This window comes from Curtobacterium sp. PhB137 (genome assembly GCF_003814955.1).
Taxonomy (GTDB): domain Bacteria; phylum Actinomycetota; class Actinomycetes; order Actinomycetales; family Microbacteriaceae; genus Curtobacterium.
The window spans coordinates 1-55,727 of the sequence record NZ_RKQO01000010.1; the positions used below are offsets into that span (position 1 = coordinate 1).

General features: G+C 72.0%; 54 protein-coding genes and 1 riboswitch (1 of these 55 running past the window's edge). Of the genes, 22 read left to right on the forward strand and 32 right to left on the reverse strand.

Annotated features, from left to right (window positions below; all coding sequences use genetic code 11):
* Positions 1-199: 199 nt before the first annotated feature.
* Positions 200-601, reverse strand: coding sequence for a DUF3040 domain-containing protein (locus EDF28_RS17325; protein ID WP_123292458.1), 402 nt, complete (start codon positions 599-601; stop codon positions 200-202).
* A 110-nt stretch (positions 602-711) separates the two neighbouring features.
* Between EDF28_RS17325 and EDF28_RS17330 the strand changes: the two genes are divergently transcribed.
* Positions 712-1,830 (forward strand): polyprenyl synthetase family protein, encoded by a 1,119-nt coding sequence (locus tag EDF28_RS17330; protein WP_111085795.1) that lies wholly within the window; start codon positions 712-714, stop codon positions 1,828-1,830.
* Positions 1,831-1,900: 70 nt separating this feature from the next.
* Here EDF28_RS17330 and EDF28_RS17335 read toward each other — a convergent pair whose 3' ends face one another.
* The gene (locus EDF28_RS17335) at positions 1,901-2,257 is read right to left on the reverse strand and encodes an Rv2175c family DNA-binding protein (protein WP_111085815.1); all 357 of its coding nucleotides are present in this window, start codon (positions 2,255-2,257) and stop codon (positions 1,901-1,903) included.
* 171 nt (positions 2,258-2,428) lie between these two features.
* Between EDF28_RS17335 and EDF28_RS17340 the strand changes: the two genes are divergently transcribed.
* Together EDF28_RS17340 and pknB are read left to right on the forward strand one after the other, a co-directional pair.
* Positions 2,429-3,733, forward strand: coding sequence for a LysM peptidoglycan-binding domain-containing protein (locus tag EDF28_RS17340; protein ID WP_123939173.1), 1,305 nt, complete (start codon positions 2,429-2,431; stop codon positions 3,731-3,733).
* An 82-nt stretch (positions 3,734-3,815) separates the two neighbouring features.
* Positions 3,816-5,882 (forward strand): Stk1 family PASTA domain-containing Ser/Thr kinase, encoded by a 2,067-nt coding sequence (gene pknB, locus EDF28_RS17345; RefSeq protein ID WP_123939174.1) that lies wholly within the window; start codon positions 3,816-3,818, stop codon positions 5,880-5,882.
* Positions 5,883-6,193: 311 nt separating this feature from the next.
* On the opposite strand, the gene EDF28_RS17350 is transcribed toward pknB, so the two are convergent.
* The 3 genes from EDF28_RS17350 to EDF28_RS17360 all read right to left on the reverse strand — a co-directional run bounded on the left by EDF28_RS17350 (position 6,194) and on the right by EDF28_RS17360 (position 9,413).
* Complete coding sequence (locus tag EDF28_RS17350) at positions 6,194-7,579, reverse strand: class II 3-deoxy-7-phosphoheptulonate synthase (RefSeq protein ID WP_123340362.1); 1,386 nt, start codon at positions 7,577-7,579, stop codon at positions 6,194-6,196.
* A 93-nt stretch (positions 7,580-7,672) separates the two neighbouring features.
* Positions 7,673-8,398, reverse strand: coding sequence for a 1-acyl-sn-glycerol-3-phosphate acyltransferase (locus EDF28_RS17355; RefSeq protein WP_123292455.1), 726 nt, complete (start codon positions 8,396-8,398; stop codon positions 7,673-7,675).
* 61 nt (positions 8,399-8,459) lie between these two features.
* Complete coding sequence (locus tag EDF28_RS17360) at positions 8,460-9,413, reverse strand: ROK family glucokinase (protein ID WP_111085799.1); 954 nt, start codon at positions 9,411-9,413, stop codon at positions 8,460-8,462.
* A 122-nt stretch (positions 9,414-9,535) separates the two neighbouring features.
* On the opposite strand from EDF28_RS17360, the gene EDF28_RS17365 reads away from it, so the two are divergent.
* Positions 9,536-11,431 (forward strand): long-chain fatty acid--CoA ligase, encoded by a 1,896-nt coding sequence (locus tag EDF28_RS17365; RefSeq protein WP_395875414.1) that lies wholly within the window; start codon positions 9,536-9,538, stop codon positions 11,429-11,431.
* Between the two features lie 132 nt (positions 11,432-11,563).
* Here the strand turns inward: EDF28_RS17365 and EDF28_RS19630 are convergent, their stop codons facing one another.
* The 3 genes from EDF28_RS19630 to EDF28_RS17375 all read right to left on the reverse strand — a co-directional run bounded on the left by EDF28_RS19630 (position 11,564) and on the right by EDF28_RS17375 (position 15,736).
* Positions 11,564-11,695, reverse strand: coding sequence for a hypothetical protein (locus EDF28_RS19630; RefSeq protein WP_260155074.1), 132 nt, complete (start codon positions 11,693-11,695; stop codon positions 11,564-11,566).
* A gap of 125 nt (positions 11,696-11,820) precedes the next feature.
* Complete coding sequence (locus tag EDF28_RS17370) at positions 11,821-12,324, reverse strand: peptide deformylase (RefSeq protein WP_123292453.1); 504 nt, start codon at positions 12,322-12,324, stop codon at positions 11,821-11,823.
* 1 nt (position 12,325) lies between these two features.
* The gene (locus EDF28_RS17375; RefSeq protein WP_123939175.1) at positions 12,326-15,736 is read right to left on the reverse strand and encodes a pyruvate carboxylase; all 3,411 of its coding nucleotides are present in this window, start codon (positions 15,734-15,736) and stop codon (positions 12,326-12,328) included.
* A 60-nt stretch (positions 15,737-15,796) separates the two neighbouring features.
* Here EDF28_RS17375 and EDF28_RS17380 point away from each other — a divergent pair, with 60 nt between their 5' ends.
* Entirely contained in the window at positions 15,797-16,618 is an 822-nt protein-coding gene (locus tag EDF28_RS17380) for a ParA family protein (RefSeq protein ID WP_123939176.1), read from the forward strand.
* 329 nt (positions 16,619-16,947) lie between these two features.
* Here the strand turns inward: EDF28_RS17380 and EDF28_RS17385 are convergent, their stop codons facing one another.
* The 5 genes from EDF28_RS17385 to EDF28_RS17405 form a co-directional block, all read right to left on the reverse strand.
* Positions 16,948-17,508, reverse strand: coding sequence for a MerR family transcriptional regulator (locus EDF28_RS17385; protein WP_111085817.1), 561 nt, complete (start codon positions 17,506-17,508; stop codon positions 16,948-16,950).
* Between the two features lie 184 nt (positions 17,509-17,692).
* Positions 17,693-18,397, reverse strand: coding sequence for a MerR family transcriptional regulator (locus EDF28_RS17390; protein WP_123939177.1), 705 nt, complete (start codon positions 18,395-18,397; stop codon positions 17,693-17,695).
* Positions 18,397-18,876, reverse strand: coding sequence for an FHA domain-containing protein (locus EDF28_RS17395; protein ID WP_123292449.1), 480 nt, complete (start codon positions 18,874-18,876; stop codon positions 18,397-18,399). Before EDF28_RS17395 ends, EDF28_RS17390 begins: the two co-directional genes overlap by 1 nt.
* A gap of 113 nt (positions 18,877-18,989) precedes the next feature.
* Entirely contained in the window at positions 18,990-20,009 is a 1,020-nt protein-coding gene (locus tag EDF28_RS17400) for an iron ABC transporter permease (RefSeq protein ID WP_260155075.1), read from the reverse strand.
* Positions 20,006-21,040 (reverse strand): iron ABC transporter permease, encoded by a 1,035-nt coding sequence (locus EDF28_RS17405; protein ID WP_123939178.1) that lies wholly within the window; start codon positions 21,038-21,040, stop codon positions 20,006-20,008. Before EDF28_RS17405 ends, EDF28_RS17400 begins: the two co-directional genes overlap by 4 nt.
* 160 nt (positions 21,041-21,200) lie before the next feature.
* On the opposite strand from EDF28_RS17405, the gene EDF28_RS17410 reads away from it, so the two are divergent.
* Positions 21,201-22,739 carry a S1C family serine protease gene (locus EDF28_RS17410; protein ID WP_260155076.1) on the forward strand — a complete coding sequence of 513 codons (1,539 nt, stop codon included), beginning with the start codon at positions 21,201-21,203 and terminating at the stop codon, positions 22,737-22,739.
* Between the two features lie 38 nt (positions 22,740-22,777).
* On the opposite strand, the gene EDF28_RS17415 is transcribed toward EDF28_RS17410, so the two are convergent.
* Together EDF28_RS17415 and EDF28_RS17420 are read right to left on the reverse strand one after the other, a co-directional pair.
* Positions 22,778-23,941 (reverse strand): hypothetical protein, encoded by a 1,164-nt coding sequence (locus EDF28_RS17415; protein ID WP_123939179.1) that lies wholly within the window; start codon positions 23,939-23,941, stop codon positions 22,778-22,780.
* Between the two features lie 161 nt (positions 23,942-24,102).
* Positions 24,103-24,360, reverse strand: a complete 258-nt coding sequence (locus tag EDF28_RS17420) for a hypothetical protein (protein WP_260155077.1) — start codon at positions 24,358-24,360, stop codon at positions 24,103-24,105.
* A 33-nt stretch (positions 24,361-24,393) separates the two neighbouring features.
* Between EDF28_RS17420 and EDF28_RS17425 the strand changes: the two genes are divergently transcribed.
* Entirely contained in the window at positions 24,394-24,756 is a 363-nt protein-coding gene (locus tag EDF28_RS17425) for an RNA-binding S4 domain-containing protein (RefSeq protein WP_123292446.1), read from the forward strand.
* A 9-nt stretch (positions 24,757-24,765) separates the two neighbouring features.
* Here EDF28_RS17425 and EDF28_RS17430 read toward each other — a convergent pair whose 3' ends face one another.
* The 3 genes from EDF28_RS17430 to EDF28_RS17440 all read right to left on the reverse strand — a co-directional run bounded on the left by EDF28_RS17430 (position 24,766) and on the right by EDF28_RS17440 (position 27,662).
* Positions 24,766-25,731, reverse strand: coding sequence for a DnaJ domain-containing protein (locus tag EDF28_RS17430; RefSeq protein ID WP_123939180.1), 966 nt, complete (start codon positions 25,729-25,731; stop codon positions 24,766-24,768).
* Between the two features lie 96 nt (positions 25,732-25,827).
* On the reverse strand, positions 25,828-26,919 hold the full coding sequence (locus EDF28_RS17435) for a winged helix DNA-binding domain-containing protein (protein WP_123939181.1): 1,092 nt from the start codon (positions 26,917-26,919) through the stop codon (positions 25,828-25,830).
* The gene (locus tag EDF28_RS17440) at positions 26,916-27,662 is read right to left on the reverse strand and encodes a phosphotransferase enzyme family protein (protein ID WP_123292443.1); all 747 of its coding nucleotides are present in this window, start codon (positions 27,660-27,662) and stop codon (positions 26,916-26,918) included. Before EDF28_RS17440 ends, EDF28_RS17435 begins: the two co-directional genes overlap by 4 nt.
* 139 nt (positions 27,663-27,801) lie before the next feature.
* Between EDF28_RS17440 and EDF28_RS17445 the strand changes: the two genes are divergently transcribed.
* Together EDF28_RS17445 and EDF28_RS17450 are read left to right on the forward strand one after the other, a co-directional pair.
* A complete protein-coding gene (locus EDF28_RS17445) occupies positions 27,802-28,443 on the forward strand; it encodes a GntR family transcriptional regulator (RefSeq protein ID WP_123939182.1) in 642 nt (213 codons plus the stop codon).
* Positions 28,440-29,684 carry an MFS transporter gene (locus EDF28_RS17450; protein ID WP_221182585.1) on the forward strand — a complete coding sequence of 415 codons (1,245 nt, stop codon included), beginning with the start codon at positions 28,440-28,442 and terminating at the stop codon, positions 29,682-29,684. Before EDF28_RS17445 ends, EDF28_RS17450 begins: the two co-directional genes overlap by 4 nt.
* 240 nt (positions 29,685-29,924) lie before the next feature.
* Here EDF28_RS17450 and EDF28_RS17455 read toward each other — a convergent pair whose 3' ends face one another.
* Positions 29,925-30,851 (reverse strand): NUDIX hydrolase, encoded by a 927-nt coding sequence (locus EDF28_RS17455; protein ID WP_123939183.1) that lies wholly within the window; start codon positions 30,849-30,851, stop codon positions 29,925-29,927.
* Between the two features lie 112 nt (positions 30,852-30,963).
* Positions 30,964-31,059: riboswitch (TPP riboswitch) on the forward strand.
* On the opposite strand from EDF28_RS17455, the gene thiM reads away from it, so the two are divergent.
* From thiM to EDF28_RS17470, 3 genes are all read left to right on the forward strand, one after another.
* Positions 31,048-31,920 carry a hydroxyethylthiazole kinase gene (gene thiM, locus EDF28_RS17460; RefSeq protein ID WP_185094284.1) on the forward strand — a complete coding sequence of 291 codons (873 nt, stop codon included), beginning with the start codon at positions 31,048-31,050 and terminating at the stop codon, positions 31,918-31,920. Its footprint overlaps the riboswitch before it by 12 nt.
* Positions 31,917-32,648, forward strand: a complete 732-nt coding sequence (gene thiE / locus EDF28_RS17465; protein ID WP_123939184.1) for a thiamine phosphate synthase — start codon at positions 31,917-31,919, stop codon at positions 32,646-32,648. Before thiM ends, thiE begins: the two co-directional genes overlap by 4 nt.
* Complete coding sequence (locus EDF28_RS17470; protein WP_123939185.1) at positions 32,645-34,168, forward strand: bifunctional hydroxymethylpyrimidine kinase/phosphomethylpyrimidine kinase; 1,524 nt, start codon at positions 32,645-32,647, stop codon at positions 34,166-34,168. The genes thiE and EDF28_RS17470 overlap by 4 nt, the downstream gene beginning before the upstream one ends.
* Positions 34,169-34,234: 66 nt before the next feature.
* On the opposite strand, the gene EDF28_RS17475 is transcribed toward EDF28_RS17470, so the two are convergent.
* The 4 genes from EDF28_RS17475 to EDF28_RS17490 all read right to left on the reverse strand — a co-directional run bounded on the left by EDF28_RS17475 (position 34,235) and on the right by EDF28_RS17490 (position 36,074).
* Positions 34,235-34,744 (reverse strand): metallophosphoesterase, encoded by a 510-nt coding sequence (locus EDF28_RS17475; protein ID WP_123939186.1) that lies wholly within the window; start codon positions 34,742-34,744, stop codon positions 34,235-34,237.
* Complete coding sequence (locus EDF28_RS17480) at positions 34,741-35,211, reverse strand: MarR family winged helix-turn-helix transcriptional regulator (protein ID WP_123939187.1); 471 nt, start codon at positions 35,209-35,211, stop codon at positions 34,741-34,743. The genes EDF28_RS17475 and EDF28_RS17480 overlap by 4 nt, the downstream gene beginning before the upstream one ends.
* A gap of 82 nt (positions 35,212-35,293) precedes the next feature.
* Entirely contained in the window at positions 35,294-35,755 is a 462-nt protein-coding gene (locus EDF28_RS17485) for a VOC family protein (RefSeq protein ID WP_123939188.1), read from the reverse strand.
* A 22-nt stretch (positions 35,756-35,777) separates the two neighbouring features.
* Complete coding sequence (locus EDF28_RS17490; RefSeq protein ID WP_123939189.1) at positions 35,778-36,074, reverse strand: GNAT family N-acetyltransferase; 297 nt, start codon at positions 36,072-36,074, stop codon at positions 35,778-35,780.
* Positions 36,075-36,150: 76 nt separating this feature from the next.
* Between EDF28_RS17490 and EDF28_RS17495 the strand changes: the two genes are divergently transcribed.
* Positions 36,151-36,786: an NADPH-dependent F420 reductase gene (locus EDF28_RS17495; protein ID WP_123939190.1), complete on the forward strand. Its 636-nt coding sequence runs from the start codon at positions 36,151-36,153 to the stop codon at positions 36,784-36,786.
* Positions 36,787-36,872: 86 nt separating this feature from the next.
* On the opposite strand, the gene EDF28_RS17500 is transcribed toward EDF28_RS17495, so the two are convergent.
* Positions 36,873-37,841: an aldo/keto reductase gene (locus tag EDF28_RS17500; protein ID WP_123939191.1), complete on the reverse strand. Its 969-nt coding sequence runs from the start codon at positions 37,839-37,841 to the stop codon at positions 36,873-36,875.
* 155 nt (positions 37,842-37,996) lie between these two features.
* Here EDF28_RS17500 and EDF28_RS17505 point away from each other — a divergent pair, with 155 nt between their 5' ends.
* Positions 37,997-39,115 (forward strand): hypothetical protein, encoded by a 1,119-nt coding sequence (locus EDF28_RS17505; protein ID WP_148086817.1) that lies wholly within the window; start codon positions 37,997-37,999, stop codon positions 39,113-39,115.
* A 36-nt stretch (positions 39,116-39,151) separates the two neighbouring features.
* Here the strand turns inward: EDF28_RS17505 and EDF28_RS17510 are convergent, their stop codons facing one another.
* Positions 39,152-40,009 carry a LysR substrate-binding domain-containing protein gene (locus tag EDF28_RS17510; RefSeq protein WP_123292823.1) on the reverse strand — a complete coding sequence of 286 codons (858 nt, stop codon included), beginning with the start codon at positions 40,007-40,009 and terminating at the stop codon, positions 39,152-39,154.
* 170 nt (positions 40,010-40,179) lie between these two features.
* Between EDF28_RS17510 and EDF28_RS17515 the strand changes: the two genes are divergently transcribed.
* On the forward strand, positions 40,180-41,502 hold the full coding sequence (locus EDF28_RS17515) for an MFS transporter (RefSeq protein WP_123292432.1): 1,323 nt from the start codon (positions 40,180-40,182) through the stop codon (positions 41,500-41,502).
* Positions 41,503-41,714: 212 nt separating this feature from the next.
* Here EDF28_RS17515 and EDF28_RS17520 read toward each other — a convergent pair whose 3' ends face one another.
* Positions 41,715-42,362, reverse strand: a complete 648-nt coding sequence (locus tag EDF28_RS17520; protein ID WP_123939193.1) for an NAD(P)-dependent oxidoreductase — start codon at positions 42,360-42,362, stop codon at positions 41,715-41,717.
* Between the two features lie 112 nt (positions 42,363-42,474).
* Between EDF28_RS17520 and EDF28_RS17525 the strand changes: the two genes are divergently transcribed.
* Entirely contained in the window at positions 42,475-42,837 is a 363-nt protein-coding gene (locus tag EDF28_RS17525) for a helix-turn-helix domain-containing protein (RefSeq protein ID WP_111086871.1), read from the forward strand.
* Positions 42,838-42,999: 162 nt separating this feature from the next.
* Positions 43,000-44,031 (forward strand): NADPH:quinone reductase, encoded by a 1,032-nt coding sequence (locus EDF28_RS17530; RefSeq protein WP_123939194.1) that lies wholly within the window; start codon positions 43,000-43,002, stop codon positions 44,029-44,031.
* 70 nt (positions 44,032-44,101) lie between these two features.
* Here EDF28_RS17530 and EDF28_RS17535 read toward each other — a convergent pair whose 3' ends face one another.
* The gene (locus EDF28_RS17535) at positions 44,102-44,287 is read right to left on the reverse strand and encodes a hypothetical protein (protein WP_123312988.1); all 186 of its coding nucleotides are present in this window, start codon (positions 44,285-44,287) and stop codon (positions 44,102-44,104) included.
* Between the two features lie 41 nt (positions 44,288-44,328).
* Entirely contained in the window at positions 44,329-45,138 is an 810-nt protein-coding gene (locus tag EDF28_RS17540) for a GAF domain-containing protein (protein WP_123939195.1), read from the reverse strand.
* A 113-nt stretch (positions 45,139-45,251) separates the two neighbouring features.
* Here EDF28_RS17540 and EDF28_RS17545 point away from each other — a divergent pair, with 113 nt between their 5' ends.
* Positions 45,252-46,148 carry a patatin-like phospholipase family protein gene (locus tag EDF28_RS17545; protein ID WP_123939196.1) on the forward strand — a complete coding sequence of 299 codons (897 nt, stop codon included), beginning with the start codon at positions 45,252-45,254 and terminating at the stop codon, positions 46,146-46,148.
* Positions 46,145-48,229: an alpha/beta fold hydrolase gene (locus tag EDF28_RS17550; protein ID WP_123939197.1), complete on the forward strand. Its 2,085-nt coding sequence runs from the start codon at positions 46,145-46,147 to the stop codon at positions 48,227-48,229. Before EDF28_RS17545 ends, EDF28_RS17550 begins: the two co-directional genes overlap by 4 nt.
* Positions 48,230-48,339: 110 nt before the next feature.
* On the opposite strand, the gene EDF28_RS17555 is transcribed toward EDF28_RS17550, so the two are convergent.
* Positions 48,340-49,533: an acyl-CoA dehydrogenase family protein gene (locus tag EDF28_RS17555; RefSeq protein ID WP_123292425.1), complete on the reverse strand. Its 1,194-nt coding sequence runs from the start codon at positions 49,531-49,533 to the stop codon at positions 48,340-48,342.
* 47 nt (positions 49,534-49,580) lie between these two features.
* Between EDF28_RS17555 and EDF28_RS17560 the strand changes: the two genes are divergently transcribed.
* Positions 49,581-50,189 carry a QsdR family transcriptional regulator gene (locus EDF28_RS17560; protein ID WP_123939198.1) on the forward strand — a complete coding sequence of 203 codons (609 nt, stop codon included), beginning with the start codon at positions 49,581-49,583 and terminating at the stop codon, positions 50,187-50,189.
* On the forward strand, positions 50,186-50,629 hold the full coding sequence (locus tag EDF28_RS17565) for a thioesterase family protein (protein WP_123939199.1): 444 nt from the start codon (positions 50,186-50,188) through the stop codon (positions 50,627-50,629). The genes EDF28_RS17560 and EDF28_RS17565 overlap by 4 nt, the downstream gene beginning before the upstream one ends.
* Positions 50,630-50,648: 19 nt before the next feature.
* Here EDF28_RS17565 and EDF28_RS19325 read toward each other — a convergent pair whose 3' ends face one another.
* The 3 genes from EDF28_RS19325 to EDF28_RS17575 all read right to left on the reverse strand — a co-directional run bounded on the left by EDF28_RS19325 (position 50,649) and on the right by EDF28_RS17575 (position 54,934).
* The gene (locus EDF28_RS19325; RefSeq protein ID WP_185094285.1) at positions 50,649-50,798 is read right to left on the reverse strand and encodes a hypothetical protein; all 150 of its coding nucleotides are present in this window, start codon (positions 50,796-50,798) and stop codon (positions 50,649-50,651) included.
* A 67-nt stretch (positions 50,799-50,865) separates the two neighbouring features.
* Entirely contained in the window at positions 50,866-51,306 is a 441-nt protein-coding gene (locus EDF28_RS17570; protein WP_123292422.1) for a VOC family protein, read from the reverse strand.
* 157 nt (positions 51,307-51,463) lie between these two features.
* A complete protein-coding gene (locus EDF28_RS17575) occupies positions 51,464-54,934 on the reverse strand; it encodes a bifunctional proline dehydrogenase/L-glutamate gamma-semialdehyde dehydrogenase (RefSeq protein ID WP_123939200.1) in 3,471 nt (1,156 codons plus the stop codon).
* A gap of 105 nt (positions 54,935-55,039) precedes the next feature.
* On the opposite strand from EDF28_RS17575, the gene EDF28_RS17580 reads away from it, so the two are divergent.
* Positions 55,040-55,727 carry the 5' portion of a LysR substrate-binding domain-containing protein gene (locus EDF28_RS17580; protein ID WP_123939201.1) on the forward strand. It continues 215 nt past the right edge of the window, so 688 of the gene's 903 nt are visible here — the first part of the coding sequence; it begins with the start codon at positions 55,040-55,042; its stop codon lies beyond the right edge, outside the window.

Here is a 55,727-nt window from a genome sequence, read left to right on the forward strand (position 1 = left end):
CCCCGCCCCCCGCCCCCCCCCCCCCCCCCGCCCCCCGCGCCCCCCCCCCCCGGCCCCCGGCGCCCCCCCCCCCCCCCCCGCCCCCCCCGGGCCCCCCCCCCCCCCCCCCCCCCCCCCCCGCCCCCCCCCCCCCCCGGGAACGCGAAACGGGGCCGGCCCGAAGGCCGGCCCCGTCACGAGGGAGGAGTGTGGAGGGCTGCTACTGCCCCTGGTCGTTCCGCTTGTCCCAGCGGTCGTTCATGCGGTCCATGAAGGACCCGCCGCCACCGCCGCCGTTGGCCGGGCGAGCCGAACCACCGGACGCCGGAGCACCCGGCCGAGCGGGCTTCGCCTTCGGGGCACGCATGCCCGGGCGCAACGCGAAGAGCACACCGGCGAGCATCACGACGAAGCCGAGGATGCCCAGCAGCGGGGCCTTGATCACGAGACCGACGATCACGATCGCGACGCCGGCGAGTGCACCGAGCACTCCGAGCGTGATGGCTGTGTACGTCGGACGACCCTGTCGACGTGTGACACGCGCCACGAAATCGGAATCGTTCTGGTAGAGGCTGCGCTCCATCTCTTCGAGAAGGCGCTGCTCCTGTTCCGAGAGCGGCATCTTGGTTCCCTCTGTTCCTGGGATCGACGCGGGGTTGAACAACCGGGCTGGAAAACACTCGGTTGAGTGGACCGATTCTATGTCCCAACCGCTCCACTAGGGTAGGGACTGTGGCTGAGAGTACGCGATTAGTGGACCTCGTATCGGCGCGTATCGACCGGGCACTCGACGAGCAGCGTGAACGGCTCCTCGCGATCAGCCCCGATCTCGCCCCGTTCGACCTGTACGCCCGAGATCTGCTGTCCGGCGGCAAGCGCTTCCGGGCGCTGTTCTGCTACTGGGGATGGCAGTCGGTGGCGGGCCGTTCGGGCTCGTTCGACCCGCTCGCCGAGGGCTCCCGCCAGACCACGGCCGAGGCGATCGTCACGGTCGCCGCGGCGCTCGAGGTCTTCCACGCAGCGGCGCTCGTGCACGACGACATCATGGACCGCTCGGACACCCGCCGTGGGCGTCCCGCAGCACACCGCCGGTTCGAGTCCCTCCACCAGGAGTCCGGCTTCGTCGGCGACCGCGGGCAGTACGGCACGAACTCGGCACTGCTGCTCGGTGACCTGCTGCTGTCCCTCAGCGACTCGGTGTTCGACGAGGGCCTCGCGCTCCTCGACCCGGTACGAGCCCGCATCGTGCGCCAGGAGTTCCACGCGATGCGCCTCGACGTCACCGCGGGCCAGTACCTCGACGTGCACGAAGAGACCGCCTGGCCCGTCATCGACGAGTCCGAGCACCTGCTCCGCGCCCAGCGCGTCATCGTCTTCAAGTCCGCGAAGTACTCGATCGAGGCCCCGCTCGTCATCGGCGCGCTGGTCGCCGGCGCGAGCGACTCCCAGCTCGAGGGCCTCCGCGCCTTCGGGCTCCCCCTCGGCGTCGCCTACCAGCTGCGCGACGACATGCTCGGCGTGTTCGGGGACCCCGAGGTCACCGGCAAGCCCGCCGGCGACGACCTGCGCGAGGGCAAGCGGACCGTGCTCATCGCCTCGGCGCGCAAGGCCCTGGCCAGTGGCCCGCGGCAGCTGCTCGACGAGCTCCTCGGCGACCCCGACCTCGACGAGGAGCAGGTGCAGATGCTCCGCGCCACCCTCACCGAGTCCGGTGCGGTCGCCGCGGTCGAGCGTTCCATCGACCGGCACGTGCAGCGTGCGAAGGCGGCGCTCGACGCGTCGCCGCTGACGCCGTCGGCACGGGAGCAGCTCGCGTCGCTGGCCGACACGGTCAGCCGCCGGTCGTCGTAGACGCGACACCAGGACAGACGGGAGGCCCGGTGCCAGCTGGCACCGGGCCTCCCGTCTGCTCGGAACGCGTCTAGAGCAGCGACTGGGCCACGCGACGCACCTCGGCCTTGCGACCGGCGCGCAGCGCCGCGATGGGCGAGACGCCCATCGAGTCGTCGACGGTCAGCATCCAGCGGACGGCCTCGTCGTCGGTGAAGCCGTTGTCGCTGAGCACGGTCAGGGTGCCGCGCAGCTCCGGCATGGGCTCACGGTCCTCGAGGAACTCGCTCGGCACGCGCAGGACACCACCGACGCGGGCCGCCAGCAGGGTCTTCTCCTCGAACAGGCGGTGGATCCGGCCGGGGCTGGTGCTGAACAGGTCCACCAGTTCGGGGACGGTCAGCCAGCGCTCGGAGAGGGAGAGGTCGTCGACGGGTGCAGCACTCACACGCCCATGGTGCCAGAGCGGGGCACCGAGTGAGTACGCACCGTTCGTCACATTCGTCACACGCACCACATCCGGCTCTCTGGTTGACTTGGGAATCACACCATGCCAGCGTTGTGCCACCTGTGAGTGCGCGCATGCACGCGCACGGGACAGTCGAGATCAGGAGAAACCGTGGACAACGCTGCAGACGAAGCCGCCCGGCGCGCACGATCCGCCCGGTTCGCGACCATGCCCATCGTCCTCGCGGGCACGATCGCGGTGACCGCCGGCCTGACCGGCCCCATCGCGCACGCCGAACCGCGACACGACGACGCGGACTCGAACCACAAGCGCCACGTCGACCAGGACCGGGGCGTCGGCAACCGTCCGGTCTTCGGCACCGCGGTCGCACGTCCGTCGCAGACCGTCGTCACGACGGTCGCCGCGACGACGAAGGCAACCGCCCCCACGACCTACACCGTCCGTCAGGGCGACACGGTCTCGGGCATCGCCGCCCGCTTCGGCCTGTCGGCGCAGGAAGTCCTGGTGCGCAACGGCCTCGGCTGGAACACGATCATCCACCCCGGACAGACGCTGCACCTGGCGTCGACGCCCGCGGTGACCACGGCGCGCACGACCACGAGCGCCGGATCGACGTCCGGGTCCGGGTCGGGGTCGAGCACCTCGAGCTACCACGTGAAGTCGGGCGACACCGTGTCCGGCATCGCGTCGCGGGTCGGCGTGTCGACCACGGCGCTCCTCAGCGCCAACAAGCTCTCGCAGCGCAGCGTGATCTACCCCGGTCAGACGCTCCGGGTGCCGCACGGCTCGTCCGGTGGCGGCTCGGTGTCCACGGCCGCAGCGTCGTCGGGTTCGTCGGGTTCGTCGAAGTCGAGTGTGAAGATCTCCTCGGGCGACACGATCGGCTCGATCGCTGCGTCCCACCACGTCTCCGTCGCCTCGCTGCTGTCGGCGAACGGCCTGACCTACACGAGCACGATCTACGCGGGCAAGGCCCTCGTCATCCCGTCGTCGAGCACTGCTGCGACGACCGCCGCGGCGCCGTCGCGTGCCGCGGTGAGCGCCGCCGTCGGACTGAGTGCCGAGCAGCGCCAGAACGCGGCCACCATCGTCGCCGTCGGCCGCTCCCTCGGGGTGTCCGACCGCGGCATCGTGGTGGCCCTGGCCGCCGCGATGCAGGAGTCGAGCCTGCGCAACCTGCCCCACGGCGACCGCGACTCGGTCGGCCTGTTCCAGCAGCGGCCGAGCCAGGGCTGGGGCAGCGCGGCGAAGCTGCAGGACCCCGCGTACGCGACGAAGTTGTTCTTCGGCGGTCGCAGCAACCCGAACGTCGGCAAGACCCGCGGGCTGCTCGACGTACCCGGGTGGTCGTCGATGAGCATCACCGACGCCGCCCAGGCCGTGCAGCTCTCCGCCTACCCCAAGGCCTACGCCAACTGGGCGAGCGCCGCCCAGGGCTGGCTGGCCACCCTCTGAGTCTCATCCGGAAGATCGAGATTGGGTCACGACCGGTGCGCCGGTGCGGTGTCGTGCAGTCTCGATTCGTAGAATGCCGCCGATGACCACCAACGCCGCCACGGATCCGATGATCGGTCGCATGATCGATCAGCGGTACCGCGTCCGCTCCCGCATCGCGCGCGGGGGCATGGCGACCGTGTACCTCGCGACCGACGTCCGCCTCGAGCGACGCGTCGCGATCAAGATCATGCACGGGCACCTGGCCGACGACCAGGCCTTCCGTGAGCGCTTCATCCAAGAGGCGAGGTCCGCCGCGCGGCTGTCCCACCCGAACCTGGTCGGCGTCTACGACCAGGGCGCCGAGGACGACACCGCGTACATCGTCATGGAGTACATCCCGGGCATCACGCTGCGGGACCTGCTGCAGGAGCACCACGCCCTGACGCCCGAGCAGGCGACCGACATCCTGCGCGCGGTGTTGGCGGGCCTCGCGTCGGCTCACCGCGCCGGCATCGTGCACCGTGACCTGAAGCCCGAGAACGTCCTGCTCGCCGACGACGGCCGCATCAAGCTCGGCGACTTCGGCCTGGCCCGGGCGACGACGGCGAACACCGCGACCGGGGCCGCCCTGCTCGGCACGATCGCGTACCTCTCCCCCGAGCTCGTGACCCGTGGCGCTGCCGACTCGCGCAGCGACATCTACGCGCTCGGCATCATGCTCTACGAGATGCTCACCGGCGAACAGCCCTACAAGGGCGAGCAGCCGATGCAGATCGCCTACCAGCACGCGAACGACACGGTGCCCGTCCCGAGCGCCGCGGTGTCCGGCGTCCCGCCCGAGCTCGACGAACTCGTCGCCTGGTCGACCGCCCGCGACCCCGAGGACCGCCCGCGCGACGCCCGCGAGATGCTCGACCACATGGCGGGCAACCAGCAGCGCGCCACGGGCCAGTACCGGACCGCCGTGCTGCGGCCCGAGAACGCGACCGCGATCCTGCCGTCCGGCGGCGGGACCGCTGCCGGTGTCGGCGCTGCTGCCGCTGGTGCCCGCGCTGCTGCCGCCGACGCTCCGGCTGCCACCGATGCCACGGCGATCATCGACAGCCCCGACCGCGGGCGTCCCACGACCCGGAACCGCAACACCGGTCCGGGCCCGCGCCGCACGGGCGCGCAGCCCGGGGTGCTCTCGCCCGCGGGACAGCGCCTGGCCGACCTCTCCGCGAAGCGTCGCAAGCGCGGCTGGATCGCACTGTCGGTCTTCGTCGTGCTCCTGCTCATCGGCGCGGGCTTCGGCTGGTACTTCGGGCCGGGGCCGGGTGGCAACGTGCGCATCCCCGAAGTGACGGGCAAGTCGGTCTCGCAGGCCCGGCAGCTGCTCGAAGCCCAGGGCCTGCACGCGGCGTCGAAGACCGGAACCCGGTTCGACGCCGTCGTCGCGAAGGGACAGGTGTCCATCACCAAGCCGGCCGCGAAGCGCGAGGTCCAGAAGGGCACGTCGGTGCAGCTCGTCGTGTCGAACGGGCCGAAGATGATCGCGCTGCCGACGATCGTCGGGCAGCCGATCTCCACCGTCACCGCCGCGCTCGACGACGACTTCGAGCTGCAGGACAACCGGTACGAGTTCTCGGCGGACGCCGCGAAGGACACCGTCATCGCGGCGACCGGCCGCGCGTCCGGCGGCAAGGCGCTCGACCTGACGTCGGTCAAGGCCTACGGCGAGACCGGCCCGGTCACGCTCACGGTGTCCCTCGGCGCCGTGCCGGACGTCGTCGGGAAGACCGTCGACCAGGCCTCCGCGGAGCTCGACGCGGTCGGCCTCATCCTCGGCGCCCGCACCGAGGAGTTCAGCGAGGACGTCCCCTCCGGGCAGATCGTCTCCGCCGAGGTGCAGGACTCCCCCGCCGTGCGCGGCACCGCGATCGACGTCGTCGTGTCGAAGGGTCCGACGCCGATCACCCTGCCCGAGGACGGCGTCGTCGGCTCGACCATCAACGAGGCCACCGCGACCCTCGAGGGCCTCGGGCTCAAGGTCTCCGTGCCCGACTGCACGAACATCCTGTGCGGGTTCTACGACTGGAAGTCGTCGCTGCCGGTGACCGGCACCGACCCGGGCGCCGGAGCCACGGTGTACCGCGGCGACACGGTGACGCTCTCCTACGACCAGTAGCGGTCGGGCAGTCCGGTCCGGTCCGGGCCGGTCTGGTCCGGTCCGCCGAAGCGACACCTGTCCGCTCGGCGTCGCCGACGGTCCCGCGAAAGCGACAGTGTGCCGCCGAACATCGGCGGCACACTGTCGCTTTCGCGGACGGGCGCGGGAAACGCGTCGCGGGGCGCGGGGTGGACGCAACCGGCACGGCGGACGGGAGGCGCGGGGCAGGGCCGCCACGGGCCTCCCGTACGACACGCGGAAGCGACAGAACCCCGCGAACAGTTCGCGGGGTGCTGTCGCTCTGGCGGCACTGACCCGACCGCTGCGCGCTACGCGCGCACGTGCGGGTGCGCGCCGAGCTCCTCGGCCACGAGGAACGCGAGCTCGAGCGACTGCATGTGGTTCAGCCGCGGGTCGCACAGCGACTCGTAGCGGGTGGCGAGGGTGGCCTCGTCGATGTGCTCCGACCCGCCGAGGCACTCCGTGACGTCGTCACCGGTGAGCTCGACGTGCATGCCACCCGGGTAGGTGCCGACCTGGCGGTGCGCCTCGAAGAAGCCGAGGACCTCGTCCACGACGTCGTCGAACCGACGGGTCTTGTAGCCCGTGGGCGTGGTCAGGCCGTTGCCGTGCATCGGGTCGGTGACCCACAGCGGATTGGCGTCCATGCCCTTGATCGCCTCGAGCAGCTTGGGCAGCTCGTCGCGGATCTTGCCGGCACCCATGCGCGTGATGAACGTCAGGCGGCCGGGTTCGCGGTTCGGGTCGAGCTTGTCGACCAGGGCCTTCATGTCGTCGACGCTCGTGGTCGGGCCGAGCTTCACGCCGATCGGGTTCCGCACCCGCGACAGGAAGTCCACGTGGGCACCGTCGAGATCACGCGTGCGCTCCCCGATCCAGATGAAGTGGCCGGAGGTGTCGTACGCCAGACCAGACCGCGAGTCGATGCGGGTCATCGGGCGCTCGTAGTCCATGAGCAGACCCTCGTGCGACGCGTAGAACTCGACGTGCTTGAGCGCCTCGAAGTCGGCACCGCAGGCGTCCATGAAGCGGATCGCGCGGTCGATCTCCTTGGCGAGGTGCTCGTAGCGGGCGTTCGCCGGGTTCGACGCGAAGCCCTTGTTCCACGAGTGCACCTGACGCAGGTCGGCGAAGCCACCCTGCGTGAAGGCGCGGACGAGGTTCAGCGTCGACGCGGCCGTGTGGTACCCCTGCACCAGGCGGCGCGGGTCGGCCGTCCGGCTCTCCGGCGTGAAGTCGTAGCCGTTCACGATGTCGCCGCGGTAGGCGGGCAGCGTGACGTCGCCGCGGGTCTCGAAGTCGCTCGAGCGCGGCTTGGCGAACTGCCCGGCCATGCGGCCCATCTTGATGACGGGCATCGACGCACCGTAGGTCAGGACGACGGCCATCTGCAGGATCGTCTTGACGCGGTCGCGGATGGAGTCGGCGGTCGCGCCGGCGAAGGTCTCGGCGCAGTCACCGCCCTGCAGCAGGAACGCCTTGCCCTGTGCGGCGGCGGCGAGCCGCTCGCGGAGCTTGTCGACCTCGCCCGCGAAGACGAGGGGCGGCAGCGTGGCGATCTCGGCCGAGGCGGCCTCGGCCGCTGCGGCGTCGGGCCACGTGGGCTGCTGCTTGATGGGGAGGGTGCGCCAATAGTCGAGGCCCTCGATGACGTCCGGATCCTGCAGGGCGACGAAGTCGGTCGACTCGAACAAGGGCGTTACCTCGGTGTTCTGTGCGGGCGGCCCGCCTGGCCGCCGGAAGGCGGCAGAACGGGCGTCCTGGCGGAGTGCCGGGACCATCAGAGCCTAACGTGCGGGCGACGACTTCCGTTCCCGCATGACTGCCTCGCGTGCGGAGCTCGCGCGTTCCTTGACGCTCGTCGCGTAGACGTCGACGTACTCCTGACGGCTCAGCCCCGCGAGCTCGTGCATGACCTCGTCGGTGACGCTGCGCAGGATGAACCGGTCGGTCTCGAATCCCTGGAAGCGCGAGAAGTCGAGCGGCTTGCCGAACACCACGCCGACGCGCTTGATCTTCGGGAAGCGCTGCCCGATCTGCTGCACCTCACGCGTGCCGACCATGGCGACGGGGACGACGAGCACCCGGCCCTCGAGGATCATCCGCGCGATGCCGGTGCGACCGCGGTAGAGCTTGCCGTCGGGGCTGCGGGTGCCCTCCGGGTAGATGCCGAGCTGCTCGCCGCGCGCCAGGACCTGCAGGCCGGTGCGGAGCGACGCCTCGGACGCCTTACCACCGGAGCGGTCGATCGGCAGCTGGCCGATGGCGTTGAAGAACGTCTTCGTCGCCCAGCCCTTGAGTCCCCGCCCGGTGAAGTAGTCGCTCTTCGCCAGGAAGGACAGCCGCCGGTCGAGCACGGCCGGCAGGATCACCGAGTCGATGAAGGAGATGTGGTTGGACGCGAAGATGACCGGGCCCTTGGCGGGGACGTTCTCACGGCCGACCACCCACGGGCGGAACAGGGTGAGGATGAGCGGGCCGAGCAGGAAGTTCTTCAGCAGCCAGTAGGTCATCGACGACTCCAGGTGGTGGGGTGGGCCTGAGCGACCCTACGCCGTGCGGGCCGGTACGCGGTTACGCCGTGCGGGCGTGGATGCGGGCCAGGTCGGCGGCGCCGACGACTCCGGCGTCGTTCACCAGCTCGGCGATCACGAAGTCCGGCTCGGGGTGGTAGCCACGCGCCGGCAGGTTGTTGAGGTACGCCTGCTTGATCGGGTCGAGCAGCCGGTCCCCCGCGCTGGCGACCCCGCCGCCGAACACGAACAGCTGCGGGTCGAGCACCGCGGACAGCGAGGCGCAGGCCTCACCGAGGTGACGGCCGAGGCGACGGAGCGCCGCGAGGGCACCCGGGTCGTCGGCCAGGATCAGGTCGCCCACGATGTGTCCGTCGAGCTCGCCGCCGTTGGCTTCGCGCGCGTCGGCCAGCGCGGATCCGATGCCGCCGGCGTCGGCGACGTCGTTCGCCATCCGCTGCAGGGCACGGCCGGAACCGTACTGCTCGATGCAGCCACGCGCGCCGCAGCCGCAGGGCAGACCGTTCGGCACGATGCGCAGGTGGCCGATCTCGCCGCCGGTGCCGAACCCACCGCGGAACAGGCGGTCCTCGGTCACGATGGCGCCGCCCACACCGGTGCCGATGGTGAGCATCGTCATGTCGGAGACGAGCCGGCCGGCGCCGAAGCGGAACTCGGCCCACCCGGCGGCGTTCGCGTCGTTGTCGACCGTGATGTGCAGGTCGCCGAGGCGCTGCTGCAGCTTCTGGCGCAGGGGCTCGTTCCGCCACCGGATGTTCGGCGTGTAGTAGACGATCGACTGCGAGGCGTCGATGAAGCCCGGGGCCGCGACACCGACCGCGCCGACCTCGTGTCCTGAGCTGAGTCGCTCGACCATCGAGACGACGTCGTCGAGCATGGCGTTCGGGTCCGCAGCGTTGGTGGCCACGCGGTCCTCGGCGATGATCTCGCCGAGTTCCGTCACGACCGCTCCCGCGATCTTGGTGCCCCCGATGTCGATTCCGATGGCGTGCACGGTCCAAGAGCCTACCGGTTCACCGCGAACTCACGGAACGCCCGGTGACGCGTCCTATGCTGGCTGTGTCGCCTCGCAGGATGAGGCGCCTTCGAATCGAACCGGCAGACAAGGGAGTCACCGTGAACGATCAGCGACCCGAACGCGCCAGTCAGGTCCCGACCGGGAGGCGCGCCTCGCGTCCGACCAGCGGCCCCGTCGCTCCTGACCACGGCTCCGCAGCGCGGCTGCTCGGCGACCGCGCCCGGCTGACGCCGTCGCGTCCGATCCTGGCCCAGCGCCACGGCGACACGTGGACGACGATCACCGCCGGCGAGGTGTTGGCACGGGTCCGCGGCATCGCGAAGGGCTTCGTCGCCGCCGGCCTCGAGCCCGGCGCCCACGTCGCGATCCTGTCCCGCACGCGCCTGGAGTGGACCCTCGTCGACTTCGCGGTGTGGACGGCAGGACTGGTCTCCGTCCCCGTCTACGAGACGAGCTCCCCCGACCAGGTCCGGTGGATCCTCTCCGACTCCGAGGCCGTCGCGATCGTCGTCGAGCAGGAGGAGCACGCGCGTCGGGTCGCCTCGATCGCCACGGACCTGCCGCACCTCGGGCAGCACTGGACGATCGACGGCGGCGGACTCGACGACCTGACCCGGCTCGGCGAGGACGTCACCGACGACGAACTCGACGCGCGGACGGCGTCGGTGCACGGCCACGACGACGCGACGATCATCTACACCTCCGGGTCGACCGGACGCCCGAAGGGGTGCGTCCTGCGGCACGACAACTTCACCGCGACGGTCGAGAACGCCAGTGTCGCGATGCCCGAGGTCGTCGCGGACGGCGCCTCGACCCTGCTCTTCATCCCGATGGCCCACGTGTTCGCCCGCTTCATCGCGGCGATGTCCGTGTCCGCCGGGGTACTGGTCGGCCACGAGCCGGACACGAAGGACCTCATGCAGGCCGTGTCGTCGTTCAAGCCGTCCTTCTTGCTGGCGGTCCCCCGGGTGTTCGAGAAGATCTACAACGCCTCCGAGCAGAAGGCCGACCTCGGCGGCAAGGGGAAGATCTTCCGGGCCGCTGCGGACACCGCGGTCGCCCACTCCGAGGCCTTGGCCGCCGGTCGGGTCCCGCTCGTGCTCGGCCTGAAGTTCAAGCTGTTCGACAAGCTCGTCTACGCAAAGCTCCGGAACGCCCTCGGTGGCCGCACCGAGTACGCGGTCAGTGGTTCGGCGCCGCTCTCACCGCGGCTCTCGCACTTCTTCCGCTCGATCGGGGTGCTCATCCTCGAGGGCTACGGGCTCACCGAGACGACGGCCCCCGCGACCGTGAACCGTGCGGCGGACCTGCGCATCGGGACGGTCGGACCGGCACTCCCCGGGGTCGAGATCCGGATCGCCGACGACCAGGAGATCCTGATCCGCGGTGTCGACGTGTTCGACCGATACTGGCGGAACGACGAGGCCACCGAGCGGGCGTTCACCGACGACGGCTGGTTCCGCACGGGCGACCTCGGACGGCTCGACGACGACGGCATCCTGACGGTGACCGGACGCGCCAAGGAACTCATCGTCACCGCGAGCGGCAAGAACGTCGCACCGGCACCGCTCGAGGACGGCGTCCGCGAGCACCCGCTCATCGGGCAGGTCGTGGTCGTCGGCGAGGGCAAGCCCTTCATCGCCGCCCTCGTCACGCTCGACCGCGAGATGCTCCCGGGGTGGTGCGAGAGCCGCGGGATCACGCCGGCGCTCTCCGCGAGCGAGGCCGCGTACGACGAGCGTGTGCTCACCGCCGTGCAAGAGGCGATCGACACCGCGAACGGCCGGGTCTCACGAGCCGAGTCGGTCCGGTCGTTCACGATCCTGGACACAGAGCTGACGGAGGGCTCCGGACACCTGACGCCGAAGCTGACGATCAAGCGGTCGGTCATCCTGCGCGACTTCGCGGCCGACATCGACCACATCTACTCTGGGTCGAAGGTGCAGACGACCGCGACGCCCGTCATCGAGGAGCGTCGAGCGCGCCGCGCGTAGCGCGTAGCGCCTCGTCGTCTCGGCGTACCGGGCCGTTTCGGGCGTACCAGGTCGTTTCTTCCGACCAGGTACGCCCGATTCCGCCAGGTGCGCGCGGGGTGCGTGCGCGCGGGGTGCAGATGCGCGCGGGGCTCAGGCCTCCGGCGACTGCTCCGGCGCGGGGGCGTCGAGGACGGCGGTCGAACCGGTGGCGACCGTGGTGTCGGCCGGACGACGGTTGGTGCGGGTGCGGTGCGAGCTGAGCTCGTCAGTCTGACTGGTCATGCGGGAGTCCTGGGGGGATGGGATGGTCGTCGGTGGGAGGCCGACGCGGATACGGTACCTCTTCGTCAGGACAAAGCGACAATCCCCCGTGGGGGTGTCATGAGCAGGCACTCATGACCAGCGGATCAGTGGAACCACTCCTGCGCCCGGATGTCCCGCAGCGCCTGCCGTCGGACCTCTGGTTCGAGTGTCATCACGTAGACGGTGCCGTCCAGGTGGTCGACCTCGTGCTGCAGCGCCTCGGCCATCAGCCCGGTGCCCTCGAGCACCACCTCGGCGCCGTCGACGTCGACGCCACGGACCTTGGCGTACGGGTGCCGTCGGGTCGGGTAGCCGAGCCCCGGGACGGACAGACACCCTTCCTCCATGAGCTCGGGCTCCCCCGAGACCTCGACGACCTCGGGGTTCAGGACGTAGCCGACCTCGCCGTCGACGTTGTACGAGAACGCGCGGAGTCCGACACCGATCTGCGGCGCGGCCACACCGGCGCGGCCGGGCTCCTTGACGGTGTCGATCAGGTCCTGCACGAGGTCGCGGACCCCGCTCGACCCGAGTGCTGCCGGAGCGATCGGGTCCGCAGGCGAACGGAGGACGGGGTCGCCGAACAGGCGGATGGGACGGACGGTCAATTTACTGCAGCACCACCAGGAGGTCGCCGGCGTCCACCTGCTGGGTCGCCGGGATCGCGAGACGGCCGACGGTGCCCGCCACGGGCGCCGTGATGGCCGCTTCCATCTTCATCGCCTCGATGCTCGCCACGGCCGCTCCGGCCTCGACGACGTCACCGACGGCGACCTTGAGCGTCACCACACCGGAGAACGGCGCGGCGACGTGCTTCGGGTCGGACTTGTCGGCCTGCTCGGCGACCTTCGTCTCGACCTCGATCGACCGGTCGCGGACCGAGACCGGGCGGAGCTGCCCGTTCATCGTGGCCATGACCGTGCGGATGCCCTTGTCGTCGACCTCGCCGATCGCCTCGAGCCCGACGAACAGGTTGACGCCCTTGCCGAGCGGCACGACGTGCTCCTGCCCGGGGCGCAGCCCGTACAGGTAGTCGACGGTCGGCACCACGGACAGGTCGCCGTACTGCTCGCGCACCCGCTCGAACTGGGCCGTGGGCTGCGGGAACAGCAGCCGGTTCAACGCCTGCCGGCGCTCGGGCCCCGCGGCGTCGAGGTGCGCGCGCTCGGCGTCCGGCACCGGGGTGATCTCGAGGCGGACGTCGCGGCCCGCCAGGACCTTCGTCCGGAACGGCTCCGGCCAGCCACCCGGCAGGTCACCGAGCTCGCCGGCCATGAACCCGACGACGGAGTCCGGGATGTCGTACTTGTCCGGGTTCTGCTCGAAGTCGGCCGGGTCGGCGTTCACCGCGGCGAGCTGCAGCGCGAGGTCACCGACCACCTTCGACGACGGCGTGACCTTCGTCGGGCGTCCGAGGATCCGGTTCGCCTCGGCGTACCAGTCCTCGACCTGCTCGAACCGGTCGCCCAGGCCGAGCGCGATCGCCTGCTGGCGGAGGTTCGACAGCTGACCACCGGGGATCTCGTGCTTGTAGACCCGACCCGTCGGACCGGGCAGCCCGGACTCGAACGGGGCGTAGGCCCGACGGACCGCCTCCCAGTAGGGCTCGAGGTCGCCGACCGCGTCGAGGGACAGTCCGGTGTCGCGCTCCGTGTGGGCCAGGGCGGCGACCAGCGCGGACATGCTCGGCTGGCTCGTCGTGCCGGCCATCGGCGCCGAGGCGACGTCCACCGCGTCCGCACCGGCACGCGCGGCGGCGAGGAGCGTCGCGAGCTGCCCACCGGCGGTGTCGTGCGTGTGCACGTGCACGGGCTGGTCGAAGCGCTCGCGCAGCGCGCCGACGAGCTTCTCGGCGGCGCCGGCGCGGAGCAGGCCGGCCATGTCCTTGATGCCGATGACGTGCGCGCCGGCCTCGACCATCTGCTCCGCAAGGCGGAGGTAGTAGTCCAACGTGTACAGGTCCTCGGCAGGATCGAGGAGGTCGGCGGTGTAGCAGAGCGCCGCTTCGGCGACGGCCGTGCCGGTCGCGAGCACTGCCTCCAGGGCCGGTCGCAACTGGCTGACGTCGTTGAGCGCGTCGAACACGCGGAAGACGTCGACGCCCGTGGCGGCGGCCTCGGCGACGAACGCGTCCGTCACCTCGGTCGGGTACGGGGTGTAGCCGACCGTGTTGCGGCCGCGCAGCAGCATCTGGATCGGGATGTTCGGCATCGCCTCGCGCAGCGAGGCCAGGCGCTCCCACGGGTCCTCGCCGAGGAACCGGAGGGCGACGTCGTACGTCGCTCCGCCCCAGGCCTCGACGCTCAGCAGCTGCGGCGTGAGCCGCGCGACGTACGGTGCGACGGCGACGAGGTCCTTCGTGCGGACACGGGTGGCGAGCAGCGACTGGTGCGCGTCGCGCATCGTCGTCTCCGTCACGGCGAGCCGGGTCTGGGCGCGGAGTGCCTTCGCCCACTCGGCCGGACCCTGCGCCAGCAGCACGTCGCGCTGACCCTCGGGCACCGGGGCGCTGAGGTCGAGGGCGGGGAGCTTGGCGCTCGGGTCGGTGACCAGCGGCGACCGGTCACCGTTCGGCTTGTTCACCGTGACGTCGGCCAGCCAGTTCAGGACCTTGGTGCCGCGGTCCTTCGACACGTGGCCGCTGAACAGCTGCGGACGTTCCTCGATGAACTTCGTCGAGACATCGCCGCGGGCGAAGTCCGGGTCCTCGAGCACGGCCTGCAGGAACGGGATGTTCGTGCTCACGCCGCGGATGCGGAACTCGGCGAGGGCACGCTTCGCACGGGCGACGGCCGTCGGGAAGTCGCGTCCGCGGCACGTCATCTTGGCGAGCATCGAGTCGAAGTGCGGGCTGATCTGCGCACCGGTGGCGACCGTGCCGCCGTCCAGACGCACGCCGGCGCCGCCCGGGCTGCGGTACGTGGTGATGCGGCCGGTGTCCGGCCGGAAGCCCTGCGTGGGGTCTTCGGTCGTGATGCGGGTCTGCAGCGCGGCCCCGTGCACGGAGACGGTGTCCTGCGACAGGCCGAGGTCGGCGAGCGACTCGCCCGAGGCGATGCGCATCTGCGACTGCACCAGGTCGACGTCGGTGACCTCTTCGGTGACGGTGTGCTCGACCTGGATGCGCGGGTTCATCTCGATGAAGACGTGCTGACCCTCGCGCTCGCCCTCGGTGTCGAGCAGGAACTCGACGGTGCCGGCGTTCACGTAGCCGATCGAGCGGGCGAAGGCGACCGCGTCGCGGTGCAGGGCCCGGGCGACGGCGGGGTCGAGGTTCGGCGCCGGGGCGATCTCGACGACCTTCTGGTTGCGGCGCTGCACCGAGCAGTCCCGCTCGAACAGGTGGATCGTCCCCGCTTCGGTGCCCGTCGCGTCGGCGAGGATCTGCACCTCGATGTGCCGCGGCCGGATCACCGCCTGCTCGAGGAACATGGTCGGGTCGCCGAACGCACTGTCGGCCTCGCGCATCGCTGCTTCGAGCGCTGCACGGAGTTCGGGCTTGGTCTCGACCCGGCGCATGCCACGGCCGCCACCGCCGGCGACGGCCTTGGCGAACACCGGGAACCCGATGGCGTCGGAGCCGGCGATGAGCTCCTCGATGTCGCGACTCGCCGGGGTGCTCGCGAGGACCGGGACGCCGGCCGCGATCGCGTGCTCCTTCGCGGTCACCTTGTTGCCGGCCATCTCGAGCACGTGTTCGCCCGGACCGATGAAGGTGATGCCGGCTGCGGCGGCCGCGGCGGCGAGCTCCGGGTTCTCGGACAGGAAGCCGTACCCCGGGTAGATCGCGTCGGCGCCCGACTCGCGCGCCACGCGGATGATCTCGGAGACGTCCAGGTACGCCCGGACCGGGTGGCCCCGCTCACCGATCAGGTAGGCCTCGTCGGCCTTCAGGCGGTGCAGGGAGTTCCGGTCTTCGTAGGGGTAGACGGCGACGGTGCGCGCCCCCAGTTCGTACGCGGCACGGAATGCGCGGATGGCGATCTCACCACGGTTCGCCACGAGGATCTTGCTGAACACGACGTCCCTTTCAGCCCGGGTTGAGGTGAGACAACCCTAGTGGCGGTAACGTTGCTGATCGTGCATGTACTCAGCGTGAGCTCCCTCAAGGGCGGTGTCGGCAAGACGACGGTGACGCTCGGCCTGACTTCGGCCGCCTTCGCCAAGGGACTGCGCACGCTGGTGGTGGATCTCGACCCGCAGTCCGACGTCTCCACCGGCCTCGACATCAACCTCGCCGGACACCTCAACGTGGCCGACGTCCTCGAGAACCCGAAGGAGAAGATCGTCCGTCAGGCGATCGCCCCCTCCGGGTGGACGAAGGGCTCGCAGGGCAAGATCGACGTCATGGTCGGGTCGCCCTCCGCGATCAACTTCGACGGGCCGCACCCCTCCATCCGCGACATCTGGAAGCTCGAAGAGGCCCTGGCCAACGTCGAGCAGGACTACGAGCTCGTGCTCATCGACTGCGCGCCGTCGCTGAACGCCCTCACGCGCACCGCGTGGGCAGCGTCCGACCGCGTCACCGTCGTCACCGAGCCCGGCCTGTTCTCCGTCGCCGCCGCCGACCGCGCGCTCCGGGCCATCGAGGAGATCCGCCGCGGTCTCTCTCCCCGCCTGCAGCCGCTCGGCATCATCGTGAACCGTGCCCGCGTCCAGTCGCTCGAGCACCAGTTCCGCATCAAGGAACTCCGCGACATGTTCGGGCCGCTCGTCCTGTCGCCGCAGCTGCCCGAGCGCACCTCGCTGCAGCAGGCCCAGGGTGCCGCGAAGCCCCTGCACGTGTGGCCCGGTGAGTCCGCGCAGGAGATGGCACGCAACTTCGACCAGCTGCTCGAGCGCATCATGCGGACCGGCAAGATCGGGCCCTACGCCGACGGTTCGGGTGCCGTAGGCGCGTAGGGCGCTGCCGCGCGGGCGCGACGCGCTGCTCACGTCCGCCGAGCGGTCACCAACTGTCGGCCGACCGCCGCGCGGACGACGGTTCGTGACCACTCGACGACGCTCACACGGCGGTTAGTGACCACGCGCCGACTGCCAGGAGGCCCGTCTCTGCCCCGGCAGACACGCCCGGCCCCGGCTCGCCCAACGGTCACAACATCCCGCTCACGTCCGCCGAGCGGTCACCAACTGTGGGCCGGCGGCCGCGCGGACGACGGTTCGTGACCACTCGGCGACGCGCACACGACGGTGCGTGACCACTCGGGGCGATCCGCGGGACGATAACCTGGTCACGAAGCGCGGGAAGCGCGACGCGCGGCGAGCTCGTCGGACGGGTCGGCCGCTGCAGAAGCGTCGAGCTCGACCAAGGAGGTCTCGACCTCGCGCAGGACCTTGCCGACCGCGATGCCGAAGACACCCTGACCGCGGGACACCAGGTCGATGACCTCGTCGTCCGAGGTGCACAGATAGACCGAGGCGCCGTCGGACATCAGCGTGGTCTGGGCGAGGTCGGACACGCCCGACTCGCGGAGCTGGTTCACGGCGGTGCGGATCTGCTGCAGCGAGATGCCGGTGTCGAGCAGGCGCTTCACGAGCTTGAGCACGAGGATGTCGCGGAACCCGTACAGGCGCTGCGACCCGGAGCCGGCAGCGCCGCGGATGGTGGGCTGCACGAGTTCGGTGCGTGCCCAGTAGTCGAGCTGTCGGTACGAGATGCCGGCTGCACGTGCGGCGACGGTGCCGCGGTAGCCGTTCTGCTCGTCGTGCTCGGGGAGGCCGTCGGTGAAGAGCAGCCCGAGGTCGTACCGCGTCGTGTCCGACTCGGTGCCTGGGGTGTCGTTCCCACTCATGCGCTTGCCTTCCACGACGATCGAGCTCCCACCCGAAGGTTCAACGACGGGTTGAGAGTTGTTCCGAGGTCAACGGTAGCGACTCCGACCGCTCCCGCGCGGGACATCCGACTCGGCGCGTCCGGCGTGTCGAGGATACGCCCCACCCACTGACGCACAAGCCCCCGCGGAGCACCGGAACGGATCATGGGTCGAGACGACCGATCGCCGCGCGGATGAGGCTCGAGCGGATGACCTCGAGCTGGACGGCGATCTCGCGTGCCAGTTCCGTGGCCTTCGCCCGCGACGTCGCATCGCCCCGGCGGGACACGGGCATGAGTGCGGATTCGATGAGTCCGACCTCGCGCTCGGCGGTGCTGCGGAGCGTGCGCAGGTGCCGCGGCTCGATGCCGGTCCGCTGCAGCTCGACGAGTGCCTTGAGGACGGACACGCTGTCCTCGCCGTAGGTCTCGGTGGCCGGGAGCAGTGATGCGGAGACCGCGTCGGCCAGGAGCATCGGGGACGCGCCGGCCGCTCGGGCCGTCTCGTCGCGGGTGTACCGACGCTCGCGCCCGAGGATCGAGGGACGCGGGGCGTCCCCACCGCCCGGCAGGACGGGCTCGCGACCGGCGTCGAGGTCGGCGAGGTAGTCCTTGATGACCTTGAGCGGCAGGTAGTGGTCGCGCTGCAGGCCGAGGATCACCCGGAGGCGGTCGACGTCGGCCGCCGAGAACTTGCGGTACCCACTGGCCGTGCGGATCGGCGTGACGAGCTCGCGCTCTTCGAGGAAGCGCAGCTTGGAACTCGACAGGTCCGCGAACTCGGGCTTGAGGCGAGCGAGGACCTGCCCGATCGTGAGCAGGTCCGGTGCCGCTGACCCCGCCCGGGCCGCAGCGGACCGTGCGGCCACTACGCGTTCGCCAGGCGCGCCAGGTCGACCCGGGACGCGTAGAACGTCAGGCGGAACTTGCCGACCTGGACCTCTGCCCCGTCGGTGAGCGGTGCTTCGTCGATGCGGTCACCGTCGAAGTACGTGCCGTTGAGCGAACCGTTGTCCTTGACGGTGAACGCCGTGCCGTGCCGCAGGAACTGCGCGTGCTTGCGCGACACCGTGACGTCGTCGAGGAAGATGTCGGCGTCGGGGTGTCGACCCGCCGTCGTGACGTCGGAGTCGAGGAGGAACCGCGCACCCACGTTCGGACCGCGGCGCACGACGAGCAGCGCCGATCCGGACGGCAGGGCGTTGACCGCCTCGCGCTCTTCCGCTGAGACACCGGACTCGGCGGTGAGCGCCGCGCCCATGTCCATGCTGAAGGTCAACGTGGTGTCGACCAGCCGCTGCTCCGGGGTCTTCTGACCGTCCGGCTGCGGGACCACTGGATCTGGCATCGGTGGACCTCCTCCTCTTGGCCCACCAGCGTATCGGAAAGGAGGGCTCCAGCGGCAGCCCCGAACTGGGCCTGTGGACGATCGTCCGCGGTGCGCGAACGCGCGGCCCGGGTTCAGCGACCGCGCGCGAGCAACCAGAGCAGGTACGGGGCGCCGACGACACCCGTCACGACGCCGACGGGCAGGGCGTTGCCGGGGATCGCGAACTGGGCGATGAGGTCGCTGCCGAGGGTGATCGCCGCTCCCACCGCGGCTGCCGGCCCGAGGGCGACGCGGCCGCCGCCGACGAGCCGACGGGCGATCGGCGCCGCCATCAGTGCGACGAACGACACCGGCCCCGCCGTGGCGACCGCAGCGGCGGTCAGGCACACCGCGGTGAGGAGCAGCAGCACCTTCGCGCGGTCCGGCCGGAGCCCGAGGGCCGCCGAGACCTCGTCGCCGAGCGTCAGGACGGTCAGGCGCGACGACTGCAGCAGGGCCAGCAGGAAGAGCACGACGAACGCGACACCGAGCACGCCGACCAGGTTCCGGTCGACGGCGTTCAGACTGCCGGACAACCACAGCAGCGCGGTGCCGGCCTGGGTGACGGTGCCGCTGGTGAGCATCCACCCCGTGATGCTCAGGCAGATCGCCGAGACGCCGATCCCGACGAGCACGACGCGGTTGCCGGTGATCCCCCGCCGCCAGGCCAGTCCGGCGATCACGATCGACACCACGACCGCGCCGACGAGCACGACCGAGAACAGGGTGCCGCCGGACGCCCCGAACAGCACGATCGCGGTGAGCCCCGCAGCACTGGCACCCGAGGTGATGCCGATGACGTCCGGGCTCGCGATCGGGTTGCGGACGACGCTCTGCACGATGGCGCCCGCGAGCCCCAGGCTGGCGCCGACCAGGATCGCACCGAGCACCCGGGGGCCGCGCAGCTGTCCGATGACGAAGTCCGAGATGCGGTCGCCCTGACCGAACAGCGCGCCGACCACCTGCGCCGGGGTGAGCGGGATCGAGCCGACCCCGAGTCCGATGAGCACCAGCGCGACGAGCACGACGACGACGACCGCCAGGACCACGAGCTCGCGCCGGGCACCGACGAGCTCCTGCCGGACGCCGACCGACCGGCGGACACGACTCACAGGCCCCGCACCGCCCTCGACCGCACGAGTGCGATGAACACCGGCGCACCGATGAGGGCCGTGACGATGCCGACCTGCAGCTCCCCCGGGTACGCCACGACGCGACCGATGACGTCGGCCACCAGCAGCAGCGCCGGCGCGACGATCGCGGACAGCAGGATGGTCCACCGGTGGTCGGGGCCGCTCAGCCGACGGACGGCGTGCGGGACGGCGAGCCCGACGAAGGCGATCGGCCCCGCTGCGGCCACGGCCGAGCCGGCGAGCAGCACGGTCACGAGCCCGCCGACGGCCCGGACGAGCACGACGCGTTGCCCGAGCGACGCCGCGAGCTCGTCGCCGAGGGCGAGCGTGTTGAGCGAGCGGCCCAGGCCGAACGCGATCGCGAGACCGATCAGCACCGGCGCCGTGATGATGCCGGCGGTGCCGAGGTCCTTGCCGGCGAGGGCTCCCACCTGCCAGAACCGCAGCTGGTCGAGCAGGCTCGCGTTCGTGACGAGCACCGCCGTCGTGATCGACGACAGCGCGGCGGCGACCACGGCACCGGACAGCGCGAGGCCGACCGGCGACAGTCCGCGCCGGGCGACGGCGGCGATCCCGTAGACGAGCAGTGCGGCCAGGGCAGCACCGAGGAAGGCGAACGGCAGGTAGGCGGCCGTGCCGCTCACCCCGAAGAGCGCGATGCCGGCGACCACGGCGAGGGCCGCCCCGGAGTTGATGCCGAGGACGCTCGGGTCGGCGAGCGGGTTGCGGGTCACGCCCTGCATCACCGCGCCGGCGACACCGAGGGCGGCACCTGCGAGGAGCCCGACGACGGTTCGCGGGACACGGTTGCCGAGCACGATCAGCCCGATCTCGTCGTTCCGCCCCGGGTGCAGGACGGTGTCGAGCACGGTGTGGAGCGGGATCGGCCGGGATCCGTAGGCGATCGACAGCGCGCACGCCACGGCGAGGACGACGACGGCCAGCACGGTCGCCCCGACCAGACGGGAGACGGAGGCGGGCGCCGGTGGCGCGGACGTGGAGGAGCGCATGGGAAGTAAGGCAACCCTAACGCCCGAACCCCACTCGGCGTCCCCCGAGCAAGCCCGGAGCAGTCGCTGGGTCCGTTCATAGGCTCGTCATTGGATCGCCGCCTGTACTGGTCTCCATCGACACCCGCCCGGGTCGTCGAGGGACGACCGGAGAGCACCGATGAACGAGACCCCGAACCCCGCCGCCGACGCCGACCGCGAGCACGACGAGCAGGGCACCGCCCGGACCGACGGCACGCAGCAGCAGCGGCAGCAGCAGGCGTACGGGATGAGCTGGGAGGCACCCCACGCCGACCCCGCCACCCTCCGTCCGGCCTACGCCTTCGACGGCTCCGGGCCGTACCTGTACGGCCCGGACGGCTCCGGCCCCTACGCCTACTCCCCCGACGGCCGCGGCCCGTACCTGATCGGCAGCCCGGCGCTCACCGGCACCCACCACGCCTGGGCGCACACCGCGGCGACGGCGAACCACCCGGGAGCGAGCACGAAGCGCCCGCGTCGCCTCGGGCTGATGATCGGCTCCGGCATCGCGGCCCTCGCGATCGTCGGCGCCGCCGGTGGCACGGCCCTCGGCCTGTCCTCGCAGAGCACGACCACGACGTCGAGCCAGTCGCAGGGCACCACGACGCTGCCCGACACCGGCAGCGGCACGGGCAGCAGCGACGGCACGAACGGCTTCACCGTCCCCGGAGACGGCAGCGGAACCGGCAACGGGACCGACGGCAGCGGCACCACGGGCAACGGTACCGACGGCAGCACCGGCACGAGCACCGAGTCCGCCGCCACCGCAGCGACCGCCGCCCAGAAGAAGGGCGTCGTGACGATCAACACCGTCCTGAACTACGACGAGTCCTCGCAGGCGGCCGGCACCGGCATGATCCTCAGCTCGAACGGCACGGTCCTGACGAACAACCACGTCATCCAGGGCGCCACGAGCATCACCGTCACCGACGAGACCACCGGCAAGGAGTACAAGGCGGACGTGGTCGGCACCGACGCCACGAACGACGTCGCCGTGCTGAAGCTCGAGGATGCCTCCGGCCTGTCCACCGTCACGCTCGACGACGACGGCGAGCCGAGCACCGGCGACACCGTCACCGACGTCGGCAACGCCGAGGGCACGGGCAACCTCGTCGCCGCCGAGGGCACCGTCACGGCCACCGACCAGGACATCCAGGTGCAGAGCGAGTCCGGCACCGGGACCGAGTCGCTGTCCGGTCTGATCGAGATCGCGGCGAACATCGTCTCCGGCGACTCCGGCGGCCCCGTCGTCGACAGCGAGGGCGAGGTCGTCGGCATGGCGACCGCAGCGTCCTCGGGCACCGCGGACGTCACCGGCTACGCCATCCCGATCACCACCGCGAAGGCGATCGCCGAGAAGATCCTGGCCGGGGAGTCCTCGAGCACGATCACCATCGGCCTGCCCGCGTTCCTCGGCGTCCAGGTCAGCAGCACCGCGGGCACCACGGGCGGCGTCGCCGTCGCCGGCACGGTCGAGGGGTCCGGTGCCGCGAGCGCCGGCCTGGCCGAGGGTGACACGATCACGAGCCTCGGCGGCAAGACGGTCACGACGTCGGACGAGCTCACCGCCGCCGTGCAGTCGCACTCCGTCGGCGACAAGGTCGTGGTCGGCTACACCGACAGCACCGGCGCCGCCAAGACCGTCACCGTCACCCTGACCGCCGGCCCGGCCGCCTGAGCGGAAGCAGAAGCGCGAGTGAGCGCCGCCCCGGCCGCCTAAGCGGAAGGAAGCAGCGCCCGCACCACCGACCGGTACACGTTGGCCGGGGAGTCCGTCTGGAAGACGGTCTCCCCGGCTTCCGTCTTGCCCACGCGGGCGAAGCCGATCCCCTCGGCACGCACGATCGTCACGGGCTTCGGCTTGCCCGGTCGACGCAGGTACGACACCGTCCACGGCGCCGCCCAGAAGCGTGCGAGACGCGGGTCCGCCTCGACGAGAGCCTCCGGCAGGTCCGGTGCGTCGGAGCCGCCGGCCAGCCGGCGGCCGAGCAGGTGCCCTGGGAGCGACCCCGTGCGGAACGGGAAGGTCCACGTCGGGCCGATGCCGAGCCTCCCGGCCGTCAGCGCGACCGCGCGGTCCGGCGTGACGGACGCGACCACCGCGCCCGCCTCGGCGGTCCCGTCCACGACGGTCTGCGACCAGGCCTGGAGGCGCGACTCGCCACCATCGGGCAGGTGCTGTTCCAGCGTGACCGGCTGGGCATCGCCCTGCCACGGCTCGAGCAGGGTCTGCGTCGACTCCGGCAGCGTGCCGAGTCGGCCGACGAGGCCCGCTTCGATGAGTTCGCGGCCCGCCGCGGTGCGGAGGAGCGTCGGGTTCCACCGGCGTCCGGCGAGGCTCTTGAGCGTGCCGACCGCGTCGGCGCTCAGGCGGGGGCCGTCGAGCTCCGGGCCGGGCGCCGGGGTGGGCAGCGGCTCGAGGTCGCGCTCGGGGCGGACCGGGGACGGCTCGGTGGCGCGGACGCTCTCGAGGACCGCGAACACGAGCTCGTCGGTCTCGAGCAGTCGTGCCAGGGGGCGTTCGATCGTCAGGTCGACGCGGTGCCGCCCGGTGACGAAGAGCAGGTGCGCACCCGCGACGTCGCCGTGTTCGTCGGGACGGACGTACTCGACCAGGCGCGCGGGGGCCCCGGCGGCGGTCCAGGTGTCGCAGCCGACGAGCAGCAGCCCCTCGACGGAACCGGGCAGTCTCGCGAGTAGTCCCGTGTTCTCGTCGCCGATCGCGCGGTCGCTGGGTCGGGATCGGACGGTGAGGACGATGTCGTCGCCGGTGACGCGCAGGTCCGCCTGGGCAGAGTCCTCGCGGCGCCACTGGTCGGGGCGGCGGAGGGTGAGGCGGGCGGTGCGGTCCTCGGTGCCGAGCGGGACGGGGACTGCCATGGGTCGAGGCTACGTCGGGTGCGGGGTGCGGAGGGGTGCGGCTCGCCGTGCGCGCGCGGGCGGGTGCGTGCGCTCCGCCCGGTGCGAGGTTGACCACTCCGTGCCGCGCAACAACCTCGCACCGGGCGGACAACCTCGCACCGAGCCGCCACTCGCGCGCGTCAGCGGCGGGGCGCGCGCGGGGGTGGGGGCGGCGGGACGGGCTTCGCGGCGACGACGTCGGCGAGCCGGACCTCGACCGGGCCGCGGCGGGTGGCGATCGTCACGGTGGCAGGGGTGCGGGCGACGAGGTCCCCGAGGGCGTCCTGTGCGCCGTCGCCGTGGTGCGCCCGGACCACGAGCCGGTCCCCGATCGCGGCGTCGTGCAGCACGCCGAGCGCACGGGCCCGCGCGATCGCCGCCTGTTCCCCGGTGCTCACCCGCCCAGCGTAGGGGCCGCCTAGAGTGAGGGGATGGCCAAGGCTCGCGTGGACAGCTGGATCTGGGCGGTGCGGATCACCAAGACCCGCTCCGCTGCGACCGCCGCGTGCAAGGCCGGGCACGTCCGGGTGAACGGGGAGCGCGCGAAGCCCGCGCAGCCGATCGGCCCCGGCGACGAGGTCCGGGTGCGGCAGAACGGCTTCGACCGGATCGTCGTCGTCACGGGCATCATCCTGAAGCGGACGAGCGCCCCCGAGGCCGCGAAGCACTTCGAGGACAAGACCCCACCGCGGCTGTCCAAGGAAGAGGCGGGGTTCGTCCCGATGCGCGACCGCGGTGCCGGACGCCCGAGCAAGCGGGAGCGCCGCGACCTCGAGAAGCTCCGCGGCTACTGACGCCCGTCGCTAGACGAAGCGGACGGTCTGCTGCAGTCGGTCGCGGATCTCGAACACGTCGACCGATCCGGGCGGGGACCACACGCCGTTCAGCACCTGCCCGAGCGCACTGCGGCGGACGACGAGCGCGGTCGGCTTCTTCGGGGAGCCGACGAGCTGCACGTCGACCTCGACGGCGGAGTCCGGCACGACGAGCAGCCGGCCGGTGAACCGCACCCGGGTCTGCTTCTGCACGGCACGGGCGGCGCGGACGAGTTCCTTCACCGGACGCTCGCCGGGCGCCAGGGTCTCCCCGACGATGTCGCCGTGCTCGACCCGGACGGGGGCTCCCCAGTCGATCGACTCGACGGCCCAGAGCCCGCTCGGGGTCAGGACGGCGTGGTCGAGCTTGCCCTCGGCCCCGGCGTCGAGGTCGTGCCAGACGGTGACGCCGATGCCCATGTCCGAGACGATCGAGGCGGTGGCCTCTTCGGCGAGCGCTTCGCCGAGCAGCCGTCGGATGTGCCGGGGCGCGGAACGGATGAGGGTGGGGTCGTAGGGGTCCTCGATGGGGTCGCCGAGTCCGACCCATTCGCGTTCTGCCTGCAGGAAGACCTCGCGGGAGCGTCCGCCGGGGTGTCCGTGGGACCGGGCGCGGGGGCGGGTGTCGCGACGGGCTGACGGGGGTGCGTAGGCGTCGCGGCCGGTGTCGGGCCTCCCGGTCGACGAACCGGACGCACCGGACGTGCTGAACGGACCGGCGCCGCTGCTGCTGAACGATCCGCGGGAGCCCGCGTCGTAGGCGCGGCGTGCTGCGGGCGTGCCGATGCGTTCCCAGGCGAGCTGGACGCGGCGGAAGTGCTGGGCGTCGCCGCCGAGGTCGGGGTGGGATTCGCGTGCCGCGCGCCGGTAGGCGCGGCGGAGCGCGTCGTCGTCGGCGGTCGCGGGGACGCCGAGGACTTCGTACGGGGTGGCGTCGGCCGGGCTGTCGGTCATGGCCCTGCGACATTACCCGAGGCAGGGTACGAGTCCGCCGCGTGGTTGCTGGGGACGGCCTGGAGGCTGGGATGGACTCGAGCCCACCGGCTGCGGTCAGCCGCTGGTCGCCTCCACCACCCCGAACGCGACGGGCGCGTCGAGGAACCGCGCGTACCGGGCGGCGGCCGCCTCGAGCGCGCGCACCGAGGCGTCGTCGAGTGCCGCGAAGGGTGTGACGGTGACGGCCACCCCGCTGGCGCGCTCGGTCCGCTTCCAGGTGCCGACGACCCGCCCGCGGACCACGGCCATCGGCAGGAACATGCCGTTGGCGCCCGGGACGACCCGGTCGGCGTGTGCGGGGTCGAGCTGGGCGGAGCGGTCGGCGTACCCGAGCAGGTACTCGTCGAACCCGGGGAGCAGGTGTCCGGTGGGTGTGCCACTGGTGGTGGGTCGATTGGCGAGCGCGAGGAGTCCGTCGCCGAGGTCCTCGACGGCGGCGCCGGCGGCGGCTCGGGCACGGCGGAGGTCGCCGAGCGGGAGCTTCGTCCAGCTGGCGGCGTCGGCCTCGGTGGCGGGGCCGCGGCCGCGCAGGTACCCGAGCAGGACCCGGCGGAGTGCTTCGTCGCGGTCGGGGACCTCGGCGAGCGCCGGTGCCCACTCGTCGAGGAGCACGAGTCCCTGGCCGACGCGGGCGGTGGGGCCCCAGGCGACGAGTCCCTCTTGCGAGAGCTGCAGCAGCAGGTGGTAGCCGCGGCCGGCGGTGGGGTCGATGCCGGCGGCGCGGTACTCGTCGAAGAGTTCGTCGCGGACGAGGGCGCGGCGGCCGGACAGTGCGGCGACGGTGGTGTCCCGTGCTCGGTCGAGCAGGGGTTGGTCGATGCCGAGTTCGGTGGCGCGTCGGGCGATGCTGCGCAGGGTCCGTTCGGCGGTCAGGGAGAGCAGGAGCCGGAGGTCGTCGGGGCGCATGGCGTGCAGGGTGCCCCGCATCGGCCACGAGCGGACGAGCTCGCCGCGGTCGAAGGCGGCGCGGACGTCGTCACGGGTGGCTCCGGGTGCGCGGACCCCGATGGCCCAGAGCACCTGGCCGAGGTCCTGCCCCTGCACGGCGGTCATCCGTTCGACCGCACAGGTGGGGCCGAGGCCGGCGACGGCGATCCCCTGCGCGGCGAGCCGCAGCGTGCGGAGCTGCGCAGGGGTCGGGGTCACGCGACGGCGGCGGCGATGGCGTCGGCGTGCTGCTCGATGTAGGCGACGTCGGCCCGGTACAGGTCGGCGTGCCCGTGCGCCAGGTCGCTGACGAACTTCGGGTTGCCGGCGGCGGCCTCGGTCTCCATGGTGGTGACCATCGCGACGAGGGACGCGGCCATCGTCTCGGCGAGGACGCTGCGGGAGCGGTCGTCGAGGTCGTAGGCGCGGCAGAACTCCGCGGCACGGGCGAGCCGGTCGTCGAGGTCCGGGGCGGTCATGCCCTCGACGGCGCCGGTGGTGAACGGGGCGAACCGGTACACGGCACTCGCGACGTCCCAGACCCGGGGACCGGGGTGTGCGGTGTCGAAGTCGATGAGCCCCACGGCCTGGATGCCGTCGTAGACGCAGTTGTACGGGGCGAAGTCGCCGTGCACGATCGTCTCGACGGGGGTGCGTTCGGCCTGCGACCAGCAGTCGCGCGCCCCGTCACGCGGGAACGTGGTCGCGGCGTCGTGGAAGTGCCGGAGCAGTCGTGCGCTCGTGACGAGGGCGGCTTCGCTCGCGACGTCCTCGGTCCACGGGTACTCCCCCGCGACCCCGGGGACGAACGACACCGTCTCGAGGGTGTCGCCGTGCTCGATCGGTTCCGGTGCCGCGACGAACCCCTGTTCGTGCAGGTGTGCGAGCAGCCGGTGGACGGTCGGTGTCCACGGTCCGGCCGGGCGGTGGACTCGGTCGTCGGCCCTGGTGATCCGCTCCATGGGGAACCTCCTGTGTGTGCGTCTCCGTTGACGTCCGGCCAGCGTATCGACGTGTGCCGCCGCGTGTGACCCGGTGGTGTGAACAACACGTCACGTGACGGCATGCAGCGTTGCATGCAAGGGCGTACGATCGTTCACCGTGGAGCAGCACACGACGACCCAGGCCGCATCCGACCGCGCGTACGACCACGTCAAGCGGGCGATCATCCGCGGCGACCTCCCGGGTGGGACCGCGATCAGCGAGAACGCCCTGTGCCAGGAGATCGGGGTGTCCCGCACCCCCGTGCACGAGGCCTTCCTGCGCCTGGCCGCCGAGGACCTGCTCACCCTGGAGTCCCGCAAGGGTGCGGTGGTGCGCCCGATGTCCCCGAACGAGGCGGCGGACGTACTGGAGATGCGCGAGGCGATCGAGGCCACGGCGGCGGCCCGCGTCGTGACCGACGGCCGCGTGGCGGACGTCACCCCGGGCCTCCAGGCCATGCTGGCGGAGCAGGAGCAGGCGGTCGCGACGGGCGACGTCGACCGGTTCATCGAGGTCGACGCGGCGTTCCACGGTGCGGTGATCGGCGCGTCGCGGAACGCGATCGCGGTGCGCTTCGCGCAGACGCTCCGTGACCGGCAGAACCGGCTCCGACACCAGCTGATGCGGGTGCAGCCGTCGCAGCTGCAGGCCTCGCTCGACGACCACCGAGCCCTCGCGGCAGCCCTGGCAGCTGGCGACGCGGCCCGCTACGCCGAGGTCCTGCACGCCCACGTCGCCTCACACCGGGGTGCCCTGTGAGCGCGACGGGGAGCATCCCCACCACCGGCTCACTGTCCGTCCCCTCGGCGCGCGTGATGCCCTGGGTCGCGGTGTGGGGCGCGGTGTTCGTCTGCTCGTGGGGCGGCAACCAGTTCTCGCCCCTGCTGCTCATGTACGAGGGCCGCGAGCACTACTCGTCGGTCGTCGTCAACGTCTTCCTGGGCGTCTACGTGCTCGGGCTCGCGCCGGCGCTGCTCGTCGCCGGGTCGCTGTCCGACCGGCACGGCCGCAAGCCCCTCATGCTCGCCGCCATCGTGTCCGCCGTCGTCGGCAGCGGACTGCTCGCGCTCGGACCGCTCGGCCCCGGGTTCCTGGCGGCCGGACGGCTGTTCTCCGGCATCACCGTCGGCATCGCCATGGCCGTCGGCAACAGCTGGGTCAAGGAGCTGTCGCAGGGACGCTTCGACCCCGCCGCCGACGCCGGGTCCGGTGCCCGCCGGGCCTCGCTGGCGTTCACGCTCGGTTCGGCGTCCGGCGCGCTGGTGGCCGGGCTCATCGCACAGTGGGGCCCGATCCCCGAGGTGCTGCCCTTCCTGGTCCACATCGTCGTCGCACTGCCCTTCGCCGTCGTCGTCTGGCGCACCCCCGAGACCAACCGCTCCGGCGGTGTCCCCGGTCCGTGGTGGCGCCAGCTGCGGGTGCCGAGCGCCGGGCACCGACGGTTCACCCGGGTGGTGCTCGTCACCGCCCCGTGGATCTTCGGCTCGGCGGCGATCGGGTACGGCTACCTGCCGACCCGGCTCACCGGAGCCACCGGCGCGTGGGGCCTGCTGTTCGCCACCGCCGCGACGGTCGTCGCCCTCGGGGTGTCCAGTGCGGTCCAACCCCTCGCGCGGCGCGTGCACTCGCTGACCTCGGCCCGCGGGCTCACGACGGCCCTCGCGTGCATGACGGCCGGCATCGCCGTGGTCGTCGTCGCGATCGAGCTGCAGTCCGTCGTGGTCGGACTCGTCGCGAACGTCGTCATCGGCGTCGGGATCGGGCTCGCCCTGGTGTCGTCGCTGCTCGAGGTGCAGCGGATCGCGGGGTCCCGCGACCTGGCCGGACTGACCGGGGTGTTCTACGCGGCGGCGTACGCGGGGTTCCTGGCGCCGGCCGTGATCGCGGCGATCGCGAACGTCGTGGCGCTGCCGGTCGTCCTCTGGGTGATCGTCGGACTCGGTGTCGTGTCGTGGGGCGCGGTGGTCGTGTCGTCGCGGCGGTACCTGCCGACGGCGTAGGCGGGCGGGGGCTCGGGGGCGCGGGGGCGCGGGCGTACGGGGGCGCGGGCGTGCGCCGCACCGTGCGCGGTGCGTCAGTCCGTGCGACACCGGCCGCTCGGTGCGAGGTTGATGCGGCGCACGGAGCGATCAAGCCAGCACCGAACGAACGACCTCGCACCGTGCGCCGGACGCCGGACGCCGGACGCCATGCGCCGTGCGCCGTGCGTCCTCGCACCGTGCGCCGACGGCGTACCGCCGCTAGAACTGGTCGCGCAGCCAGGACGGCCCGTGCACCACGGCACCGAGCGCCTCGACGCGGGCACGGAGCTCGCGATCCGCCGTGACGACCACGACGGGACCGTCGCCGGCCTCCACCGCGGCACGAGCGGCGTCCACGATGGCGTCGTCCCCCGAACCCGGCGCTGCGACGACGTCGAGTGCACGGGGCAGTGCACGGGGCAGTGCGCCGTCCGACGACCCGGAGGCGCCCCGGGCCTCGCGGGCCTCGCCCTCGAGCACGACGGTCCACCGCGGCCACCAGCGGGCGAACGGCAGCGCCAGCACGTCGGCGGTCACCCCGGACTCGGCGAGCGCCGTCACCGACGACAGCAGGCGTGCGGCGGCTCCCGCCCGGTCCTTCCACCAGCCGTCGGGCACGCTGCCGACGACGTTCGCCGCGTCGACGACGACGTGCGGGGTGGTGGTGAGGGACGCGCGGAGCGCCGGCCACGACCTCCCGAACCCGGGGTGGAGCGGCAGGTCGTCGACCTCGTCGACGGGGATCCAGGACAGGGCGAGGCTCTCGCGGTCCGCGATCACCGGTTCGAACGGCCGAGCGGCACGCCCCACCACGGTCGTGTAGGTCCAGAACCCCAGGTCGAGGAGTGCCGTGTGGCGCAGGTCGACGCCGTCGTGGGGCACACCGGCTTCCTCGGCGGACTCGCGGAGCGCACCGGTGACGGCCTCCTCGCCCTGGTGCCGTGCCCCGCCGGGGATGCCCCACGTGCCGCCGTGGTGGCTCCACTCGACGCGGTGCTGCAGGAGCACGCGTCCGGCGCCGTCGTCGACGAGCAGGCCTGCCGCGCCGAAGAGTCCCCAGGCCTTGGTGCCGTCGGGACCGACCGCCCAGGCATCGCCGGGGTCGCGGGGGCCCGGTGGCGGTCCGGGAGGCGTGGTGTCTGGCACACACCAACCCTGTCACACGGTGCAGGGCATGTGACCGGAGACGACGGGGCCGGAGACGACGGGGCCGGAGACGACGAGCCGTGGCCCGGCGCAGCTGCTCGTGTACGGTGTCGATCGAGACACGGGGTGCCGCAACCAGCGGCTGAGATCACACCCGTCGAACCTGCTCGAGCTCGTACTCGCGAAGGGATCGTCCATGGAAACCGCTGCGCCCTCCCCTGCCTGGGCCCACCGAACCGCCGAACTGCTCGAGGCCGTCAGAGCCCGGAGCCCGTTGGTGCAGTGCATCACGAACACCGTGGTGCAGAACGTCACCGCGAACGTGCTGCTCGCCCTCGGGGCCTCGCCCGCGATGGTCGACGTGGCGACCGAGGCGGGACCGTTCGCCCGGGTCGCCGACGCCCTGCTGGTGAACACCGGCACCCCGCACGCCGAACCCCGGGTCGCGGCGCTCGAGGCCGCGCACGCCGCCCACGACACCGGTACCCCCTGGGTGCTCGACCCCGTCGCGGTCGGCTCGTTGCCGGTGCGCACCGCCCTGGCCCGCGAGCTGCTCGCACTGCACCCGACGGTGCTGCGCGGCAACGCGTCCGAGGTCCTCGCCCTGCTCGGCACGTCGGCCGGTGGCCGCGGTGTCGACAGCACGGTGGGCACCGAGGACGCCCGTGCGGCTGCGGTCGACGCCGTGTCCGGTCAGGCGGCCGGGAGGCTCGTGGCCGCGGTGGCCGTGTCGGGTCCCGTCGACCTGCTGGTCGCGCCGGGCACCGGTGTGGTGCGGGTCGCGAACGGCACCGAGCTGTTGACGCGGATCACCGGGGGCGGGTGCGCCCTCGGCGCGGTCGTCGCCGCGTTCACGTCGGTCGCGCCCGACGACGCCGGTGCGGCCGCCGTCGCGGCGACCGCGGTGCACACGATCGCCGCGGAGCTCGCCGCCCGCGAGGCCGGCGGCCCCGGCACCTTCCAGCCGCTGTTCCTCGACCGGTTGGCGTCGCTCACCCCCGAGGACGTCGTCCGCGAGGCCCGGATCACGGTCGAGGCCGAGCCTGCGTCCCTGGTGGTGCCGGCATGAGCGGACTGCCGGAGGACTTCGGCGTGTACCTGGTCACCGACGGCGCCCTGGCCGACCGGCACGGTGTCGGTGTGCTCGGGGTGGTCCGCGCCGCGGTGCACGCCGGCGTCCGGATCGTGCAGGTGCGGGACAAGGACGCCTCGGCTCGGGACCTGCTGGCCTTGACCGCGGCGGTGGCCGACGCCGTGGGCGACCGCGCCGCCGTGGTGGTCGACGACCGGCTCGACGTCGCCCTCGCCGCTCGGCACGCGGGACACCGGGTCGCCGGGGTGCACCTCGGCCAGTCGGATGTGCCGGTGACCGCTGCTCGTGCCCTGCTCGGGCCGGACGCGCACGTGGGGTTGACCGCGAACACCCCGGAGCACCTGGCGGTCGTCACCCGCCTGCCCCGCGGCACCGTCGACCTGCTCGGCGTCGGGGTCGTGCACCCCACCACCACGAAGGCCGACCACCCGCCGGCGCTCGGGCACGACGGGTTCGCCCGGCTCGCGGCAGCGACGGACGTGCCGTGCGTGGCGATCGGCGGAGTGACCCTCCACGACGTCGCACCGCTCCGGGCAGCGGGCGCCGCCGGGGTCGCGATCGTGTCGGGCATCTGCGCCGCGGCCGATCCCGGGTCCGCAGCGGCCGCGTACGTGGCCGCGTGGAGCTCTGGACCCGGCCACGGGGCGGAGGCGAGGGGACCCGGTCAGGGTGATCCGGGCCTCCCGGCGGGGGCCTGGTCGTGAGCGTCCCGCGCGTCCTGGCCATCGCCGGGACCGACCCGACGGGCGGCGCCGGGTTGCAGGCCGACCTCAAGGCGATCGCGGCGCACGACGGGTACGGCATGGGCGTGGTCACCGCCCTCGTCGCGCAGAACACGCACGGGGTGCGGTCGGTGCACGTGCCGGACGTCGCGTTCCTGCGGGAGCAGCTCGACGCGGTGTCGGACGACGTCACCATCGACGCCGTGAAGATCGGGATGCTCGGCACAGCACCCGTCGTCCGCGTCGTGACGGACTGGTTGCGGGAGCACCGGCCGCCCGTGGTCGTCGTGGACCCGGTGATGGTGGCGACGAGTGGTGACCGGTTGCTCGACGAGGACGCCGCCGCGGCGATGGGGGCGCTGTTCGGGCTGGCCGACCTGCTGACGCCGAACCGGGCCGAGTTGCAGGTGTTGGCGGAGCTGGCCGGGGCTGGGGCTGGTGGTGCTCGTGCTGGTGCCGCTGGTTCTGCGGCTGGTGCGGCGCCTGCGTCGTTGTCGGCGCTGGACGCTGCGCGGCTCGTGGCGTCGACGTGGGACGTGCTCGTGCTGGCGAAGGGCGGGCACGACGAGGGGCCGACCTCCGACGACGTGCTCGTGTCGCCGTCGGGGTCCGTTCGACAGTTCACCGCTCCCCGCGTCGCGACGGCCAACACGCACGGCACCGGGTGCTCGCTGTCGAGCGCCATCGCGACGCTCGCTGCGCGGCACGGGGACTGGGAACTCGCGGTCGGGGTGGCGAAGCCCTGGCTGACGGCTGCGCTGCGGGGAGCCGATGCCCTGGAGGTCGGGTCCGGCAACGGGCCCATCGACCACGGTGCCGTGAGCCGAACGTTGCTGCCCGTGGTCCCCTTCACCGACGTGTGGTGGTCCGATGTCGGCTCCGTGCTGCAGGCCACGATCGAGTGCGGGTTCCTGGTCGGGCTGCGCGACGGGACGCTCGACGCGGACGTGTTCGCCGGGTACCTCGCGCAGGACGTGCACTACCTGCGGGCCTACGAGCAGCACCTGGCGGCGTTGGCGGCGAGCGCTGCTGGCGCGGGCGCTGGCGCTGCGGCTGCCGCCTTCTGGACGGCGGCGTCCGAGGGGTGCGCCGCCGAGGCCCGCGACCTGCACCACCGACGCCTCGCCGGCACCCACGCCGACGACCCCGTCCACCCGACGTGCGCCGGGTACCTCGCACACCTGCAGGAGGCGGCGGACTCCGGGTCGGCGGCCGTGCTCGCCGCGGCGGTGCTCCCCTGCTTCCGGGTCTACGCGTGGGTGGGGGCGCAGCTCGGCTCGGCGCCGGACGGGCACGCGTTCGCGGACTGGATCACGGCGTACGGCGACCCGGGCTTCGCAGCGTCGAGTGCCGAGGCGACCCGTCTGGTCGAGGAGATGGCGGCAGCAGCGACCCCGTCCGAGCGGGGGCGGATGGCGCGGGCGTTCCGCCGCTCGACCGAGTGGGAGCTGGCGTTCTTCGCGATGCCGCTGGTGGGGGCCGCGGGCGAGTTCACGTGCTGACCGACACCTCACGGGTTCGTCGACCCGCGAGGTGTCGTCTGGCGCGAAACGTCGGCGCGGGCGACCTCAGCGGGCCGGCGGCGGCAGGCGCACCAACTCGACGGCCAGGTCGGCGCCGGTCACCGTCCCGCGCATCCACGTGAAGTCCGGCTGCCGACGGCGATCGGTCGGCGAGCCGGGGTTGAGCAGCCGCAGCCCGGACGGTGCGACGGTGTCCCACGGGATGTGCGAATGCCCGAAGACGAGCACGTCGACGTCCGGGTACTCGGCGGCCGCCCGGCGCTCCCGGCCCGTCGCGGCACCGGTCTCGTGCACGAGCGCGAACCGCAGGTCCTCGACCGCGAAGTGCGCGACGAGCGGCAGCCGGTCGTCGAACTCGGGGCCGTCGTTGTTGCCGCGCACCCCCTCGAACCGGTGGGATCGGGCCTGCACGGCGTCGAGGGTGGCGAGGTCGACCCAGTCCCCCGCGTGCACGACGAGGTCGGCGGTGTCGACATCGGCCCAGAGCGCCGCGGGCAGGTCCTTCGCCCGCTTCGGCAGGTGTGTGTCGGAGAGCAGGACGAACGACGTGGTCACGTCGAGGATCGTCCGGGCATCGGCAGTCCGGCCTCGTCCGAGGCGCCGAGCCGTTCGAGCAGTCCGGCGAGCAGGGCGATGTCGTCGTCGGACCAGCCGGCGAGCCGTTCCTCCAGCGCATCCCGGTGCAGCTGCACGGAACGTTCGAGCGCGGTGCGACCGGCGTCCGTCGCCACGAGGGGCTTCGCGTTGCCGGTACCGCCGTCGGTCGTCTCGATCAGCTTCGTGGCGAGGAGCCCGGACAGCTGGCGCGAGATCGTCGAGCGGTTCAGGCGCAGGTACCGGGCGATGTCGATGGCCATGCAGCCGGGGTGCTGCACCACGAAGTCGACGAGGGACTGGTCGACCACGCTCAGTGCCTGGTCGGACCCGCGGGCACGGATGCTCGCACGTCGGGTGATCCGGGCGAGCTCGGTGTACGCCCGGCCGATCTCGCTGTTCCGGATCCCGGAGCTCGGGTGGTCCATCGTGGCTCCAGCCTTTCGGTGCCGGCGCCGGCCGGCGGTCTTCTGTGCCGACACCATACCGGTCGGTACGCGAGATTCGGGCTCAGTGACCTGCAGCTGCGGCACGGAGCGCGGGGATGTCGAGCTTCTGCATCGTCATCATCGCCTGGAAGACACGGGCGTTCGCCCCGGGGTCGCCCGACCCGGTCATGAGCTCACCCATCATCGACGGGGTCACCTGCCACGCGACACCCCAGCGGTCGAACAACCAGCCGCACATGCTCGGCTTCCCGCCGTCGGCGAGCAGGGCGTCCCAGATGCGGTCGAGTTCGTCCTGCGTGTCGACGTCGACCTGGAACGAGACGGCATCGGTGTGCGGGTGTCCGGGGCCGCCGTTCATCGCCCGGTACGGCTGCCCGAGCAACGTGAACTCGACGACCAGGGTCGCGCCGTCCGGGGTCTTCGCCACGCTGTCGATCGAACTACCGGGGAACAGGTCGACGTAGTACCGGGCGGCCTGCTCGGCTTGGTCGTCATACCAGAGGAAGGGGGTGATGGTGGGCATGGGGCGCTCTTCTCGCGTCGGCTCAGTCCGCGGCACTGCGGATGAGCAGGTCTGACTTCTCGGGGTGCTCGTCGAACCACTTGCCGACGAACCAGCACATCGGCACGACCTGCTTCGTCGAGTTCGTCTCGACGTCGGCGACCGCGTACTCGACGAGCTCGGCCGCGTAGCCGTGCCCGCGGTGCTTCGGCACCGTGTACGTGTGCGGGAACGCGATCGCGTCGCCGTTCTCGCGGTAGTCGAGCACGCTCACGAGCTCGCCGCCGACGTACATCGCGTAGCGGTCCTGGTCGGTCTCGTCGCGGAACTCGTGGTCCATGCCGCCATCATGCTCCGCCCGGGGCGCACGTGCCCCACCGGGAATGCTCGTGGCCGCCGAGCGTTGGATGGACACCATGACAACGATCGGCATCATCGGCGCAGGCAACATCGGATCCCAACTCGCACGGCTCGCGGTGCAGCACGGCCACCAGGTCGTGATCGCGAACTCACGCGGCCCCGAGACCCTGGCCGACCTGGTGGCCGAGCTCGGCGACCAGGCCCGTGCGGTCACCCGTGACGAAGCCGCCGCTGCGGGCGAGGTCGTCGTCGTGACGGTGCCGCTCGCTGCCATCGAGACGATCCCGGCGGAGCCGCTCGTCGGCAAGGTCGTCATCGACACGAACAACTACTACTGGGAGCGCGACGGCCACATCGCCGCGCTCGACGACGAGTCGACGACGACGGCCGAGCTGCTGCAGGACCACCTGCCCGGCGCCCGGGTCGTCAAGGCGTTCAACCACATCGGTGCCGCGGACCTGACCGGCCACGCCACCCCGACCGGCACGCCCGAACGCCGTGCCCTCGTGGTCGCAGGCGACGACGCCGAGGCGAAGCAGGTCGCCGCGGACCTCATCGACGAGTTCGGCTTCGACGTCGTCGACGCCGGGCCCCTCGCCGAGGGCTGGCGCATCCAGCGGGACACCCCCGGCTACGGCCCGCGCCTGACCGCCGACCAGTTGCGCGAAGCACTCTCCGCCGCCACCCGCTGACACGCGGTTTCTCGCTGAGCGACACATCACGGACTGCGGAGCCCGTGAACTGTCGCCCAGCGCGAAACCCGGCGCCGGCCGCCCGCCTACGCCCGGTCGAAGATCACCGTCATGTCGGCGATGTCGTCCTCGGTCGGCTCCCACATGGTGCCGGCCTCGACGTTCTGCGTGATCTGCTCCGGCTTCGTCGCCCCCGCGATGACACTCGACAGCCCCGGCTGCGCGAGCAACCACGCGAAGGTCGCCTGCAGCATCGTGACGCCGCGGTGGTCGCAGAACCGCTGGTAGTCGTCGAGCACGTCCCACGGGGCGTCCTCGAGCAACTGCGGCTTCGACGTCGACAGACGCCCGTCGGCCGGACCCCCGGCCTTCGTGTACTTGCCGGTCAGCAGCCCGTTGTACAGCGGGAAGAACGGCAGGAACCCGAGGGCGTAGGCGCGGACGGCCGGCAGCACCTCGGCCTCGGCGGCACGGGCGAGCGGGCTGTACTCGTTCTGCGCGGACACGAACGCCGTGGTGCCGGCGATCGACGCGGTCAACTCGGCCTCGGCGATCTGCCAGCCCGCGAAGTTCGAATGCCCGATGTAGCGGATCTTGCCCTCGCGGACCAGGTCGTCGAGGACCGACAGCGTTTCCTCGATCGGGGTCACGTCGTCGGGACGGTGCATCTGGTACAGGTCGATCCAGTCCGTGCCGAGGCGACGGAGCGACGACTCGACGGCCAACCGGACGTACCGCCGCGACCCGCGCACACCCCAGTCCGGGCCGTTCGCGCCCTGCATGTCCATGCCGAACTTCGTCGCGAGCACGATCTCGTCACGCCGCCCAGCGATCGACCGGCCGAGCATCTCCTCGGACATGCCGGGCCGGCCGCCGTAGATGTCGGCCGTGTCGAAGAGCGTGACCCCGGCGTCGAGTGCCGCCCGCACGACGGCGTCGGTGCCCTCCTGCGACTCGGAGGCGGTCCCCGGCCGCCCGAAGTTGTTGCAGCCGAGGCCGACGGTGGAGACGACGAGCCCCGAGGGACCCAGTGGACGGTGTTCGATTCCGGTCATGCCCCGAACGTACCGGCGACCCCGGAACTGGGGCTGCGACATCCGCGACCGTTGCCGCTAGAACTGACGATGGATCAGTCGACGAAGGGAGCACCGCAGTGGCGTCGCATCGCATGCAGGATTCGGAACGGCCGCGCCGTCCCGTCCCGTCCTGGGTGACCGCACCGGTCGTCGAACCGGCCGCGTCCGCCGGGCGGGTCGCGTCCGACTCCGCAGCGAGCACCGGCCAGGAGGCCCGTCCCACCCCCGCCACGTCGCGCGCCGCCCACGGTGCGCCGGCTCCCACCGCCGTGCTCGGCTCCGCCCCGCAGCCGACGGCCACGCTCGACCCGACGGCAGCGCCGACGCCGGAGCCTGCGTCCATCGCCACCCTGGTCGAGGACGACGTCACGGTCCCCGACTACCCGCCGCAGCAGGACCTCCTGCCACCGGCCCCGACATCACCGACCGTGCACACCGTGCCGTTCGACACCGCCGCCGTGGCCTCCGCACCGGCCCCGGTCTCACCGATCGACGCCGCTCCCCGCACCGCACCGGCCCCCGCACCGTCGCCCGTGCCCTCCGCCGGACAGCCCCGGTTCTCCGTGCCCGGCCTGGAGCACGTCGTCGTCGAGGGCACCGAGCCCGAACCCGTCGGTCCGATCGGCTTCCGCACGCCCCGCCGCTTCGCCCACCAGCAGGCCGCCGCCACCGCCGTGACCCCGGCACCGACCCCGGCGTCCGCGCACGTGCGCTCCTTCGACGCGGTCCTGCAGGCGCCGGTGTCCGCGGCTGCACCCGCGGCCACGAACACCACCGTGCCCACGAACGCCACCGTGCCCACGAACGCCACCGTGCCCTCGACCGCACCCGTGGCGGAGGCGAGCGCGTCCGTCGGGGCCGAGCCGGGCCTCCCGACCGAACTGCTCGACCAGCCCGTGGCCGCAGCCGCCCAGCCGGAGCCGCGCCGTGCACTCGGTGCGACGCCCGGGGCGGTCCTGGGCGCCGTCGCGGGCATCGCGACGCTCGGACTCGCGGCCTGGTGGTTCACCGCGCCGGCGACCGTGCACGGTGTCGGCGTCGTGCTCGGACTCCTCGCGCTGGTGGTGTCGCTCGTGACGCTGCGCGACCGCGCGGCGACGTGGCAGCGGCCGGTCGCGCTGCTCGGCGCCGTGCTCGGTGGCGTCGGAACGCTCGTGCTGCTGTGGGCCGTCGCGTCGGCGCTGCTGCCGCTCGCCGGGGTGACGCTGCCCGACCTGACCGGGACCGGGACGACCCCGACCCTCGCGCCGTAGCGGGCTCGGTCTCCGGTTCGGCCCCTCGGCTGGCGGTCAGACGGCGCGGACGACCCCGCGCGACAGGATCGCGTTCGTCAGGGCGTCGATCGGCTCGCGCTGCACCGTCGGGTTGGCGATGAGGACGTAGTCGACCGCCGGCAGATCCGGCAACCCGAGCCGCTGCGACACCTTCACCAGGTCCGCAGGGATGAGCGAGTGCGGGAACACCGCCACGCCGATCCCCGCCCGCACCGCCGCCAGCACGCCGTTCACGTCGCGGGTGTTGCAGGTGATCCGCCAGGTGCGGCCCGCTGCCTCGAGGGCGTCGATCGCCATCTGCCGGCTGATGCTCGGCGCCTGGTACGCGATGAGCGGAACGGGCTCGTCGCGTTCGACCGCGATGCCGTCCTGCGCCATCCACACCATCTGGTCGGTCGCGACCCGGGTCCCCTCGGCGGACTCCCCCGCGGTCTGCTTGATGAACACCAGGTCGAGCTGCCCGGCGTGCACCCGGCGCAGGAGCGGTGACGACTGGTTCACCGTCAGCTCGAGGTTCACCTGCGGGTGCAGCCTCCGGAAGTCCCGGAGGATGCGCGGCAACTGCGTGATCGCGAGGTCGTCGGCCGCACCGAACCGGAGGCGCCCACGGGTCGCCGACCCCGAGAAGTAGGCGTCCGCGGTGGCGTGCGCCGCGAGGATCGTCCGGGCGAATCCGGCCATCGCGTCGCCGTTGTCCGTGAGGGTGACGCCACGGGTGTCGCGGGCGACGAGCGTGCGGGACACCGCGGTCTCGAGCCGCCGGACGTGCTGGGAGACGGTGGGCTGGCTGATGCCGAGGCGGGCTCCGGCCTGCGTGAAGCTCTGCGTCTCGGCGACGGCCAGGAAGGTCTGCAGCAGGACCGGATCGAGCACGGGCACCTCGTTCGTTCGTGCGAGTGTCGCGCGGTCGTTCGCGCGGTCGTTCGCTCGGTCATTCGACATCGCAATGGATTGATAGCCACCATAGGGGTGTCGAATGGCCCGCGGCCACGTAGTTTCGTTGGGGTACCAGATCCGCAACGACGTCCGGAGAACCCCTCACCGTGAGTGCGTCATCGACGACCCTCCCCCCGCCCACCGAACCACTCCCGATCCAGGCCACCCGCCCGCCCTGGCGGCACACCCTCATCGCCCTGTCCGTGCCGAACTTCCGGCTGTTCACGGCCACCAACCTCGTCGCGATGACCGCCGGGTGGATGCAGCGCATCGCCCAGGACTGGCTCGTCCTGCAGCTGACCGGCTCGGTCGCGCAGGTCGGCATCACCGTCGCCTGCCAGTTCGCGCCGATGCTGCTGTTCGGGCTGCTCGGCGGCGTGCTCGTCGACCGGTTCTCGAAGCGCGCGCTGATGATGATCACGCAGGGTGCCTTCGCGGTGCTGTCCGCGCTGCTCGCCGTGCTGACGCTCGCCGGTGTGGTCGAGGCCTGGCACATCTGGGTGATCGCGTTCCTGGTCGGGATGGTCACCGTCATCGACAACCCGGCCCGCCAGGTGTTCGTCACCGAGATCGTCGGACACCAGCACCTCCGCAACGCGATCAGCGTGAACTCGTCGGTGTTCCAGCTCGGCGGCATGATCGGCCCGGCGCTCTCCGGGGCGCTGCTCGTCGCCGTCGGGGCCGGCTGGTCGTTCGGAGTGAACGCGATCGCCTGCGTCGCCGTCGTCGTGACGCTCGGGTTCCTGAAGGTCTCGGAGCTGCACCGGACGCCCCCGGCGCCCCGCGGCAAGGGGCAGCTGATCGAGGGGCTCCGCTACGCCGTCAACAAGCCGACGATCATCGTGCCGGTGATCCTCGTCGCGTTCTTCTCGGTGTTCGCCCTGACGATGCCCGTGCTGCTGTCGGCCTTCGCGTCACAGGTGTACGACGTCGGCGCCGCCGGGTACGGCGTGTTCAACTCGGCCGTGGCGATCGGTGCGCTCGTCGGCGCGCTGCTCTCCACACGTCGGGCGGTCGTGCGGCTCCGGACCATCGTCGGCGGGGTGTTCTGGACCGGGGTGCTGCTCGTCGTCTCGGGGTCGATCCCCGTGATCGCGCCGTTCACCGTGGCGCTCGTCGCCGTCGGGATGTCGCAGCTGCTGTTCCAGACCGCGTCGAACTCGCTCGTGCAGCTGTCGTCGAACGTGGCGATCCGCGGCCGGGTGATGTCGCTCTACGTGCTCGTGCTGCTCGGCGGTCAGGCGATCGGTGGGCCGCTGATGGGCCAGGTCGTCGACCACTTCGGGGCGCACGTCGGGATGATGGTCGCCGGTGGGGTGCCCGCCGCGGCCGCCGCCGTGATCGCGCTCGTGCTCGCCCGCCGCGGAGGCCTTCACCTCGCGGTGCGCATGCGCCACCACGTGCCGCTGCCGGCCATCGTCGCCCACTGAGCGGGGCGGAAGGGTTCGGCGGACGGGAGGCCCGTGGCGGTATCGCCACGGGCCTCCCGTCCGGCGCGCGCCAACGCGTTGCGCCCCGTTGCGGGCGTCGCGCCCCGACACACAGGGGCGCAATGCCTGCAACAGGGCGCGGACGCGGTCCGGGACGGACGGGAGGCACAGGGCGGCCCCGCCACGCGCCTCCCGTCCGGTGAGCGGTTGCCTCAGTAAGCCACGCCGAAACGGGCCTGGTGGTGCGCCGGGTTCGCGATCTCGTCGACGAAGGCCAGGCCGAAGTCGTCGCCGGAGATGTCCGAGTTGCCCTCGGCGTCGGTCAGCAGGACCTCGTCGGTCGTGCGGTAGGTGCCACGACGCTCGCCCGGGTTGTAGCTGCCGTAACCGGCGGCCGGGCTGACGTAGAACCAGTCGACGTCCGTGTCCGAGGCACGGAGCGCGTCGAGGATCTGCGCGTGGCTCTTCGCCTCGCCCTTGAACGCGTCCGGGAACTCGGCCGAGTCGAACAGGCGCGGTCCACCGTCGGCGACGAGCAGCGAACCGGCGCCGCCGACGATGCCGAGACGCGCACCGGCGTTGGCCGCAGCGTCGACGAAGTGCTGGAACTTATCCTTGAGCTCACTGCCGTCCGACTGGACCGCGTGCAGGGCGACGACGATGACGTCGGCGTCCTTCGTGACCTCGGCCACGAAGTCGGCGTCGAAGGCATCGCCCTGCGCCAGGGTCAGGCCCTCGGCGGCGTCGAGCTTGCTCGTGTCGCGCGCGACGGCGGTGACGGCGATGCCACGGGAGAGGGCTTCGCGGGTGATGGCGGAGCCGGCGTAGCCGGTGCCTCCGAAGACGACGATGCTGGTCATGCTGTTCCTTTCGTGGGGCTGGTGCTGCTCACCGTACAAGAGTTACTCTCTTTGAGTAAGTAGGCACCTCACGGTGCGTACCGGAGCTCGTTCGCCACGGAGGCCAGGCCATATGTCAGCACTCGAGTACAGCCCCTACGCGGCGGACTGCCCCAGCCGGCAGCTGCTCGACCGCATCGGCGACCGGTGGAGTGTCCTGACGATCGGCACCCTCGCCGACGGGCCGCAACGGTACTCGGCGATCGCGAACCGGGTGCAGGGCGTGTCGCAGAAGATGCTCACGCAGACCCTCCGGGCACTGGAACGGGACGGACTCGTCACCCGCACGGTGTTCCCTGAGATCCCGCCACACGTCGAGTACGAACTCACCGATCGCGGGCGGTCGCTCCGCCGGGTGCTCGAGCCGCTCGAGGCGTGGGCGACGTCGCACATGGACGACGTCGCGGTGTCGCGCGTGGAGTACGACGCCCGCTGACGTGGCGCGGCGGACGGGGGCGGGGCGGGCGCGGGCGGGGCGGGGGGCGCTTCGTGAGCAGAAATGGTCGGGTCCGCCGAACGCACCCGACCATTTGTGCTCACGAAGTGCCGCCATGCCACACTCGGAATCCCCGACGGCGGCGAGTGGTTGCCTGGGGACATGCGATCGATCGTCTACACGAAGCCCGGTGACAGCAGCGTCCTCGAACTCGTCGAGCGGGACGTCCCCGAACCCGGCGCCGGCGAGGTCCGCGTCCGCGTCGTCGTCTCCGGCGTGAACCCGACGGACTGGAAGGCCCGGGCCGGCGGTACCTACGGCGACGGCCTGCCCTTCCCCGAGGTCACCCCGAACCAGGACGGCGCCGGTGTCGTCGACGCGGTCGGCCCGGGTGTCGAGGACCTCGCCGTCGGTGACCGCGTGTGGCTCTTCATGGCCGCCGCCTCGCGCCCGACCGGCACCGCACAGGAGTACACCGTCGTGCCGGAGAGCCGAGCGGTCCGCCTGCCCGACGAGACGAGCTTCGACGTCGGTGCTTCGCTCGGTGTCCCGGCGATGACCGCGCACCGCGCCCTCACGACGCACGAGGACGGTCCCGCACGACTGGGCCCCGGTGCGCTCGACGGCGTCACGGTGCTCGTCGCCGGTGGTGCCGGAGCGGTGGGGCACGCGGCCATCCAGCTCGCCCGTTGGGCCGGCGCGACGGTGATCACGACGATCAGCTCGGACGACAAGGCCGCACTCGCCACCGCGGCGGGTGCCCACCACGTCGTGAACTACCGGCAGGACGACGCCGCGGCTCGCATCCGCGAGATCGCGCGGGACGGCGTCGACATCGTCGTCGAGGTGTCGATCCCCCAGAACGCCGAGCTGGTCGCCGACGTCCTCGCGAACCACGGCGTCGTGTCGATCTACGCGAACAACGGCGGCGACGAGGCCACGCTGCCGATCCGCCCGAACATGAGCGTGAACGCGCGCTACCAGTTCCTGCTGCTCTACACGATCGGCGACGAGGCCCTGTCCGCTGCGGCCGAGGACGTCACCGAGGCGCTGCACGACGGCGTGCTGCCGGTCGGCGCGGACGCGGGACTGCCGCTCACCCGCTTCGACCTCGCCCGCACCGCGGACGCGCACGACGCCGTCGAGCAGGACACCGTCGGCAAGGTGCTGATCGACGTGCCCCAGGCGCAGTAGCCCCGACGCCCAGACGACGAACGGCTCCCACACCCGTGGGAGCCGTTCGTGGTGGACGATGCGGGAAGGGTCAGCGACCCAGGCGCGCGGCGATGGCTGCGGCGACCCGGATCCGGGCTGCTTCGCGCTCGCGCTCGATGTTGGCGGCGATGACGTCGAGGTCTTCGTAGTCGGCGTCGGTGGTGGTGTCGTTCCAGTTCGGCGATGAGATCCGGGCACGCCCGAACGACGGCGGAGCAGGGTTCACGGTCGTCATGAGGGCATCGTACGTCGAGCGTCCGACAGAGCGTGTGAGCATCACGGGCCTTTCCTTGGATTGCGGTCGCGCTCGGGGAACGAGTAGGTCAACGAGAACGCCACGGCCATGAACGACGCCATCATCGCGATGTTCTTGGCGTCGAGTTCGGTGAAGGCGTCGGGGACCGGGGAGTCGACGGTGAGCATGCCGAACGAGTACTGGTCGGACCGGATCACCACCGAGACGTACGACGAGTAGCGCGGTTCGAAGCCCGGCACGTCCTGGTCCACGTCGACGTCGGCCGAGCGGTCGCCGACGATCCGGGGTGATCCCCCGACCAGCACCCACTCGAGGTTGCGGTCGCCGTAGGGCGTGCCCGCGCGGAAGACCCCGGCGGTGTCGCCGGCACCCCCGTGACCAATCGGCTCGAGCGCACGCAGATCGGTGGACAGCTGGTACACGTTGGCCCGGACGTCGGGCACCTTCGGCAGCAGGTAGAACGCCAGGGCCACGGCGACCCGGTCGGCGACGACGGAGAGTTCGCCGTGGCGCTCGGAACGGGGCAGTTCGGTGAACCGGACGAGCCGGGTGGCGATCTGGCCGAACGCGTACCGGACCGCCGTCGACTGTTCGAGTTCGGCCCCGGTGGCGTTCTCCTCGGCCACCGCCCGCGCAGCGTCGCTGCGTCGGGTCCGGACCACCTGCACCGCCACGGCACCGGCCAACACGACGAGCCCGAACACGACGAGCGACAGTCGCACAGCCGGGGTGACGAACAGGTTCGGCAGCTGGAACGCCGCAGTGGGCGCGGCCGCCACCACGATCGGCCACCCGACCGTGCCGACCCGTCCTGAACGCTGTTGCCCCATGACCACGACGCTAGGTCACGCCAACGACGCAGACGGAGTTGTCCACAGGTCGGTTCTCCACAGGATCTGTCGGCCTCCACCAGCCCGTCGCACGCAGCTGGTAAGCAAGACCCATGACCGATGCCAGCACGCCCGTTCCCGGATCCAGAGCCCTCGTCCTGGGGGGCGGAGGCGTCGCCGGCATCGCCTGGGAGGTCGGCGTCCTCACCGCCCTGCAGGACGCCGGCGTCGACTTCGATGCCGCAGACCTGGTCGTCGGCACGAGCGCCGGCAGCGTCGTCGGCGCCTTCGTCCGGAACGGCGCCGTGCAGCAGGCGTACGACCAGCAGCACACGCCCGCGCCGACGACCTACGTCGAGCCGCCGGCCATCGACACCGACGCCGTCCAGCAGCGGATCGGTGCCGCACTCGAGGGCGCGACCGGTGAGCAGGACGCCCGCGCCCGCCTCGGCCTCGCCGCCCAGCAGGTCACCGGCGGACAGTCCGACGACGAGCGCGTGGCGACCTTCACCGAGACCCTGCCGTCCACCGACTGGCCGGCGAAGCCGCTCGCGATCACCGCGGTCGACGCCACCGACGGCACGTTCCGACTGCTGACCGCGGCCGACGGCGTCCCGCTCCCCCTCGCGGTCGCCGCGAGGTGCTCCGTGCCCTTCGTGTGGTCACCCGTCGGCATCGAGGGCCGACCGTACGTCGACGGCGGGGTCCGCTCCGGCACAAACGCCGACGCCGCTGCCGGTCACGAACGCGTGCTCGTGATCGCCTGCGGTCCCGAGGGTCCGTCGCCGGTCGGCCCGTGGCTCGACGTCGCGGTCGAGTCGCTCCGCGCCGGCGGCAGCTCGGTCGAGGTCGTGGTGGCGGACAGCACCGCGCAGGAAGCCTTCGGCACGAACTCGCTCTCGCTGGCCACCCAGGCACCCTCGGCCGAGGCCGGCCGCGCCCAGGGCACGGCGGTCGCCGAGCAGATCGCCGCCTTCTGGGCCGATGACCTGGTGAGCGTGGTCGCATGACGACGCCGTTCTCCGACCTCGACCAGTACATCGCGCTCCCCCGGGTCGACGGGATCGCTATCAGCCCGGACGGTGAGCGCGTCGCCCTGACGGTCAGTGCGCTCGACCCGGACCGCACCGGGTACCGGCGCTCGATCTGGCAGGTGCCCGCCGGCAACGACACCGAAACGAACGCCGATGCCGACGCAGCGGGCAGCGCCGCAGCCGGTACCGCGGTCCGCCTCACCCGTTCCGCCAAGGGTGAGGGCGGCATCGCCTTCACCCGCACCGGCGACCTGCTCTTCGTCTCCGCCCGCCCCGACGCCGATGCCACCGACGCCGACGCCGCCCAGCTCTGGGTCCTCCCGGCGGCCGGTGGTGAAGCGCGCCCCCTGACGCGGCTCACCGGCGGGGTCGGCGGCGTCCTGGCGACCGCTGCGGCCGCCGACACCGCAGCGCTCACCGCCGACCTGCTGCCCGGCGCCGGTACCGACCCGGCCACCGTGGTCGACGCCGACGCCCAGCTCCGGAAGGCCCGCACGGACAAGAAGGTCCGCGCGATCCTGCACGAGACGTACCCGGTGCGGTACTGGGACCACGACCTCGGGCCGGCCCAGACCCACATCCTCACGCTCGACCTGGCCGAAGGCCAGACCGAAGACCACGCCGAGGACGCAACCGCGCTCCCCCGCCTCACCGACCGCACGCCGGCTCCCGGCCGGTCGCTGGACCACGTCGCCGGGGCACTCACGCCCGATGGTTCCGTCCTGTTGGCAGCCGTGGGTGTCCGGGAGGCCCGTGGGGACCGTTCGACGCTCGTCACGATCGACTGCACCAGCGGCCACCGCTCGGTGCTGTTCGACGACGCCGACGTCGACCACGAGATGCCCGCGCTGAGCCACGACGGTCGCACGATCGCCTGGGTCCGGACGGTGCGCTCCACCCCCGCCGGTGCGAACCAGCAAGAGGTCTGGACCGCCGGCATCGACGGGTCGGACCCGCGCCGCATCGCGACCGACTGGGACCGCTGGCCGAGCGAGCTCGTGTTCGAGCACGGCGACCGGGCGCTGCTCGCCGTGGCCGACCAGGACGGCCGGGCACCCGTGTTCCGCATCCCGCTCGACGGCGCAGCCGTCGAACAGCTGACCCACGACGACTGGGCGTACTCGAGCCTGCGCGTGGCGGAGGCGACGGGTGCGGTCGTGGCGCTCCGGGCCTCCTGGGCGGCACCACTGCACCCCGTGCGGATCACGCCGGACGGCGAGGTGACCCCGCTCGCGACGCCCGCACCTCTGCCGGAGGTCCCCGCGCACCTGGAAGAGGTCGAGACGACCGCGGCCGACGGCGCGCGCGTGCGCGGCTGGCTGGTCGTGCCGGAGGGTGACGGGCCGCACCCGCTGCTGCTCTGGATCCACGGCGGACCGCTCAACTCGTGGAACCAGTGGTCGTGGCGGTGGAACCCGATGCTCCTGGCGGCGCGCGGGTACGCCGTGCTGCTGCCGGACCCGGCCCTGTCGACCGGCTACGGGCTCGACTTCGTGAACCGTGGGTGGAACGCGTGGGGGCAGGCGCCGTACACCGACCTGCTGGCGATCACGGACGCGGTCGAGGCCCGAGCGGACATCGACGAGACCCGGACGGCGGCGATGGGCGGCTCGTTCGGCGGCTACATGGCGAACTGGGTCGCCGGGCACACCGACCGCTTCCGCGCGATCGTCACGCACGCGAGCCTGTGGGCGCTCGACCAGTTCAACGGCACCACGGACGCGTCGCAGTACTGGTCGTCGATCTTCGACGCCGCCGGCGTCGAGGCCAACGACCCGCACCGCTTCGTAGCCGACATCACGTCACCGATGCTCGTGGTCCACGGCGACAAGGACTACCGGGTGCCGATCGGCGAGGGGCTGCGACTGTGGTCCGAGCTCGCCGAGCACCACGCGGCCGACGACGGCACGATGCCGCACCGGTTCCTGTACTTCCCGGACGAGAACCACTGGGTGCTCTCGCCGCAGCACGCCGTGGTCTGGTACGAGACGGTGTTCGCGTTCCTCGGGCAGCACGTGCTCGGCCAGGAGTGGGAGCGGCCGGAGCTGCTCGGGTAACGCGGGCGTGGCGGTCGACCCGGAACGACACGACCGACGTCACACGACATCGAGAACGTCGTTCCGGGTCGGATCCACCCGATCGACCCGACCCGGCCCGGCCCGGCCCGCTAGACGAACGCGGCCTGCCCGGTGATCGCCCGTCCGACGATGAGCGTGTTCACCTCGCGCGTGCCCTCGTACGAGTAGATCGCCTCGGCGTCCGCGAAGAACCGGGCGACACCTTTGTCGAGCACGATGCCGTTGCCGCCCTGCACCTCGCGGCACCAGCCGACGGTCTCACGCATCTTCGCGGTCGCGAACGCCTTCGCCAGGGCGGAGTGCTCGTCGCCCCCGACGCCGGCGTCCTGCATGGCCGAGGCCTGCGTGCAGAGCGCGATCGAGGCCGTGATGTTCGACAGCGACTTCACGAGCAGGTCCTGCACGAGCTGGTGCGCGGCGATGGGCTTACCGAACTGGATCCGCTCGCGGGCGTACGCGAGCGCTGCTTCGTAGGCGCCGACCGCGATGCCGACCGCCTGCCAGGCCACCTCGGTACGGGTCAGACGGAGCACCTCGGCCGTCGACCGGAACGAGTCGGCGCGCTGGAGCCGACGCGATTCCGGCACACGCACCCCCTGCATGACGATGTCGGCGTTCTGCACCCCGCGCAGCGCGATCTTGTCCTCGATCTTGGTGGCGGTGAAGCCGGGGGTGTCCGTGGTGACCAGGAAGCCCTTCACCTGCTCGTCCGCGACGTCCTTCGCCCAGATGACGACGACGTCGGCGAAGGTGGCGTTGCCGATCCAGCGCTTCTCACCGTCGAGCACCCACGTGTCGCCGTCGCGGCGGGCGGTGGTGCGCAGGCCACGGGCGGAGTCGCTGCCGGACAGCGGCTCGGTCAGGCCGAACGCCCCGATGAGCTCGCCGGCCGCCATGCGCGGCAGCCACTCGCGCTGCTGTTCTTCGCTGCCGGCGACGGCGATCGAGTTCATCGCCAGACCCGACTGCACGCCGATGAACGTCGCGACGCTGGCGTCGACGCGTCCGAGCTCGAGCGCAGCCCACCCGCGGTAGACGGCCGAGTTCTCGAACTGGCGCACGAGCGGGATCCCCGGCCCGTACATCCCGAGCTCGGCGAGCGGGGCGATCACCTGCATCGGGAACTCGGCGCGTGCCCAGTACCCGTCGGCGATGGGCGCGACCTCGCGCTCGAGGTACTCGCGGAGCCGCCCGATCGACGCGCGCTCCGGCTCGGTCAGCTGCTGTTGGAAGCCGTAGAAGTCCGATTCGAGGAGGCCCGTCGTGGGCGTCAGCGTTGACATGGAACCAACGATGCATCATTCTCGAAAACGTTGCAAGGGAGGACCGCGTGTACACATCGGATTCTGCGCTGCGCGCCTTCCGGGAGGCCCGCCACACGTTCATCGACGGCGCACGGATCGACATGGGCGCGTTGGCTGCCGCCCTCGGCGTGGACCGTACGTCGCTGTTCCGGTGGGTGGGCAACCGTGACCGGTTGCTGTCCGAGATCCTGTGGTCCCTCGCAGTCCCGACGCTCGACCGGGCGTCCCGCGCTGCCGACACGATCGGGTCGTCCGGAGCGGCGCGCATCGTCGACGTGCTCGACCGGTTCACCGCCGACCTCATCGAGGCCACCTACTTCCGCGCCTTCCTGACCCGCGAGCCCGCGCGGGCGATGCGCCTGCTGACCACCTCGGAGAGCGACGTGCAGAGCCGGTTCGTCGAGCGGGTCACCGCGCTCGTGGTCGAGGAGCAGTCGTCCGGCGAGTTCGATCCGGCCCCGTTGTCCGCCGAGGAGCTCGCGCGGCTGCTCGTCCGGATCTCAGAGTCGTTCACCTACGCTGAGTTCATCTCCGGTGAGGCCCCCGACCCCGTCCGGGCACGCGCCGCGTTCGAGTACGTGCTGCGCCCCGCCGCCGATCACGCCACACCCGCACCTCCGATCGGAGACCGATGACCATCGACGAGTACCCGTTCCGCCGCCTCTACCCCACACGGTGGAACGACAACGACATGTTCGGGCACGTCAACAACACGATCTACTACTCGGCGATGGACAACGCGTCGACGTACTGGTTCCGCGAGGAAGCGGGTCTCGACCCCTTCACGTCGGAGTGGATCGCGGTGCTGGTGTCGTCGAGCTGCCGCTTCGTCGAGTCCGCCGTGTGGCCGGACGTCATCGAGGTCGGGATGCGGTCCAAGCACCTCGGCAACACGAGCCTGTCGTGGGAGTTCGGCCTGTTCCGGCAGTTCGACGGCGCACTGCTCGCCACCGGTGAGTTCGCGCACGTCATCATCGACCGCGAGGGCGCCCGCCGACCGATCCCCCTGCCGGAGTCGCTGCGCGCGCTCGTGACCGGCACGATGGTCGCCCAGGAGCCCGCAGTCGCCGATTGACCGCGCGCACGACGCCCGGTCAGGGGCGGTAGTCGTCGCGAAGGGGCTGGTTCAGCCGCACAGCGAGGTCGTCACCCGCGGGCTTTGCGCCGTTCAGAGTCCCGAGCACCTTCGCCGCCGTCGACAACACGAAGCCGATCCCCCGGCCGATGGCTTGAATGAAGCGCATGACGTCCCCTCTCGTCACCCCATGCTAGCCCGCGGCCCGAGGACTGCTCAGGACTGCTCAGGACTGCTCAGGACTTGAGGGCAGCGAGCTCGAGGTTGATGTCGTCGGGGTCCTGCACGGACAGGATCACCATGCCGGCGTCGCCGAGGTCGGTCACCTCGCCGTGCTCGACCCCCGCGGCGTCGAGACGCGCGGCCGCCTGGTGCAGCTCGTCGACGGATCCCACGACGAAGCTGACGTGGTCGAGGCCGACGGTGTCCGGGTCGAACGTCTGCCCCGCCGGAGCGACCGGGCGGAGACCGAAGACCTGGTCGCCGAGCCGGAACACGGAGCCGCCGTAGAAGCGCTCACGGTCCTCCCGCACGCCCGGCTCATCGACCTGGTCACTGAAGTCGATCGCCGGGTCGGTGCCGAGCAGCTGCTGGTAGAACGCCTTGCTGCGGTGGATGTCGGTCACGGTGACGCGGACGTGGGCAAGGGCGGTCGGGCGTGCGAACGGTTCGGTCATGGTGGAGCTCCTCCGGGTTCGACCCGACGCAGGGCTGTCGGGTGCGCGCCGTGGTTGCGACGCGCACCCGAGGCAACCCCTACTGCCTCGGCGCAGCCCGACAGCGTGCGGCGACCGGACAGCGGCGCTGGACCCGAACGCCAGCGCCGCTGTCCGGTCAGATGAGCTCGTCGGTCAGGTGGTTCGGCGTGCCGAAGCGGTGCGCCGTGATCGAGACCGCCTGCTCGCGGACGAACGGCAGGATCTCGAGCCGCCCGGCCTCGGTCACCGGGCCGCCGTACACCGCGACGTCCGGACGCCCGCCGATCGCCGAGTACAGCGCCGAGGTGTCGCCGCCGATGAGCCGGACACGGGTCGACGGGCCCGCCGCGATCGACGACGCGAAGGAGTCGTCGGAGACCGACTGGGAGACGGACCGGACGATGGGCAGCGAGCGGAGCGCCGATGCGACGGGTGTCGGCAGCGCGGCGGCCGTCGAGACGTCGATCGCCGTGCCGGCCCGGAGCGCAGCGGCGACGACGCGCACGAGCTCGACCACCGAGGCGTCAGCGTCAGAGTCTGCAACCGCAGCGAGCCGCACCCGCACCGACGGGAACGGCAGGTACCGCGCGATGTTCCGCTCGGCGCTCAGGGCCGAGACGTCGGTCGCGGTGCCGAACAGCGTCGACCAGGCCTGCTCGTCCGACGCCAGCGACCGGTCGAGCACCGGCGAGGTGACCCCGGCCGCACGGACGAAGGCGCTGACCGGAGCAGAAGGAACGGACGCAGCAGTCGACCGAGCAGGCGCCCACGACCCGAGCCCGAGCAGGTAGTTCAGCCCGCCGGCCTTCGTGCCCGCGCCGACGGCCGACTTCTTCCAGCCACCGAACGGCTGCCGACGGACGATCGCACCGGTGATGCCGCGGTTGACGTAGAGGTTGCCCGCCTGGATCCGGCCGAGCCACGTGCCGATCTCGGCCGGGTCGAGCGAGTGCAGGCCCGAGGTCAGGCCGTAGTCGACCTCGTTGACGATGTCGATCGCCTCGTCGAGGGTGTCGGCGGTCATCATGCCGAGGATCGGACCGAAGTACTCGGTGCGGTGGAACTCCGAGCCGCGGCGGACACCCTGGCGGACGCCGGGGCTCCAGAGCTTGCCGGTCTCGTCGAGCTGCTTCGGCTCGACGGCCCAGGTCTCCCCCGCGCCGAGCGTCGTCAGGCCGGCGAGCAGCTTGCCCGATGCCGGCTCGATGATCGGGCCCATCTGGGTGGTGGGGTCGGTCGGCGAGCCGACGGTGAGCGAGGACACGGCGTCGAGCAGCTGGTTGCGGAAGCGCTTCGACTTCGCGACCGAGCCGACCATCACCACGAGCGACGCGGCCGAGCACTTCTGACCGGCGTGCCCGAAGGCCGAGGCGACGACGTCCTTCACCGCGAGGTCGAGGTCCGACGACGGGGTGACGATCACGGCGTTCTTGCCCGAGGTCTCGGCGAGCAGCGGCAGGTCAGAGCGGAACGAGCGGAACAGCTCGGCGGTCTCGTAGGCACCGGTGAGGATCACCTGGTCGACCATCGGCGAGGCGATGAGTTGCTGGCCGAGTTCGTTCTCGGACACCTGCAGGAACGCGAGCACGTCGGCCGGGGCCCCGTGGGCGTCGAGCGCGGTCTCGATGATCGAGGCGAGGACGGCTCCGGAGCGCTCGGCGGGCGGCGCCGGCTTGAGGACGACGGCGGACCCGGCAGCGAGTGCGGCCAGGGTCGAGCCGGCGGGGATCGCGACCGGGAAGTTCCACGGCGGCGCGACGAGGGTCAGCGTGGCCGGGGTGAAGGTCGCACCGTCGAGGTCGTCGAGCTGCGACGCGAGCGAACCGTAGAAGTGTGCGAAGTCGATCGCCTCGGACACCTCGGGGTCGGCCTGGTCGATGGTCTTGCCGGTCTCCGCGGCCATGACCTCGATGAGTGCTGCGCGGTTCGCCTCGAGTGCGTCGCCGACGGCGTGCAGCACCGCGCCACGAGCGGCACCGGACCAGGTCCCCCAGACCGCACCGGCGGCCTGGACGCGAGCGAGCGCCGAGTCGAGCGACGCGGCGGAGTCGACCCGGGCCTCCTGGACGGCGCGGACGCCGAGCGTCGACGACGCGATCCGGTCCGTGATGGCCGAACCCCACTGGCGCACCGACGCGACCGACGGGTCGCTGTCCGGCGTGTTCTCGAACCGGCCGGGTCCGGGGCGCCCAACGGCCGCGTAGCGGTCGGCGACGCGGTGGGACGCGGGAGCGGCGAGGCCCTCGGGTGTGGCGAGCGGCACGAGCGAGGCGCGGAAGCGTTCTTCTTCGCGGGCGAACAGCGGCGGCGACGACACCAGCGAGAAGACCGCGGACATGAAGTTGTCCTGCGAGGCGCCTTCTTCGAGGCGGCGGATCAGGTACGCGATCGCGACGTCGAACTCTCCGGGGTGGACGACCGGCGTGTAGAGCAGGAGGGAACCGACCGTGTTCTTCACTGCCGACGCCTGGCCCTGCGCCATGCCGAGCAGCATCTCGAACTCGATGCCGTCCCGCACGCCCCGTTCGCCGGCGAGCAGCCAGGCGTGCGCGACGTCGAACAGGTTGTGCCCGGCGACACCGACGCGGACGTTCTCGACGCGCGACGGGGTGAGCGCCCAGTCGAGCACGCGCTTGTAGTTGGTGTCGGAGTCCTGCTTGGTGTGCCAGGTGGCGAGCGGCCAGCCGTGCACCGAGGCCTCGACCTGCTCCATCGGCAGGTTCGCGCCCTTGACCAGGCGGACCTTGATGCCGGCACCACCTCGGGCGCGGCGGGCGGCGGACCACTCCTGCAGCTGCTCCATCGCGGCGAGCGCGTCAGGCAGGTACGCCTGCAGCACGATGCCGGCTTCGAGCCCGAGGAACGCGGGCTCGTCGAGGAGCTTCGTGAAGACCGCGATCGTCAGGTCGAGGTCCTTGTACTCCTCCATGTCGAGGTTGATGAACTTCGCCGGGGTCGAGGCCGCGGCGCGCGTGAACAGCGGGCGGAGCTGCTCGACGATGTCGTCGACGGCGTGGTCGAACGCCCACGGCGAGTGCGGGTGCACGGTCGACGAGACCTTGATCGACACGTAGTCGACGTCGTCGCGTGCCAGGAGCTTGTGCGTGCCCTCGAGCCGGCGCGCGGCCTCGCGCTCGCCCAGCACGGCCTCGCCGAGCAGGTTCACGTTGAGCCGGACGCCGTCCCGCTTGATCTTCGCGATCGCCGGGCCGAGCTTCGAGTCGGTCGCGTCGACGATGAGGTGGCCGACCATGCCCCGGAGCACCCGGCGGGCGATGGGCACGACGACGCCCGGCAGCACCGGGGCCATGCCGCCACCGAGGCGCACGAGTCCGCGCATCGCGGCGGGCAGGAACCCGGGGGCACCGGGCGCGATCTGCCGGAGCTTGCGCGCGGCGACGGCGAGGTCTTCCGGGCGGACGACGCCGTCCACGAAGCCGACGGCGAAGTCCAGACCTGCGGGGTCGGCGAGCACCCCGGCGAGCTGCTTGGCGGAGCCGTCCACCGGGAACGACTCGGCCTCGGCCAGCCACTGTCGGACGAGTGCGACGGACTGGTCCGCCAGCGCGTCGTGGTCGGTGGCGGGGTGCTCCTGCAGGGTCGTCATGGGATCAGTGTGGAGGCCCGGGATACGGTAGCGGAAGCGACCGTTCCTGATGGGTACCGTTCAGTTGCACTACCGAATCCACGGCGATCCCGCTACCGTCAGACCATGCTCGATGTCCGCCGCCTGATCCTGCTCCGCGAGCTGTCGATCCGCGGCACGATCGCCGCCGTCGCCGAGGCCATGAACTTCACGCCGTCGGCGGTCTCGCAGCAGCTCAGCGCCCTGGAACGCGAGGCAGGGGTGCAGCTCCTCCGCAAGGCGGGTCGACGGTTGCAGCTCACCCCGCAGGCCGAGGTGCTGGTCGCCGCCGCTGGCCACGTGCAGGACGTGCTCGAGCAGGCCCAGGCGCAGGTCGAGGACACCCTGCCGTCGGTGCAGGGCCGGGTGCGTGTCGCGGTGTTCCAGTCCGCGGCCCTCGCCCTGATGCCGAACGCCCTGCACGAGATGGCCACCGAGCACCCCGACGTCCGGGTCGAGATGGTCCAGCGCGAGCCGGAGACCGCCCTGAACGAGACGTGGGCGCGCGACTTCGACATGGTCATCGCCGAGCAGTACCCGGCGCACGCCGCCCCGCACCTGTCCGGGCTCGACCGCTCGGACCTGACCACCGATGCCGTCCGGCTGGCGCTGCCGCCGCTCGACACCGCGCTACTGCCGGTGTCGAGCCTCGAGGACGCCGAGGCCCTGCCGTGGGTGATGGAACCCCGCGGGACGGCGTCGCGACACTTCGCGGAGCAGGTGTGCCGACGCTGGGGCTTCGAGCCGGACGTCCGCTACGAGACCGCCGACCTGC

What these genes read in the sequence shown, in the direction of transcription:
- EDF28_RS17325 (WP_123292458.1), bottom strand. Translation starts at nt 601, where the DNA reads ATGCCGCTCTCGGAACAGGAGCAGCGCCTTCTCGAAGAGATGGAGCGC.
- pknB (WP_123939174.1), top strand. Translation starts at nt 3,816, where the DNA reads ATGACCACCAACGCCGCCACGGATCCGATGATCGGTCGCATGATCGAT.
- EDF28_RS17355 (WP_123292455.1), bottom strand. Translation starts at nt 8,398, where the DNA reads ATGACCTACTGGCTGCTGAAGAACTTCCTGCTCGGCCCGCTCATCCTC.
- EDF28_RS19630 (WP_260155074.1), bottom strand. Translation starts at nt 11,695, where the DNA reads ATGACCAGTCAGACTGACGAGCTCAGCTCGCACCGCACCCGCACCAAC.
- EDF28_RS17385 (WP_111085817.1), bottom strand. Translation starts at nt 17,508, where the DNA reads ATGAGTGGGAACGACACCCCAGGCACCGAGTCGGACACGACGCGGTAC.
- EDF28_RS17395 (WP_123292449.1), bottom strand. Translation starts at nt 18,876, where the DNA reads ATGCCAGATCCAGTGGTCCCGCAGCCGGACGGTCAGAAGACCCCGGAG.
- EDF28_RS17405 (WP_123939178.1), bottom strand. Translation starts at nt 21,040, where the DNA reads ATGCGCTCCTCCACGTCCGCGCCACCGGCGCCCGCCTCCGTCTCCCGT.
- EDF28_RS17410 (WP_260155076.1), top strand. Translation starts at nt 21,201, where the DNA reads ATGAACGAGACCCCGAACCCCGCCGCCGACGCCGACCGCGAGCACGAC.
- EDF28_RS17415 (WP_123939179.1), bottom strand. Translation starts at nt 23,941, where the DNA reads ATGGCAGTCCCCGTCCCGCTCGGCACCGAGGACCGCACCGCCCGCCTC.
- EDF28_RS17425 (WP_123292446.1), top strand. Translation starts at nt 24,394, where the DNA reads ATGGCCAAGGCTCGCGTGGACAGCTGGATCTGGGCGGTGCGGATCACC.
- EDF28_RS17430 (WP_123939180.1), bottom strand. Translation starts at nt 25,731, where the DNA reads ATGACCGACAGCCCGGCCGACGCCACCCCGTACGAAGTCCTCGGCGTC.
- EDF28_RS17440 (WP_123292443.1), bottom strand. Translation starts at nt 27,662, where the DNA reads ATGGAGCGGATCACCAGGGCCGACGACCGAGTCCACCGCCCGGCCGGA.
- thiM (WP_185094284.1), top strand. Translation starts at nt 31,048, where the DNA reads ATGGAAACCGCTGCGCCCTCCCCTGCCTGGGCCCACCGAACCGCCGAA.
- thiE (WP_123939184.1), top strand. Translation starts at nt 31,917, where the DNA reads ATGAGCGGACTGCCGGAGGACTTCGGCGTGTACCTGGTCACCGACGGC.
- EDF28_RS17480 (WP_123939187.1), bottom strand. Translation starts at nt 35,211, where the DNA reads ATGGACCACCCGAGCTCCGGGATCCGGAACAGCGAGATCGGCCGGGCG.
- EDF28_RS17485 (WP_123939188.1), bottom strand. Translation starts at nt 35,755, where the DNA reads ATGCCCACCATCACCCCCTTCCTCTGGTATGACGACCAAGCCGAGCAG.
- EDF28_RS17490 (WP_123939189.1), bottom strand. Translation starts at nt 36,074, where the DNA reads ATGGACCACGAGTTCCGCGACGAGACCGACCAGGACCGCTACGCGATG.
- EDF28_RS17495 (WP_123939190.1), top strand. Translation starts at nt 36,151, where the DNA reads ATGACAACGATCGGCATCATCGGCGCAGGCAACATCGGATCCCAACTC.
- EDF28_RS17500 (WP_123939191.1), bottom strand. Translation starts at nt 37,841, where the DNA reads ATGACCGGAATCGAACACCGTCCACTGGGTCCCTCGGGGCTCGTCGTC.
- EDF28_RS17520 (WP_123939193.1), bottom strand. Translation starts at nt 42,362, where the DNA reads ATGACCAGCATCGTCGTCTTCGGAGGCACCGGCTACGCCGGCTCCGCC.
- EDF28_RS17525 (WP_111086871.1), top strand. Translation starts at nt 42,475, where the DNA reads ATGTCAGCACTCGAGTACAGCCCCTACGCGGCGGACTGCCCCAGCCGG.
- EDF28_RS17530 (WP_123939194.1), top strand. Translation starts at nt 43,000, where the DNA reads ATGCGATCGATCGTCTACACGAAGCCCGGTGACAGCAGCGTCCTCGAA.
- EDF28_RS17535 (WP_123312988.1), bottom strand. Translation starts at nt 44,287, where the DNA reads ATGACGACCGTGAACCCTGCTCCGCCGTCGTTCGGGCGTGCCCGGATC.
- EDF28_RS17540 (WP_123939195.1), bottom strand. Translation starts at nt 45,138, where the DNA reads ATGGGGCAACAGCGTTCAGGACGGGTCGGCACGGTCGGGTGGCCGATC.
- EDF28_RS17545 (WP_123939196.1), top strand. Translation starts at nt 45,252, where the DNA reads ATGACCGATGCCAGCACGCCCGTTCCCGGATCCAGAGCCCTCGTCCTG.
- EDF28_RS17550 (WP_123939197.1), top strand. Translation starts at nt 46,145, where the DNA reads ATGACGACGCCGTTCTCCGACCTCGACCAGTACATCGCGCTCCCCCGG.
- EDF28_RS17555 (WP_123292425.1), bottom strand. Translation starts at nt 49,533, where the DNA reads ATGTCAACGCTGACGCCCACGACGGGCCTCCTCGAATCGGACTTCTAC.
- EDF28_RS17565 (WP_123939199.1), top strand. Translation starts at nt 50,186, where the DNA reads ATGACCATCGACGAGTACCCGTTCCGCCGCCTCTACCCCACACGGTGG.
- EDF28_RS19325 (WP_185094285.1), bottom strand. Translation starts at nt 50,798, where the DNA reads ATGCGCTTCATTCAAGCCATCGGCCGGGGGATCGGCTTCGTGTTGTCG.
- EDF28_RS17570 (WP_123292422.1), bottom strand. Translation starts at nt 51,306, where the DNA reads ATGACCGAACCGTTCGCACGCCCGACCGCCCTTGCCCACGTCCGCGTC.
- EDF28_RS17575 (WP_123939200.1), bottom strand. Translation starts at nt 54,934, where the DNA reads ATGACGACCCTGCAGGAGCACCCCGCCACCGACCACGACGCGCTGGCG.